This is a genomic window from Kosakonia pseudosacchari (assembly GCF_015167415.1).
Taxonomy (GTDB): Bacteria; Pseudomonadota; Gammaproteobacteria; order Enterobacterales; family Enterobacteriaceae; genus Kosakonia; species Kosakonia pseudosacchari.
The window spans coordinates 4433716-4485938 of the sequence record NZ_CP063425.1 but is presented as its reverse complement, the minus strand read 5'-3'; the positions used below and the strand labels follow the sequence as shown (position 1 = coordinate 4485938).

Below are 52223 nucleotides of genomic sequence, written 5' to 3'. Positions count from 1 at the left end.
GGCGAAGCGGTGCTTTTTGGCCGCTATCGTTCAGGTATGTAGCCCTGGAGATGGCGGGTTGTGAGCGGTCTGGCGTTACATCTGTTACTAAATACGTAAAATTAAGTAAAAGGCTGGCCTGCTGGCTGACTGCTCTTTAGAATCAAGCCACTCGCTTTCTTTACTGCTCTTCGTTAAGGAAACCTTATGGTTAAATCGACTCTGGCGGCTGTTGCGGCTGTGTTTGCCCTTTCTGCTTTCTCTTCTGCTGCCTTCGCGGCAAAAGGCGATCCCCATGTTCTGCTCACCACTTCCGCCGGTAACATTGAACTGGAGCTGAACAACCAGAAAGCCCCTGTGTCGGTGAAAAACTTCCTTGATTACGTAAATAACGGTTTCTATAACAACACCACGTTTCATCGTGTGATCCCGGGATTTATGGTGCAGGGCGGTGGTTTCAACGAGCAGATGCAGCAAAAGCAGCCTAACCCACCGATCAAAAACGAAGCTGACAATGGCTTGCGTAACACGCGTGGCACCATTGCGATGGCGCGCACCGCCGATAAAGACAGCGCAACCAGCCAGTTCTTTATTAACGTTGCTGACAACGCCTTTCTCGATCACGGCCAGCGCGACTTTGGTTATGCGGTGTTTGGTAAAGTGGTGAAAGGCATGGATGTCGCCGACAAAATCTCCCAGGTACCGACGCACGATGTGGGGCCTTACCAGAATGTCCCGTCAAAACCAGTCGTTATCCTCTCCGCGAAAGTGCTGCCGTAAGTTTCTCCCGCACGGGGTGTTCACCCCGTGCTTCCCTGCGTAACCTGTGATTTCTGCTTATAATTTGGGCACCGACATGTGAAACAGGGAGGCGCTATGGCCAAAAAACTCACCGACCGGCAAAAATCCCGTCTCTGGGAACAGCAGCGCAATGCCAATTTTCAGGCCAGCCGACGGCTGGAAAATGTCGACAGCGAACTGGTGACGCTAAGTAGCGCGGAAGCCGATGCGCGCCTTGAAGAACTGCGGAGGCACTATGAGCGATAAATTCGGCGACGGGCGCGATCCGTATCTCTATCCTGGCCTGAATGTGATGCGCAATGAACTGGGGCTTCGCCAGGCGCAGAAGCTGGAGCAGGCGGCTTATCAGTTCACCGCCTTACGCGCCGCCACACTCGATCTTGGACCGATGGTGCGCGGTCTTCCTCATTTATGCGCCATTCACCACCATCTTTATCAGGACGTGTTCGACTGGGCCGGGCAGATCCGTGAAGTGGATATTTACGAAGGCGACACCCGGTTTTGCCACTTCGAGTATATCGAGAAAGAGGGCAATGCCCTGATGCAGCAACTGGAAGATGAAGAGTGGCTGTGCGGGCTGGAAAAATCGGCGTTTATTGAGCGGCTGGCGCACTACTATTGTGAAATCAACGTGCTGCATCCGTTCCGCCTTGGCAACGGTATCGCTCAGCGCATCTTCTTCGAGCAGTTGGCGCTGCACGCGGGTTTTTCGCTCGACTGGCGCGGCATCGATCCTGACGAGTGGCGCAACGCAAACCAGGCGGGCGCAATGGGTGACTTAGCGCCGCTTTGCGCCATCTTCAGCAAAGTGGTGAGCGAAGCGGTCGAAAGCGAGTAAACTAGCGCGGTTTCCGACACCAGAGGCCGCTATGATCCTGCTTATCGACAATTACGACTCCTTTACCTGGAACCTGTATCAATATTTTTGTGAGCTGGGGGCAAGCGTAGAGGTGCGGCGTAACGATGAGATAGGGCTTGCGGATATTGCCACGCTGGCACCGGAAAAAATCGTTATTTCGCCCGGTCCCTGCACGCCGGATGAGTCCGGCGTTTCGCTGGCGGTTATCCGGCATTACGCGGGGACATTGCCCATTCTTGGCGTTTGTCTTGGTCATCAGGCGATAGCGCAGGTTTTTGGCGCGACTATCGTTCGTGCGGCAAAAGTGATGCATGGTAAGACATCGCCCATCACCCATAACGGCACTGGCGTATTTTGCGGGCTTAATAATCCGTTAACTGTCACCCGTTACCATTCCCTGGTTATCGATCCGCCTACGTTACCGGCGTGTTTTGAGGTTACCGCCTGGAGTGAAACGGGCGAGATCATGGGCATTCGCCACCGTCAGTGGGATCTGGAAGGGGTGCAATTTCACCCGGAAAGTATCCTGAGCGAGCAAGGACATCAGTTACTGAAAAACTTCCTCGAACGCTGATTTGTGGTTGCCATTAATTGATTTTTTATGCATATTTCGTGATTATATTTTCATAATCAATGCGACATAAAACGGGATGGGCAAGCCATGGCAACTCAGCAAGACGCGGTAACGCGTGCAAACTTCGATGACGTTATTCTGCCAATTTACGCACCGGCCGAGTTTATCCCGGTAAAGGGTAAAGGCAGCCGGGTGTGGGATCAGCAGGGTAAAGAGTACGTTGATTTTGCAGGTGGAATTGCGGTTACTGCGCTAGGGCACTGCCATCCGGCGCTGGTGGAGACGCTGAAAACGCAGGGCGAAACGCTGTGGCACACCAGCAATGTTTTTACCAACGAGCCTGCTCTGCGCCTGGCGCGTAAACTGATTGACGCCACGTTTGCCGAGCGTGTGGTGTTTATGAACTCCGGTACTGAAGCCAACGAAACGGCATTCAAGCTGGCGCGTTTTTATGCATCTACACGCCATAGCCCCTACAAAACAAAAATCATCGCCTTCCATAATGCCTTCCATGGGCGTTCGCTGTTTACCGTAAGCGTGGGCGGTCAGCCGAAGTATTCCGATGGCTTTGGCCCGAAACCGGCGGATATCATTCATGTGCCGTTTAACGATCTGCACGCGGTGAAAGCGGTGATGGACGATCACACTTGCGCGGTAGTGGTAGAGCCTATTCAGGGCGAAGGCGGTGTTACTGCCGCCACGCCGGATTTCCTGAAAGGTTTGCGCGAGCTGTGCGATCAGCACAACGCCCTGCTGGTGTTCGACGAAGTGCAGTGCGGCATGGGTCGCAGCGGAGAGTTGTTTGCTTATATGCACTATGGCGTGACGCCGGATATTCTGACCAGCGCCAAAGCGCTTGGCGGCGGTTTCCCTATCAGCGCCATGCTGACCACGCATGACATAGCGAGTGTTTTCCACGCCGGTTCACACGGCTCCACCTACGGCGGCAACCCGCTGGCCTGCGCCGTCGCCGGAACCGCATTCGACATTATCAACACGCCGGAAGTGCTCAGCGGCGTGAATGAAAAACGTCAGCTGTTCGTTAAGCATTTGCAGCAAATCGGCGAGAAATTTGACCTGTTTAGCGATATTCGCGGCATGGGGCTGCTGATTGGCGCCGAGCTTAAACCGCACTATAAAGGCCGCGCGCGCGATTTCCTCTACGCCGCTGCCGGTGCGGGCGTCATGGTGCTGAACGCCGGCCCGGACGTCATGCGTTTTGTGCCTTCGCTGATTATTGACGCGCAGGATATCGAAGAAGGGATGAAGCGCTTCGCGGATGCGGTGGCGAAAGTGGTCAACGGTTGAGGCGGCGGTTGAGCCAAATGCCGTGATGCGGGCGCTGACGCCATGCTACCGACGAAATGGTGTGCATGGTGTTCAGATGCCCGATGATTCGCTGTAAATGCTGCTCCAGCGTGCTCATTGGCCCATGCGTTAATGTTTCCGGGGCTTCGAGAATATTCACATCGCCGGATCCTCCCGGCCCGTCATACTCCAGCCGCTGCTGGCAGCGCTGCAGGGCTATTTCGCAGGATTGCAAATAACGTTGCGCCAGTTCCGGCGTCAACATCGTATGTTCGCGCGCCAGTGTCGTCATGGCATTGATATGCTCAACGATAAACTGGCTGTGCGTTACCCACAGTTTCATATCTTCCAGATAACGCGTATTGAATCCCGGTTCCTGCATCGCCTGGTTTAGCGAGTTGAACAGGGCGTTATGTGCCTGGTTTACGCGCATACGCTGCCAGGCAAGCGGCGTTGGCTGTGGATTATCGCTCAGGATCAGGCGAATCGCTTCCTGATCTGTTTCCAGCGCATCGTGCGCATTCTGTCGCAGTAAGCCACTTTGCCACTGCGGCCACAGCCAGACCATGCCGCCGAAAGCGATCAGGCAACCAATCAACGTATCAATAAGCCGGGCGACAATAAACTGCTCACCATTTAGCGTCAGCAACTGCAAGGTGTAGACGGCGGTAATGGTAAAACCCACCATCGCCCAGCCGTAGTTTTTCCGAATAATGAGATAACTGACCAGCGTAATCATCAGCATTGCGGCCAGCGTAAAACCGAGGGGAACATGAAAGTGCAATGTAGCTCCGGCAATCACCAGCCCCGCAATGGTGCCCGCCGCCCGGTGGACAATGCGAACGCGCGTTGCGCCATAACCGTTTTGCGTAACAAACATCACCGTCATCATGATCCAGTAGGGTTTCGGTAAATGCAGGGCGCTGCCCATCAGGCTGGCGATGCTGAGCATGACGCTTATCCGTGCGGCATTACGCAGCGCCGCAGATTTCAGTGATAAATAGCTTTTCAGCGCCGGGAAAAGGGGCAAGCGCCGCTGCTTTTCCGCCATCAGATCGCGAGCATAGAGCGGGCGTTGAGTGCGCAAGACGCGCGCGATACGGCTAAAATGCCAGGCGCAGAACTGACCGACCGGGTTATCCGGATGCTGGCGGGCGATTTTTTCCAGCGCGCCGATCTGCTTATCCATGTTGAAGCGCGTGGGATAGCGGTGATAGAGAATGTCGTCTGCCAGCACACGTAAGCGAGCGGCGACAGTTTGCGCGTTCCAGCGGATCACCTGTTCGGCGTGGGTTTGTTCCACCAGTTTCTGCACCTCTTCCGGCTGGTGTAAACTCACCGAAATGTGCTCTTGCAGATCCAGCCCCACCTGGAAAACCCGCAGTAGCCGTTTGTAATCGTTGTGTTTATTGGCTGCCAGCATATGCAGTTGCTGGTAGCACTGGCTTATCATATCCACCGCTTTTTGCTGGCGGGCAAGCAACGGCGGCAGGGCTTTTTCCGGGTCGGCGTGCTGCGTCAGCAGGCTGTATTTCGCTTCGCAGTAATCTGCCAGTTGCCGGTAGAGCAGGCTGAGGGATTCGCGCAGCGGTTGCTCGCGCCACATCCAGAACCAGAACCAGTTGAACAGCCCATACCACAATGTGCCCAGCGCATAGATAAGCAGCGGTTCCCATACCGGCATGTTGCCGGCAAGGCTGAGGGTAAAAATAGCGGCAATCAGTGAAGCGGGAAGCAGGCGGCCATGCAGCGCACTGATTTCGGCGGTCACGCCTAAAACCAGCGTCAGTCCGGTGAGGATCAGCGGCAGCGGGAGATCTTTCGCCAGCAATAATTGCACCATCAGGCTACTGCCTGCAAACAAGGTTCCGCCAATGATCAGGCGTTTGAAAAAACGTTTATGCGGCGTATCAAGCCCGGCAATGTTGCAGCAGGCGGGAACGAGGGAAAACAGCAGACCTTGTTGCAGGTGACCAACGAGAAGGCCAATCGCCACAGGCAAACATAACACCAGCGTTTGTCGCAGTGCGTAGTTGATTTCGGGGTGATAAATCAGCCTGCGCCACATGAGGGAAGAAAAACGACGCAGCGTGTAAGCTGCGCCGTTTTACAGATTAACGCGTTCCGTATACGACGATGGTTTTACCATGGGCGGAGATCAGGTTCTGATCTTCGAGCATTTTGAGAATGCGGCCCACTGTTTCACGGGAACAACCGACGATCTGACCAATTTCCTGGCGAGTAATTTTAATTTGCATGCCGTCCGGATGGGTCATTGCGTCTGGCTGTTTCGCCAGGTTTAACAGCGTTTGCGCGATACGGCCGGTTACGTCCAGGAAGGCGAGGTTACCCACTTTTTCTGAAGTGACCTGCAGGCGACGCGCCATTTGCGAGGAAAGACGCATCAGGATATCCGGGTTAACCTGGATTAACTGACGGAATTTTTTGTACGAGATTTCAGCCACTTCACAAGCCGTTTTAGCGCGTACCCATGCACTGCGCTCCTGACCCTCTTCGAACAGGCCCAGTTCACCGATAAAATCTCCCTGGTTCAGGTAGGAGAGGATCATCTCTTTACCCTCTTCGTCCTTGATCAGCACTGCCACTGAGCCTTTAACGATGTAGTACAGCGTTTCCGCTTTTTCACCCTGGTGAATCAGCGTGCTCTTCGACGGGTACTTATGAATGTGGCAATGAGACAAGAACCATTCAAGCGTCGGGTCTGTTTGTGGTTTGCCAAGCACCATGCGCGATTATCCTCTGTTATAAGCTGTCTCAGACACAGGATGAGCCCCTACGTCTGGGGTTGCAATCTAAGCTTCCCGCATCCAGGGAAGTGGACCGTCAGCGTCATCTGCGGTCTCTAAAGTATGATGTCATGCATACATGCGTAACATCCATTTATCTCTGTAGCATCCAGAGTGTTTTAGCATAGCTTTTACCGCCTGTCTCCTGGTGTCTCGCTTCAGCATGACGCAGGTCGCCTTCCGTTGCGAGTTTTGTTATGTACGCGTAATCTGTAAAGAAAATTGCTACTCCGGAGTGAAGAAAATGCAGGCACGTGTGAAATGGGTTGAAGGGTTAACGTTCCTCGGTGAGTCCGCCTCGGGCCACCAAATCCTGATGGACGGTAACTCCGGCGACAAAGCACCAAGCCCGATGGAAATGGTGTTGATGGCGGCGGGCGGATGTAGCGCTATCGATGTGGTTTCTATTTTGCAAAAAGGGCGTCATGACGTGACCGACTGCGAAGTGAAGCTGACTTCAGAGCGTCGCGAAGAAGCGCCGCGCCTGTTTACCCACATCAATTTGCACTTTATCGTCACCGGTAAAGCGCTGAAGGACGCGGCGGTTTCCCGTGCGGTGGATTTATCCGCGGAGAAGTATTGCTCGGTGGCGTTGATGCTCGAAAAAGCGGTGAACATCACCCACTCTTACGAAGTTATCGAAGCCTGATGCGAAAAGCCCGGCAGCGTGTTGCTTACCGGGCTTTCTGCATTATTTGATCTTTTTGCCTTCCATCAGCCGTTGCACCAGCGGCGTCATAATCAACTCCATCGCCAGCCCCATTTTTCCGCCAGGCACCACCAGCGTATCCATATGCGAAATAAACGAGCCTTGCAGCATCGCCAGCAACCACGGGTAATCAATCCCTTCCAGGTTACGGAAGTGGATCACCACAAAACTTTCGTCCAGTGAGGGAATACCTTTCGCGGCGAACGGATTAGACGTATCCACCGTAGGGACACGCTGGAAGTTAATGTGCGTACGGGAAAATTGCGGCGTAATAAAATTGATGTAATCCTCCATCGAACGCACGACAGAATCCATTACTGCTTCACGCGAATGCCCGCGCTCGCTGGTATCGCGGACAAGTTTTTGGATCCACTCCAGGTTAACAATTGGCACCACGCCCACCAGCAAATCCACATGACGCGCGACATCGTTTTGCGGCGTCACCACGCCGCCGTGCAACCCTTCATAAAACAGCACATCGGTCGGTTCCGGCAACGGTTGCCACGGCGTAAACGTGCCCGGCACCTGGTTCCAGGGCACGGCTTCATCGTAGGTATGCAGGTATTTGCGCGCCTGGCCTTTGCCGGTTTGGCCATATTCGCTAAACGTCTGTTCCAGCAGACCAAAATCATTGGCTTCCGGGCCAAAATAGCTGATGTGTCGGCCAAGATCGCGCGCCTTACGGATAGCCATATCCATTTCCGGGCGGGTATAGCGATGGAAGCTGTCACCTTCCACTTCTGCCGCGTGCATATTGAGCTGGGCGAAGATCTTACGAAAGGCGAGGCTGGTGGTGGTGGTTCCCGCGCCGCTGGAGCCTGTAACGGCGATAACCGGATGTTTGGCGGACATAGCAACTCCCTGAATTAACGATTATTTCAGTATAGCCAGCCGCCATGTAATTGTTCAGTCGTGGAACTGCCCGCGCGGCATGATGTTGACCGTCTCGTGCAGTTCCGACCACACCAGTACGGCTTCGCCGCGTTGCAGTTGCCGTTTAACGTCGGCGACCTTTTGCTCAAGTGAACGTTCATGTTCACCATAATCAGTGCCTTCGCGCAAGACAAAGCTCTCAATCAGATTGTCCAGCGTCTGTGCATCAATCTCTTGCCAGGGAATAATCATCGTCTTTCCAGATAAGCGGATAACCAGTCAGGAATGCGTTTTTCCAGCCACATCTCCGGGCGGCGCAGCGTACCGCCGACAAACCCGACGTGGCCGCCGTGTTCCGTCAACTGATACTGAATATTGACGGGCAACTGCCCGACATCCGGGATCACATTGTTGTCCATAAACGGATCGTCTTTCGCGTGGATAATCAGCGTTGGTTTACGAATATCCGGCAACACCGGCATTGCGCTGCAGCGGCGATAGTAATCCAGCGCGTCGGCGAAACCGTGGATTTTCGCGGTGATCAGATCGTCGAACTCGCGAATACGGCGCAGCTTACGCAGCGCAGGCAACGTGGTTGGCAGCGAACCTGGATAAGCGCGTAATTTGCGCGCGGCGTTCGCTTTCAGCAAATTCAACAAGTAGCGCTGATAAACGCGGGAAAATCCCTTATCCATATGATAACTACAGGCTTCCAGCACCAGCGGCGCGGAAACAATCACCGCCGCGTCGACGGGCAAACTATCATCGGCTTTTGCCAATAAACAGCCGAGCATATTTCCGCCGAGCGAGTAACCCACCGCTGCGGTTGGTGCTGAACCAAACTCTTTACGCAGCCAGTGCAAAAACCAGGTGCCATCTTCGGTTTCGCCGGAGTGATAAATACGGTTCAAACGGTTAGGAATGCCGCTACAGCCGCGAAAATGCATCACCACGCCAAGCCAGCCGCGCTGCTTCGCCGCATGCACCAGACCGTGCGCGTACGGGCTGTGCAGGCTGCCCTCCAGGCCATGAAACACCACCAGCCGTGGTTTATGTTTCGCCTGATTCGGCTCTTCGCTCCAGGCCAAATCGACAAAGTCTCCATCCGGCAGCTCAAGGCGCTGCCACCAGGGTTCAAACTGTAGGCGTCGACGTAAAATGCGTGGCAGCATCGTTTGTAGATGCGGATTGCGCGCACCTGGCATTGGATGAAAGTTAAGCGAGTCTCCCTGATTTTCAAGGAAATTTGCAGGTGTAATATCTGCCATCTTGTCAATAAACGTAAGTAAATAGACGATTATTATACTTGTTAATAAATGGGCTGTTTAATACTTTGCTGCTGTTGTACCGTATATGCTTTTGCAGTCGGCCCGATAACTTTCTAAGAAATCTATTACTTTCATTGGATTACTGCCGTCTGCTTTTAAATCATTGAGGATGTATTAGATGACAGACAATACCTCGCGTGACCTTGCCGCGTCACCATCCCTGGGCCAAACCATTAACGACTTACCCGGCAGTGAAAATTTAACGCCTGCCGAGCAGACGCAAATCCAAAATATTGTCGACGAGATTAATATTAACGACCCGGTGTTCTCGCTCTCTTTTGGCGCGAAAACCATGAACAGCATCTCTCAGTTCTCTGATTCGCTGATGCAAGAAGTCCGCGCTAAAGACGCGGGGGTTATCGGTGCGCAATTGACCGACTTGCTGATGAAAATCAAACAGGTCGATATCAGTCACTTTGAGCAAAAACCGGGTTTTCTTGCCTCGCTTCCGCTGCTGGGTTCGCTATTTAACCGTATTGAACGCACCATGCTGGAGTACCAAACGCTGGCGAAGCAAGTCGATACCATCACCGAAAAACTCAACCAGGCGATGGTAGATCTGCTGCGTAATATCTCGGTACTGGAGATCCTCTTTGAGCGTAACCGCGATGTTTTCCAGCAAATCACGCTGCATATCATTGCCGGTAAACAAAAACTTGATGAGATAAAACGGAATGAAGTGCCTGCATTACAAGCTCAGGCGTCTGATCCGATGAACGCACAGCGTCTGCGCGACCTGATGGAGGGGATCCAGCGCTTCGAACGTCGTCTGCATGATTTAATGTTGTCGCGCACCATCGCTATGCAAAGCGCCCCACAAATTCGTCTGATGCAAAGTAACAGCCAATCACTGGCGGAAAAGATCCAGAGCAGCATCCTTTCCACCATTCCTGTCTGGAAGAGCCAAATCGCGCTGTCACTGTCGCTTCAGACTCAGCGTCAGGCAGCGAAACTGCAAAAAGACGTTGCTGATACCACCAATGACCTGCTGCGTCGCAATGCGGAAATGCTGCAAACCGGCACCCTGGAAACGGCGCGAGAAGTTGAGCGTTCTGTTGTCGATATCGAAACCCTGCGCGACGTGCAGTCACGCCTACTCAATACCCTTGAAGAGTCAGTGAAAATTGCCTCTGATGCGCGCGAGCGTCGTGCAGAAGTAGAAAAAGAGCTGGTCACGATGGAAAACGAAATGCGCACTCGCCTGGCTGATATTGCCAGCAGCAAGGCCGCACAGCCGTAAGATAAACGGAATAAGTTATGTTACAGAAATTACTCCTCCCTTTTGATCACATACGTGATAGCCGATGGATGCGCGTTTTTTTCCATCTGTTCATTTTCATTCTGGCAATGATGTTTCCCTCCTTCTTTAGTGCCATACCTACAGACGTCCAGCCTACTTTGCTGGAGAACGCACAGTGGAAAGGCGCATTAAGTACGCTGTACTGGTTTGCGTTCATCATCTTATGCAGGGGGCTTCTTTACGATCGCTCCTCACTGGTTATGGGCATCATCGCCGGAACAATTTGGTTATTCTTTGGCGATCCGGCAGCCATGCCTTTCTGGGCGGCAATAACAACGCTGGTTTTTCATTTTTGCCGAAGCCGACACAGCCTCATGAATGTTCATGGGTGGTATCTTTTCGTCGGTGTACTCATGTTTTTGGCCTACCAAAAACTTTTTGTTTTCAACGTTCCTCCCCTTTTCCTGATCCTGTATGGCTTGATGTTCGTCTCCCTCTTTTTAATAAAAAAATATGCGCAGTACATTGAAGTGCGTAACCAGCAGCGGCTCAAAATCAAACAAGCCCAGGTTAAGTTTGAAGAACAGCGCGAGCAGGAAGTAAAAAGTGCGTTGAGTAGGCAGATTTCTCGTCTGGAAGGCATCGGTCATCTACCTGCCGCATTAAAAAAAGAGCTGAACGTCATCACAAACACCGCGCGGTTAATTGAACTTTGTATGCAGAGAGATGAACGGGATGAACAGCCAGGACGGTTATTTCTCGAGCGTTATTTACCGATGGTTGAAACGATTGTTACTAAAGGGCTCTCACTCTCCAACCAGTTGAAAGAAGATCAGCAGCAACAGTCGCTTAACGAGCAACTGGAGGCGTTAAGAACGTTAGGTCTTGCCTTTCAGGAGAAGCACCAGGAGCTGTTAATAAACGATCAAACTGATTTAAAAACAGAGCTCTCAACACTGGATAAAATGCTAAAAACCGACGGTTACCGCAAGTGACCATCGTGTGGCGCCCGCATTTTTGCGGGTGCCGATAGCGTTACCCATCCGCCAATAAATTCCGCGAAAACAGATGGATGTCGACGCCCGGTTTGCGCCGCCATAAACGCGCTTTACGCGCGCCGGTCGCCACGCTTTCGCCGGTCTCTTCAAACATGCCAGAGGCTTCAAAGCGGCGAATCAAACTTTTACGCTGAATAGGCTGACCAAGGATTATCTCCGTCGCTTCCTGCAATTGTGCCTGGGTAAACGTATCGGGCAAACAGTAAACCGGCAGGAGCGAGTACATGGTTTTCTGCCGCAGCCGATGCAGTGCCGCCTGAATTATCGCCCGGTGATCAAAAGCCAGCTCCATGGTATCCAGCTCGCTGACCGGCACCCATTTCGCATCGCTAACGCTTGTAATATGCGGCGCGCAGGAGACCCATGAAATCAGCGCAAACCAGGCGATAGTCAGGCTCCAGCCGCGCGGATCGCGCTGCGGGCCGGAAAAGGTATCCAATTGTTCCAGCCATGATGGGGAAACGCCGGTTTTTTCCGTCAGTTTGCGCAGCGCCGTGGCGCGCGTGGATTCATCCTGCGCCATATCGATAAACCCGCCGGGCAATCCCCAGCGTCCTTGTTGCGGCTGGCTGGCTCGCTGAACCAATAACACGCAAAGCACCTGCTGATGCACCGTAAACAGCACGCTGTCCACCGTCACCAGCGGTGAGGGGAAACGGCTGGCATCATAAGATTTCAGATACTCTGCTTCACTGATCATCGCTTACTTGCTCCTTTTTACACGTCACAAGTTTATCAGCCTGCCCTGGTGCGGCAAGTTAACTTTTATCTGCTTAATTTTCATATAGTTAATCATTTATTTCCGGAATGATTAAAAAAATGCTTGCCTGATAAGTGTCTTATAGACAATATTAATTATGTCCAAGGGACACTAATCATTGAGTCGAGGTGAAAGATGGCGAGCAGAATCGAATTATTTATTGATAACGAGCAGGTTGCACTGAGCCATGGCGTCTTTCCGGACGGCGCCGTCTGGCTCAAAGTGACCGGCAAACTTCCTTCCTTCGCCCGGCAGATGCGGGTGCGTGTTGCCGCGATGCGCGATATGAACGACTTTATGCTGCTGGCACAACTGGTGGACGCCGTTCGTCATGCCGCCGATATCACGGTGAGTCACCTGGAACTGGCATGGTTACCGTGGGCGCGTCAGGACAGGCATATGGTGCCCGGCGACAGCTTCGCGCTGAAAGTTTTCGCAAACCTTCTCAATACACTCAATTTCAACAAAGTTTTTGTGCTCGACCCGCACAGCGACGCCGCTGCCGCAGCCATCAATAACTGCGTGGTCATCGCGCAGGAAAGCTGCTTGATGCAGAGCGAAACCCTGCGTCGCGCCATTGGCAATCGCGAGCTGATGCTGGTTGCGCCGGATGCCGGTGCGCTGAAGAAAATTCATAACGTGGCAAAAGCCAGTGGCGCGCAGGAGTACGCCATCCTCACAAAAGAGCGTGATGTCGCAACCGGAAACCTGACGAGTTTTGCGCTGGTGGCCGGAGACGTCGCGGGCAAAGACCTGCTGATCGTCGATGACCTTTGCGATGCAGGTGGCACATTTATTGGTTCAGCCCAGGTGCTGCGCGATGCCGGTGCCCGCAGCGTCAGCCTGTATGTCACGCACGGCGTCTTTTCCAAAGGGGTTGAGAACCTGCTGAATAACGGTATCGACGCGATTTACACCACCACATCCTTCACCTCGCCTGCGCTTACTGATCCGCGAGTTGAACTGATCGACATTGACGCTATTTTCCGCGCCTGAGGGAGACAACATCATGAATATCAATCCAATTCTGGCTATCGACGGTTACAAAGTTTCGCATCGCGTGCAGTACCCGCAGGGGACGACGCAGGTTTACTCCAATTTCACACCGCGCAGCGACCGCTTTTTCCAGTCGCCGGTTGCCGACGGCAAGCTGGTGTTCTTTGGTCTGCAGGGTTTCCTGAAGTGGTTTATGGTCGATCTGTTCAACGACGGCTTTTTTGCCCGCCCGGAAGAGGAAGTGGTTAACGAATACAAGCAGGTAATGGATAACTATCTCGGCAGGGATGCCGTGGCGGTCGATCACATTCGTGCGCTGCACCGTTTGGGCTACCTGCCGCTGCACATCAAGTCGCTGGATGAAGGCAGTAAAGTGCCGATGAAAGTGCCCGTTCTGACCATTACCAACACCCGTGAGGAGTTTTTCTGGCTGGTGAACTACCTGGAAACAGTGCTCTCTGCCGAGCTGTGGAAGGCCTCCACCAATGCGACCATCGCGCACCACTACCGCAAAATCTGCGAACAATGGGCAGCCAAAACCTGCACGGATTTGTCGCATCTCGATTTCCAGTGCCACGACTTCTCGTTTCGTGGCATGGCTGGGCTGCACGATACAGCGCAGGCTGGCGCGGGGCACTTACTGAGCTTTAAAGGCACCGACAGCATTCCCTCTCTGCTGTATGCCCGCGACCACTACACCGGCGGCGAAGCGTACTTCATTGGTGCCAGCATTCCGGCGACCGAGCACAGCGTAATGTGCATGGGCGAACACGACCATGAAATTGAAACGTTCCGCCGCCTGATCGCCGATATCTATCCGCAGGGATTTGTCTCTATCGTCTCCGATACCTGGGATTACTGGCGCGTACTGACGGAATATACCCGTGAACTGAAACAGGTAATCCAGGGGCGTGACGGGCGCGTGGTGTTCCGCCCGGACAGCGGTGATCCGGTGGACATTCTGTGCGGTACAGGCGCGGATGATGATACGAGTGCGGAGCGCAGCCCGGAGGAGAAAGGTTCGGTCGAAGTACTGTGGGAAATCTTTGGCGGCACGGTCAATGAGAAGGGCTACAAAGTGCTGGATCCGCATGTCGGCCTGATTTACGGCGACTCCATTACCCTGGCGCGTGCCAATGAGATCCTGCGCCGTCTGGAAGCCAAAGGTTTTGCCAGCTCTAACGTGGTGTTTGGTGTCGGCTCGTTTACCTATCAGTACAACACCCGGGACACCTTCGGTTTTGCGATGAAAGCCACCTGGGGCGCGGTCAACGGTGAAGGACGGATGATCTTCAAAGAGCCAAAAACCGATAACGGCCTGAAACGTTCGGCGCGTGGGTTATTACGTGTGGAGCGCGATGCGCAGGGCGAACTACAACTGCACGACGAACAGAGCTGGGAGCAGGAAAAAGGTGGCGAGCTGAAAACCCGCTTCCTCGACGGCAAACTTTATCAGACCGAGCATTTTGAACAGATCCGCCAGCGCCTGGCGAACCAGCACTAATCCTCAACTGGCGGTACGCCCGTACCGCCAGCGCTATAAGCCTTTCTGTCGATGTGGAAATTGACGCACATCACAAATACTTTCATTTGATTATTACTCTCAGGCTAATGATTTGGCCGCCTCCTTAATTGATGCCTTTCTCACCACGTCGCACACTAAGCTCAGTGTTAAGCAAGTCAAAATGATGAGCTGAATCAGGAGGTTAATAATGTTATCTGGGCAAACGCCAGCACAGGTATGGAACACGCGGCGCAGCGAGAAACAGCGCCGCCTGGCGTCCATTCCCGTGCAGGGCAAGGTACTGCCGACCGGCGACCTTGTCGCCATGCTGGAAAAACTGATTGCGCCGGGCGACCGCGTGGTGCTGGAAGGGAACAACCAAAAACAGGCGGATTTCCTCTCGCGAACACTTGCCGAAGTCAACCCGCAGAAAGTCCATGATCTGCATATGATTATGCCGAGCGTCGGGCGCAGCGAACATCTGGATATTTTTGAAAAGGGCATTGCCCGCAAGCTGGATTTCTCTTTCTCAGGCACGCAGAGTCTACGCATTTCGCAACTGCTGGAAGATGGTCTGCTGGAGATCGGCGCGATCCACACTTACATCGAACTTTACTCCCGCCTGTATGTGGATCTCTGCCCGAATGTGGCGCTGATTGCCGGTTATAAAGCGGACCGCAAAGGCAACCTCTACACCGGCCCAAGTACCGAAGATACCCCGGCGCTGGTGGAAGCCGCCGCCTTCCGCGACGGCATCGTTATCGCCCAGGTCAATGAACTGGTGGATGATGAATGTGACCTGCCGCGCGTTGATATTCCCGGCTCCTGGATCGATTACGTGGTAGTCGCTGACAAACCGTTCTTTATCGAGCCGCTGTTTACCCGCGACCCGCGCCTCATCAAGCAGGAACACATCCTGATGGCGATGATGGCGATCAAAGGCATCTACGCCGAGCATCAGGTGCAGTCGCTCAACCACGGTATCGGCTTTAACACCGCGGCGATTGAACTGCTGCTGCCGACTTATGGTGAGCAGCTCGGGCTGAAAGGCAAAATTTGTAAACACTGGACGCTGAACCCGCACCCGACGCTGATCCCGGCGATTGAAAGCGGCTGGGTGGAAAGTGTGCACTGCTTCGGCGGCGAACTGGGGATGGAAGAGTACATCCGCGCCCGCCCTGACGTGTTCTTTACCGGTGCCGACGGTTCCATGCGTTCCAACCGCGCGTTCTGCCAGTTAGCGGGTCAGTATGCGGTCGATATGTTTATCGGCTCGACGTTACAAGTCGATGGCCTGGCGAACTCCTCGACTGTAACGCGCGGTCGTCTCTCCGGCTTTGGTGGCGCGCCAAATATGGGTCACGACCCACACGGTCGCCGCCACGCCACACCGGCCTGGCTGAACATGATCACTGAACCTGATCCGATGCAGCGCGGTAAAAAACTGGTGGTGCAGATGGTGGAAACCTTCCAGGCCGGAGCGAAACCGACATTCGTGGAAAAACTCGATGCGGTGGAGGTGGCGAAAAGCGCCGGTATGCCGCTGGCGCCGGTGATGATTTATGGCGATGACGTGACGCACGTGCTGACCGAAGAGGGGATTGCTTACCTCTATCGCGCTGAAAGCCTTGAAGAGCGCCGGGCGATGGTCGCGGCGGTGGCAGGCATCACCGATATCGGTCTGGGCGTTGACGCCAAACGTGTCGCCCAGCTTCGCCAGAGCGGCAAAGTGGTCTATCCGGAAGATATGGGCATTCGCCGCACTGACGCGACCCGTTCGTTGCTGGCGGCCAGCAGCGTCGCGGATCTGGTTGAGTGGTCCGGCGGTCTTTACAACCCACCTGCGAAATTCCGGAGCTGGTAATGAAACTTCTGCCACGGATTGACGCTGAAGGCGGTGCCGAATGGTTGGCGCGAACCGCCACACTGTGTCTGATTGACGAAGCACGATTAAGCCCGAAGCCCGGTCTGGTGGACAGCCGGGGGAGTGGCGCGCATCACGATTTAACGCTCGAACTGATGGAGCGTTCCGCGCATAGCCTGACCCCCACGTTTCAGGCGCTGGCGCAACAAAGCTGGCTGCGGCCAGCGGATGTGGCGCTCAGACAAACCATCGGGCGATTAGGTCGGGAAGGTGAGCAGCAGATGATGGCGGCCACCGGTGGCGTGAATACCCATCGCGGTGCGATCTGGGCATTAGGGTTGTTGGTAAGCGCGGTGGCCATGTCGGGCGGTAACGCACCGGCACAGGCCATTGTCGCCACGGCCGCAAAGCTGGCGCAACTGCCGGATGACGCTGCACCGAAGCTGTTCAGTAAAGGGCTGCGCGCCACCCACCGTTACCGGGTGCCGGGCGCGCGCGAAGAGGCGCAGCAAGGCTTTCCGCACATTATCAAGCTGGCGCTGCCGCAATTGCAGCACAGCCGCCAGCGCGGCAGCAGCGAAGCACAGGCGCAGCTTGATACGTTGATGGCCATCATGACCTCGCTCAGCGATACCTGCGTGCTTTCCCGCGCGGGTCTGGAGGGTCTGGAGGCGATGCGCCAGGGCGCGAGTGCGGTGCTGCACGCCGGTGGTGTTGCGTCAATTGCGGGCCAGCAAGCGTTAGCCGAACTGGACGCGCGGATGCTGGCGCTTAACGCATCGCCGGGCGGCGCGGCAGATTTACTCGCGGCGACACTGTTTCTCGATCGCATGACCACGCCTTATTTAGCGAATTAAGAGGAAGTTATGGAACACATTACGATAACCGTGCCTGCTGGCCGCGCATTACGCGGTAAAGCGCTGGCGGGCGTTGTGGGCTCCGGGGATATGGAGGTGTTATTCACCGCCGACCAGGGGCAAACACTGACAATTGAAATTACCACCTCCGTGGATAACAGCCGTGGACGTTGGGAAGCGCTGTTCAACCGTCTCGGTCTGGTAAGCACGCTGCCTGCGGGCCAGCTTGTGATCCACGATTTCGGCGCGACGCCCGGTGTGGCGCGCATCCGTATCGAACAGGTATTCGAAGAGGTGAGCTATGCGTGACGATCGCAGTTTTATCGAACTCAAAGCGCGCCAACGCGCGCAGGCGCTGCTCGATGACGGCAGCTATCGCGAATTACTCGACCCGTTTGAAGGCATCATTTCGCCGTGGTTAGGCCCGCAGGGCATTGTGCCGCAGGCGGACGACGGCATGGTGGTCGCCAAAGGCACCATCAACGGCCAACCTGCTGTGGTTGTCGCGATTGAAGGCGCGTTCCAGGGCGGCAGCATGGGCGAAGTCTCCGGCGCGAAAATGGCGGCGGCACTTGAGCTGGCGGCGGAAGATAACCGTAACGGCATCCCAACGCAGGCGGTGCTGTGCCTTGAAACCGGCGGCGTGCGTTTGCAGGAAGCGAACCTTGGGCTGGCGGCGATTGCTGATATTCACGCGGCGATTGTTGACCTGCGCCGCTACACGCCGGTTATCGGCATCGTTGCCGGTACGGTTGGCTGCTTCGGCGGGATGTCTATCGCCGCTGCGCTCTGTAGCTACCTGATTGTGACGCGCGAAGCCCGTCTTGGTCTGAACGGCCCGCAGGTTATCGAACAGGAAGCCGGGATCGAAGAGTACGACTCCCGTGACCGTCCGTTTATCTGGAGCATGACCGGCGGCGAAGTGCGGTATCGCAGCGGGCTGGTGGATGCGCTGGTCGGCGACGGCATCCATGCGGTGAAACAGGCGATGAACGAGGCGATTGCCAAAGGCGTCCCTGCTAAACATCGCACCGATAACTACGACGATTATCTGCAACGTCTGACTCGCTTCGACACCCGCAAACAAGCGGATGCCGAACAGATCAGCGCGTTGTTTGCCGGGGAGGGGAAAGCATGAGTACGACAGTAAGCCGCGGCGCGTTATGGCTGGAAAAACTGGCGCCGAATGCGCAACGTCTGAGCGGGCTGTGTCCGTCTGTACAGGCAGCCGATGGCAAGGTTAACGGTGAAGCGGTGCGTTTTATCGCCGTGGTGCCGGATGTCAACAACCATTATCCGCGTGCGGCGAAAGGTGAAGTTGGCCTGCTGGAGGGCTGGACGCTGGCGAAAGTGGTGAGCGAAACCGTTGCCGCCGATGCCAACAACAGCGTGAAGCGCCCCATCATTGCGGTGATTGATGTGCCAAGCCAGGCCTATGGTCGTCGCGAAGAAGCCTTTGGTATTCACCAGGCGCTAGCCGGTGCGGCGGCGGCCTACGCCAATGCGCGTCTGGCGGGCCATCCGGTGATTGGTTTGATCGTCGGTAAAGCGATGTCCGGGGCGTTTCTGGCCCACGGCTACCAGGCGAACCGTCTGATCGCCTTTAACGATGCTGGTGTGCTGATCCACGCGATGGGTAAAGAATCGGCGGCGCGTATTACCTTGCGTACCGTGGAAGCGCTGGAAAAACTGGCGGCCACCATTCCACCGATGGCTTATGACATCAGCAACTACGCGACGCTGGGGCTGCTTGCCGACTTGCTCTCTATCAGCAATCCGGACGCGCCCTCAGAGGCCGATCTGGCGCAGGTGCAGAGCACGTTGCACCAGGCCATCAACGACGCGCGTCAGGACACCACGTTGAAAAACCGTCTCGGTGCTGACAACCGCCGCAGCTCCGCTCTCGTGCGCGAACGCATGAAAGCGAGCTGGTAAGTAAAAAGAAACCTGCCAGATAGCAACGCATGGGCGCGCGCGCCGCGCTCATGCGCTACTGAAAATAATAACCATCGCGCTAGTGCTATTTCTTTTCCTTTTAAAGGCTTACAGGTGATTTATGACTTACGTAATTGTTCATGCCCTCGCACCGATCTTCGTCATCATGTTGCTGGGTTTCTGGGCGGGAAAGGCCAAAATGGTCGATAACAAAAACGTTTCCCTGCTGAATATCTTTGTAATGGATTTTGCCCTGCCGGCTGCGCTGTTTAGCGCCACGGTTCAGACGCCGTGGAGCGGGATCATCGCCCAGTCTCCGCTGATTGTGGTGCTGGTGCTCTCCATGTGGATTACCTACGCCGCCATCTATTTCCTGGCGACCTCGGTTTTCAAAAAATCGCCGCAGGATGCCGCCGTGCTGACGCTGACTGTCGCCCTGCCGAACTACGCCGCGCTTGGCCTGCCGATTCTGGGCAGCGTGCTGGGGGAAGGCCCGTCGACCTCGTTGTCAGTAGCGGTCTCCATCGCCTGTGGTTCAGTACTGATGACCCCGTTCTGCTTACTGATCCTTGAGCGTGAAAAAGCACGCGCTGCGGGCGGTAATACCGGTTCTACGCTGGCGATGCTGCCGGTGCTGATGTGGCGTTCGGTGAAAAAACCGATTGTCTGGGGGCCGCTGCTGGGTGTGGTGCTGTCCGCTATTGGCATTAAAATGCCGGAACTGGTGCTGGCTTCGATTAAACCGCTGGGCCTTTCCGCTACGGCTGCGGCGCTGTTCCTGACCGGGGTTATCCTCTCTGCGCGTAAACTTGCCATCAATACCATGGTGATTTCTGCCACCATCACCAAACTGCTGATCCAACCGGCGATCGCATGGGGGATTGTGCTGGTGCTGGGTCTGCACGGCTCGGTGGCGATCACCGCGATTCTGATGATTGCGCTGGCTGCCGGTTTCTTCGGGGTGGTATTTGGTAACCGCTTTGGCGTGCAATCGCCGGATGCAGAAGCTGTACTGCTGTTGAGCTCTGTGCTCTGTATCCTGTCGTTGCCGCTGTTTATCTCGCTGACTTCAGGAATGTAATTATGACCACAACATTACGCCCGCACGATCTGCTCTGGCTTCGCGCACAAGATGCGCTGGAAGGGGTAACCGAGCCCTGGGTCGCAGAGCACTGGCACGCTGGTTTGCCGGTGGTAGTGCGGCGTGATGTTGCACAAGACGGTCGCATCCCCGTTGGCGTGCGCGGCCTGCGCCGCGACCAACGTGCTGCGGGGTGGGTAAAGCCTGAACAGGTTATCCGTGTGGTCTCACCCGAACAGCTGGTCGCACCGCAGGAACTGCTGCGTTCGCCGTATATCTCCCAGCCGCCGGTACAACTGGCGCTGCAACTGGCGCAGTTTTCCTGGCCGTGGACGTGGGGTGTTACCGGCAGCACCGGTTATGCGCTGGCGACCGGCATTCCGGTTATCCATGCGACCAGCGATCTCGACATGCTGATCCGCGCGCCGGAACCGCTTTCTACCCGCGATCTGGCCCGCTGGCAACAGCAGCTTAGCGGCGGGCTTTGCCGGGCGGATACCCAGGTAGAAACTCCAAACGGCGGCTTTGCCTTAGCCGAATGGCTACGCGACGGGCGAGTGATGCTGAAAACCAACCACGGGCCGCGTCTGGTGAGCGACCCCTGGCAAAGGGAGGATTCATGAAGATCATCTTTACTTTTCCGGGGCAGGGGACACAACGCCCGGGAATGTTACAAGCGCTTCCCGGCAGTGAAATGGACCAAGCCCGCGACCTGTTGGGCGCGGAAATCGACACCCTCGATACCGCCGAATCGCTAAAGCATACCCGCGCGGTACAACTGGCGCTGCTGATTGCCGGTGTCGCCTGGGCGCGTGAATTACAGCGTCGGGGCGTGCGCGTGGATATCACCAGCGGCCTGTCGATTGGCGCGTATCCGGCGGCGGTGATTGCTGGCGCGCTCGATTTTCAGGATGCGCTGCGGCTGGTGGCGTTGCGGGGTGATTTGATGGAACAGGCGTATCCGCACGGTTACGGGCTGACGGCGATTATGGGGCTGACGTTGCCCACGGTCGAAACGTTAATCGAAGGTAGCGGGGCGTATATCGCTAATCTCAATGCCGAAACGCAGATTGTTATCGCTGGTAGCGATGAAGCGATGGCGCAAGTGGCGCAACGGGCATTAGCAAAAGGGGCGAACAAAGCGCAGCGTCTGGCAGTCAGCGTTCCTTCCCACTGCGCGTTACTGGAGAAACCCGCCGCAAAACTGGCGCAGGCGTTTGCGGATGTCACGCTCCGCCGCCCGCAGTGCGCTTATTTAAGCGGCAGCACCGGGCGCGTGTTATGGCAGCCGGAGAAAATCGCCGACGATCTGGCGTGGAATATGGCGCGTACCGTGCGCTGGCAAGAGGCGGTGGTTGCCGCTAATGAACGTGATGCGCGGCTGGCGATCGAAATGCCGCCGGGCGGTGTGCTGACCTGCCTGACCAGGCAAGCCGCGTGGAATGGCGAAAGCATTTCACTGGAACGCAACGGTGTGGATGTGGCGGTGCATCTGGCGAATCGCCTCAGGATGCAGGCGTAATGTTTTCTTGCAGGCTGCGGGCGTACATGCGGCCTTCCGCCGCCAGCGCCAGCAAGTTGGGATCGCGCTCGCGATTGCGTGAAAAGACAATGGCGATCAACTGCTGCATTTGATACGGCTCGGCGAGGCGCAACATCTGCACGGATCCTTCGTAGACTTTTTTCATTCTTCCCGGCATCAGCGTAAATCCGACGCCCGCCTGCACCAGGCTTAGCATGGAGAAGATGTCATTGACGCGGGTGACAATTTCCGGCTCAAACCCGGCAATGTGAAACGCCTCCTGAAACCCGGCGTAAGTGGCGAAGCCTTCAGCCAGCGAGACAAATTTTTGCGTGCGGTAATCCCGCAGATCGGCGAGCGTATCGGTTTTTAACGTCGCGCTCGCCGGTGCGGCAAGGAAGATGTCGTCATGAAACAGCGGCAGAACTTCGAGGTTGTTGCGGTCGATTTCGCTTTCTGAAATGGAGATCAAAATCGCGTCGAGTCTGCTTTCCTCAAGCATCTGCAACAGCGTTTCGTTTGAGCCCATCGTCAGATCCATCTCCAGATCCGGACGCCGTAATTTCATTCCCATTATCAGGCGTGGTACGGTTTCCAGCGTCAGGGAGTAGAGCGTGCCGACACGCAACCGCCCCTGGCCGACGCCGGCAGTTTTACGCGCTTCATCCAGCCCGCGCTCCATCAACTGCGTCACTTCCTGGCAATACTCCAGCAATGTCCACGCGGCAGGCAGCGGGATGAGATTACGGCCTTTATGGGCAAACAGCGGGCAACGGACATTCTCTTCCAGCGTATGCAGCGCACGGTGTACGCTGACACCGCTGAGATTGAGCGCTTCGGCGGCGCGCGCAATATTGCCCTTTTCCATAAAGGCCATAAAGATAGCCAGCTTGCGAAACGTAATGTCGTTGGTGATATCCAGATTCATAAGCTCTCTCGCCGCCGTTGTTGCCTGTTACTCCCCCTGCAACATGGCTTCCAGTTGCTCGTGCGCTTCCAGCCAGGCCATTTCGCACTCTTCAAGGCCCGATTTTGCCGCCGCCTGCTGTTGCAAACAGGTGGTTAGCTCTGCTTTACGGCTTTGATCGTAAAGCCCGCTGTCACCGAGTTTTTCTTCGGCCTGCGCAAGCTGCGCGTTGAGTTTTTCCATCTCTTTTTCCAGCCGGGCAATCTCTTTGCGCAGCGGCTGAGTTTGTGTGCGCAGCTCCGCTTCCCGGCGCTTCTGATCTTTGCGCGCCTGGGCGCTGTTGGCGCTCTCTTTTACCGACTCCGCAGGCTGGCTTTCCTGTTTTTGCACGTCGCTCAGCCACTGCTGGTAATCTTCCAGATCGCCTTCGAACGGCTCCACTTTGCCATCGTGAACCAGATAGAGATCGTCGGTGGTGGAGCGAATCAGGTGGCGATCGTGCGAGACAACCACTAATGCGCCTTCAAACTCAATCAGCGCTTCGGTCAGCGCCTGGCGCATATCCAGATCGAGGTGGTTGGTCGGTTCATCGAGCAGCAGCAGGTTCGGGCGCTGCCAGACGATCAGCGCCAGCACCAGACGCGCTTTTTCGCCGCCGGAGAAGCGTTCAGTTATTTCTGTGACTTTATCGCCTTGGAAACCAAAGCCGCCGAGATAATCGCGCAGTTTCTGCTCCAGCTCCTGCGGCGCCAGGCGCGCCAGGTGCTGCAACGGCGATTCGTCAGCGCGTAAAAATTCCAGTTGATGCTGGGCGAAGTAACCGAGCTTGATACCTTTCGCCAGCCCGATTTCCCCGCTCTGCGCCGCCAGTTCACCCGCCAGCAATTTAATCAGCGTGGATTTCCCCGCGCCGTTGCGGCCCAGCAGGCCAATGCGCGAACCCGGCACCAGATTCAGCTTGATGGCGTTCAGAATGGTGCGATCGCCGTAACCTGCGCTCACTTTTTCCATCTTTAACAGCGGATTGGGCAGGCTTTCCGGCGGGCGGAAACTGAAGTGGAACGGATTATCGACGTGCGCCGGGGCAATCAGTTCCATGCGTTCAAGCATTTTGATACGGCTTTGCGCCTGTTTCGCTTTACTGGCTTTCGCTTTAAAACGGTCGATAAAGCTTTGCAGGTGGGCAACGCGCTGCTGCTGGCTTTCGTAGGTGGCCTGCTGCTGGGCAAGGCGCGTGGCGCGCTGGCGCTCAAACGAGCTGTAGTTGCCGGTGTATTCGAACAGGCTTTGCTGCTCGATATGCAGAATTTTGTCCACTACCGGATCGAGGAAATCGCGATCGTGAGAAATCAGGATCAGCGTTCCCTGATAACTTTTCAGCCACTTCTCCAGCCAGATCACCGCGTCGAGATCCAGATGGTTGGTCGGTTCATCAAGCAGCAGTAAGTCCGAGCGGCAAATCAGCGCCTGCGCGAGGTTTAAACGCATACGCCAGCCACCGGAGAAGTCGCTTACCGGGCGCTCTAGCTGTTCGTTGCTAAAGCCCAGACCGTGCAGCAGGCTGGAGGCGCGTGAGCGAATGGTCCACGCGTCAATTGCGTCGAGCTTTCCGTGCACGGTGGCAATCGCGTGCCCGTCGTTACGTTCGTTGGCGGCGTTTAGCTCGGCTTCAAGCTTGCGATATTCGCGATCGCCATCGATCACATAGTCTATGGCCGCTTCATTCAGCGCTGGCGTTTCCTGGTTCACCCAGGCCAGTTGCCAGGTGCCGGGATAGGTGAAGCTGCCGCCGTCGGCGCTAATCTCGTTTTTCAACAGCGACAGCAGCGTTGATTTGCCGCAGCCGTTTTTACCTACCAGGCCTACTTTCTGGCCCGGGTTAATGGTGGCTGTGGCGTTATCCAGCAGGACACGCACGCCGCGACGAATTTGTAACGAGGAGAAAACAATCATAAGGCGCCGTATGTTCAGACTATGTTAATTTGTCATTATGATAATGTAAGCGTGCGGCCAAAAGACGCACCAGGGCCGCAATGGTAGCCCAAAATGAAGATGATAGACAAAATCATTCTGGCAGCGTCCACAGGCCGCTCGCCAGAGTTTGACGCCCGGGAGGGAAATGATGTCGCAGACAGCGAAAGTGTTGCTGCTGTATGCCCATCCGGAATCACAGGACTCGGTGGCTAACCGGGTTTTGCTTAAGCCGGCAACGCAGCTGCAAAATGTCACGGTGCACGATCTTTATGCCCGTTACCCTGACTTTTTTATCGATATTCCTTATGAACAGGCGTTGCTGCGTGAGCATGACGTCATTGTGTTTCAACATCCGCTCTATACCTACAGCTGCCCGGCGCTGCTCAAAGAGTGGCTTGACCGAGTGTTAAGCCGCGGTTTTGCCAGCGGCATTGGCGGGAACCAACTCGCGGGAAAGTATTGGCGCAGCGTGGTCACGACCGGGGAACCGGAGGCCGCGTATCGCCACGATGGGCTTAACCGCTACTCCATGAATGATATTTTGCGTCCGTTTGAGCTGACTGCCGCCATGTGCCGTATGCACTGGTTAAGCCCGATTATTGTCTACTGGGCGCGCCGGCAACAGCCGCAGGAGTTGGCGAGTCACGCGAAAGCTTATGGTGACTGGCTGGCGTCGCCGTTGCCTCCAGGAGGCCGTTAATGGAAGGTTCCGCGCTCTTACTGGCCGGTGTGTTGTTTCTTTTTGCGGCGGTTGTCGCCGTTCCGCTCGCCGCGCGTTTAGGGATTGGCGCGGTGCTCGGCTATTTGCTGGCGGGTATCGCGATTGGCCCGTGGGGGCTGGGGTTTATCAGCGATGTTGATGAAATCCTCCATTTCTCCGAGCTGGGCGTGGTGTTCCTGATGTTTATCATCGGGCTGGAGCTGAATCCGCGAAAACTTTGGGAGCTTCGGCGCTCAATTTTTGGCGTGGGCGCGGCGCAGGTGCTGCTCAGTGCGGCGATCCTCGCCGGGCTGCTGATGTTGACGCAATTCTCCTGGCAGGCGGCGGTGATTGGCGGTATCGGTCTGGCGATGTCCTCCACCGCGATGGCGCTGCAACTAATGCGTGATAAAGGCATGAACCGCAGCGAATCCGGCCAACTGGGATTTTCGGTGCTGCTGTTTCAGGATTTAGCGGTGATCCCGGCGCTGGCACTGGTGCCGCTGCTGGCAGGCAATGGCGATGAACATCTCGACTGGATGAAGGTTGGCATGAAAGTGCTGGCATTCGCGGGCATGTTGATCGGCGGGCGTTACTTGTTGCGGCCGGTGTTCCGCTTTATTGCCGGTTCCGGCGTGCGTGAAGTGTTTACCGCCGCGACGTTACTGTTGGTGCTTGGTTCGGCGCTGTTTATGGATGCGCTAGGGTTATCGATGGCGCTGGGAACCTTTATCGCCGGCGTGCTGTTAGCGGAGAGCGAATATCGCCACGAGCTGGAAATCGCTATCGAGCCTTTTAAGGGGCTGTTGCTGGGACTGTTTTTTATTTCCGTTGGCATGGCGCTGAACCTCGGGGTGCTCTATACCCATCTGTTATGGGTGGTGCTGAGCGTTGCGGTGCTGGTGGCGGTGAAATCACTGGTGCTGTACGTGCTGGCGCGAATATACGGTTTGCGCAGTTCGGAGCGGATGCAGTTTGCCGGTGTGTTAAGCCAGGGCGGTGAATTCGCGTTTGTCTTGTTTTCTTCGGCGTCTTCTCAGCGCTTGTTCCAGAACGATCAAATGGCGCTGCTGCTGGTGACCGTCACGTTGTCGATGATGACCACGCCGCTGCTGATGCGCGGCGTGGATAAACTGCTCTCGCGACGCTTTAACACCCCGGAAGATGAAGATGAAACCCCATGGGTGGAAGACGACAAACCACAGGTTATTGTGGTGGGATTTGGGCGTTTTGGTCAGGTGATTGGCCGCCTGTTAATGGCAAATAAGATGCGCATTACCGTGCTGGAGCGCGATATCAGCGCCGTCAACCTGATGCGTAAATATGGTTATAAGGTCTATTACGGGGATGCAACCCAGGTGGAGTTGCTACGTTCGGCGGGCGCGGAAGCGGCGCAATCGATCGTCATCACCTGTAATGACCCGCTGGATACGATGAAGCTGGTGGAGATTTGCCAGCAGCATTTTCCGAACCTGGCAATCCTGGCGCGTGCTCGCGGGCGTGTGGAAGCGCATGAACTGCTGCAGGCCGGTGTGACGCAATTTTCCCGCGAGACGTTCTCCAGTGCGCTGGAGTTAGGGCGCAAGACGCTTATTTCGCTGGGGATGCATCCGCATCAGGCTCAGCGTGCGCAACTGCACTTTAAACGTTTAGATATGCGTATGCTGCGCGAACTGATGCCGGTGCATACCGATACGATGCAAATTTCCCGTGTCCGCGAAGCGCGGCGCGAGCTGGAGGAGATTTTCCAGCGTGAAATGCAGCAAGAGCGTCGCCAGCTGGATGGTTGGGACGAGTTTGAATAAGGGGAATCGAATGGCTGTACGAAAACGTTTTATCGCCGGGGCGGTTTGCCCGGCCTGCCAGGCGAAGGACTCAATGGCAATGTGGCGTGAGAATAATGTCGATATTGTTGAGTGCGTTAAGTGTGGGCACCAGATGCGTGAAGCGGATAAAGAAGCTCGCGAGCATGTTCGCAAAGATGAGCAAGTGATTGGGATTTTTCATCCGGACTAGCGAGATCGGGCAGCTTTTTTTAAGCTAAAGGGTACACGGGTGCAGAATTCCGCTACAATCTGCGCCAGTAATTTTCCCACGCTCAGGAGATATCATGAAAGTAGCAAAAGACCTGGTGGTCAGCCTGGCCTATCAGGTACGTACAGAAGACGGTGTATTGGTTGATGAGTCTCCGGTGAGTGCGCCGCTGGACTACCTGCACGGTCACGGTTCCCTGATCTCTGGTCTGGAGAACGCGCTGGACGGTCACGAAGTCGGCGACAAATTCGATGTGGCTGTTGGCGCGAACGACGCTTACGGTCAGTACGACGAAAACCTGGTACAGCGCGTACCGAAAGACGTCTTTATGGGCGTTGACGAGCTGCAGGTTGGCATGCGTTTCCTGGCGGAAACCGACCAGGGCCCGGTACCGGTAGAAATCACCGAAGTGGAAGACGACCACGTTGTTGTTGACGGCAACCACATGCTGGCTGGCCAGAACCTGAAATTCAACGTTGAAGTTGTCGCTATTCGCGAAGCAACCGAAGAAGAACTGGCTCATGGCCACGTTCACGGTCCGCACGGTCACGATCATGACCACGATCATGACGGTTGCTGCGGCGGCCACGGTCACGATCACGGCCATGACCACGGGAAAGGTGGTTGCGGCGGTAATGGCGGTTGCGGCTGCCACTAATACGCGTCGTCTTTCGCGTTGCAGGGGTGTTGGCTTCACTTTCAAACCCCGGTCGCATAGTTTTCTGTGCTCCCGGGGATTTTCAAGTTTGCCGCCTGCCTGCAACTCGACATTCATAGCGTCATTGATAAGCGGGGAAACCCGCTTTTTTTACGCCTCAATAATGGGGCGGCGGCGTCTCTTCTGAAGGGGATGCCATGTGCGAAGGCTGGCTGGCTTTGAGTTTTTCAGCCATTAACCGCAGATGTTCACGCAGCTTCGCCATTTCCAGTTCATGGGCGACAACCGTCTGGTTTAATTCCTCGATGGTCATCTCCTGAAAAGCCAACCGGCTTTCCAGTTCTGCCAGTCGCGCTTCTGTTGTTAACTCTTGCATACATCACCTCTGGATTGCGTCCGGCCCGATTTTCGTTAAACGGGCGAATTTTACTGAACTTTGCCGCCAGGTACAGCTCTGGCAAAGAAAAGCAGAAACTTATTTAAACAAAAATAGTCAGAAAACAGGTGAATTCAGGTGGTGTCCTTATGTTGATTTCCACCGCAACGCTTTATAGTACGTCTCTTACTTTTTGTTTAACCCTGGGGCGAGATGCCCCGGCCCCTGGAGAAATGGATGAAATCACTGTTTAAAGTCACGCTGCTGGCGACCACGATGGCCGTCGCCCTTCACGCACCGATCTCTTTCGCTGCCGATGCTGCTGCAAAGAAAGAACCGGCTGCAGCAGCTGACAGCAAAGCGGCATTTAAAAATGACGACCAGAAATCCGCCTATGCACTGGGCGCTTCGCTGGGCCGCTACATGGAAAACTCGCTGAAAGAGCAGGAAAAACTGGGCATCAAACTGGATAAAGCTCAGCTGATCGCCGGTGTTCAGGACGCGTTTGCCGATAAGAGCAAACTGAGCGACCAGGAGATTGAGCAAACTCTGCAAGCGTTTGAAACGCGTGTGAAAACTGCCGCGCAGGATCGCATGGAAAAAGACGCTGCTGATAACGAAGCGAAAGGCAAAGCCTTCCGTGACACCTTCGCTAAAGAGAAAGGTGTGAAAACCTCCGATACCGGTCTGCTGTACAAAGTAGAGAAAGAAGGTACTGGCGATGCACCGAAAGACAGCGACACGGTTGTTGTGAACTACAAAGGTACGCTGATCGACGGTAAAGAGTTCGATAACTCTTATACCCGTGGTGAGCCGCTCTCTTTCCGTCTTGACGGTGTTATCCCTGGCTGGACCGAAGGCCTGAAAAACATCAAGAAAGGCGGCAAGATCAAACTGGTTATCCCGCCGGCACTGGCTTACGGGAAAACTGGCGTTCCGGGTATTCCGGCTAACTCCACGCTGGTATTCGATGTAGAGCTGTTGGATATCAAGGCCGCGCCGAAAGCCGATGCTGCAGCACCGAAAGCTGACGCCCCGGCGGCAGATGCTGCTCCGGCAGCCGGTGATAAAGCTGCTGATGCGAAAGCCGCAGACACCAGTAAGAAATAAAATTTGCAATAGCGCCGCCTTCGGGCGGCGTTTTTTTTTGCAGCAGGGATATAATTCTGGAAAGCTTAACCTACGATGTATTAATTTATATCCCCATATAAATACTGAGCCTGCCCTGAAAACATAACGACAGGCTCCTGAAAAGGAGTGTTTTTTTTCATGTCCAGGTCGCTATTAACCAACGAAACCAGTGAACTTGATTTGCTGGATCAACGTCCTTTCGATCAGACCGACTTCGATATCCTCAAATCCTATGAAGCGGTGGTGGACGGGTTAGCGATGCTCATTGGCAGCCACTGTGAAATCGTTTTGCACTCCCTGCAAGATTTGAAATGTTCCGCAATCCGTATTGCCAATGGCGAACACACAGGGCGTAAAATTGGCTCGCCCATCACCGATCTCGCTCTGCGCATGCTGCACGATATGACCGGTGCCGACAGTAGCGTATCGAAGTGCTACTTCACGCGCGCGAAAAGCGGTGTGCTGATGAAGTCCGTCACTATCGCTATTCGTAACCGCGATCACCGCGTGATTGGTCTGCTGTGCATCAACATGAATCTTGATGTGCCGTTCTCGCAAATCATGAGCACCTTTGTGCCGCCGGAAACGCCAGATGTTGGCTCTTCGGTGAACTTTGCTTCCTCGGTGGAAGATCTGGTCATGCAAACGCTGGAGTTCACCATTGAAGAGGTTAACGCCGATCGTAACGTTTCTAACAACGCCAAGAATCGCCAGATCGTACTGAACCTCTACGAGAAAGGCATTTTCGATATCAAAGACGCTATCAACCAGGTCGCCGATCGCCTCAATATTTCAAAACACACCGTGTATCTCTATATCCGCCAGTTCAAAAGCGGCGATTTTTCCGTACAGGATCGTTAATGCGTTTTGCCCTGATGGTCACCGGCCCGGCCTACGGTACGCAACAGGCCAGCAGCGCGTACCAGTTTGCGCAGGCGCTACTGGATGCCGGACATACGTTGGCAAGCGTCTTTTTTTATCGCGAAGGGGTGAGCAATGCGAACGCGCTCACGGCACCCGCCAGTGATGAATTTGACTTGGTTCGCGCCTGGCAACGCCTGCATGAGGAACACCAGGTCGAGTTACATATCTGCGTTGCTGCCGCGCTGCGCCGCGGTGTTGTTGATGCTGCCGAAGCACAGCGGCTGGCGCTGCCTGGTGCAAATCTGCAAGCCGGATTTTCACTGACCGGTCTTGGCGCGCTGGCGGAAGCTGCACTTTCTTGCGATCGGGTGGTGCAATTCTGATGAAACGTATCGCCTTTGTATTTACTTCTGCGCCGCATGGCTCCTCTTCGGGTCGCGAAGGGCTGGATGCGTTGCTGGCGACTTCTGCGTTCACCGACGATATCGGCGTGTTTTTTATTGGTGATGGTGTATTCCAGTTGCTGGCCAATCAGCAGCCGGATGCGGTATTAGCGCGCGATTACATCTCGACGTTTAAAGTTCTGCCGCTTTATGACATCGATCAGTGTTGGCTGTGTGCGGCTTCGCTGCGTGAGCGTGGGTTAGGCGAGGAGACAACATTCGTGTTGCCGGCTCAGCGTCTGGAGCCGGACGCGCTACGCGAAAAGCTGGATAATTACACCGTCGTTCTGACCTTTTGAGGCATTTATGCTGCATACCTTGTCCCGCTCTCCCTGGCAGTGTGATATGGCGTCGATGCTCCGTTTGCTGCGCCCCGGCGACGATCTGCTGCTGCTTTCAGATGGCGTAACGGCGGCCCTGCAAAACGGGCGTTATGTTGAGTTATTGCTAAACGCCCCCATAACAGTGCACGCGCTGAATGACGACATCGATGCCCGTGGTTTGGGTGGTCAAATTTCAAGCAGCGTCGTCAGGGTTGGCTATACTGATTTCGTTAGCCTGACGGTGAAAAACGCTGTTCAGATGCATTGGTAATGTGTGATCGCTGTATATTTCTTGACACCTTTTAAGCACAGCCATAAAATTCTGCGTCCTCATATTATATGAGGTCGTTTTATTACGTGTTTACGAAGCAAAAGCTAAAACCAGGAGCTATTTAATGGCAACAGTTAACCAGCTGGTACGCAAACCACGCGCTCGCAAAGTTGCAAAAAGCAACGTGCCTGCGTTGGAAGCATGCCCGCAAAAACGTGGTGTATGTACTCGCGTATATACTACCACCCCGAAAAAACCGAACTCCGCACTGCGTAAAGTATGTCGTGTTCGTTTGACCAACGGTTTTGAAGTGACTTCCTACATCGGTGGTGAAGGTCACAACCTGCAGGAGCACTCCGTGATCCTGATCCGTGGCGGTCGTGTAAAAGACCTCCCGGGTGTTCGTTACCATACTGTACGTGGCGCGCTCGACTGCTCCGGTGTTAAAGACCGTAAGCAATCTCGCTCCAAATACGGCGTGAAACGTCCTAAGGCTTAATGGTTCTCCGTTAAGTAAGGCCAAACTGTTTTAACTTTAATGTCAAACTAAACTCTTAGAGTTTTGGACAATCCTGAATTAACAACGGAGTATTTCCATGCCACGTCGTCGTGTTATTGGTCAGCGTAAAATTCTGCCGGATCCGAAGTTCGGATCAGAACTGCTGGCTAAATTTGTCAATATCCTGATGGTAGATGGTAAAAAATCTACTGCAGAAGCAATTGTATACAGCGCGCTTGAGACCCTGGCTCAGCGTTCTGGTAAAAATGAACTGGAAGCTTTCGAAGTAGCTCTCGAAAACGTGCGCCCGACTGTCGAAGTTAAGTCTCGCCGCGTTGGTGGTTCTACTTATCAGGTTCCGGTTGAAGTTCGTCCGGTTCGTCGCAATGCTCTGGCAATGCGTTGGATCGTTGAAGCTGCTCGTAAACGCGGTGATAAATCCATGGCTCTGCGCCTGGCGAACGAACTTTCCGATGCTGCAGACAACAAAGGTACTGCAGTTAAGAAACGTGAAGACGTTCACCGTATGGCCGAAGCCAACAAGGCGTTCGCTCACTACCGTTGGTAATCCCTTCGGAGTTTTAGTCACATGGCGGGCGCTTCAAGTAAGTAGCCCGCCGTTTGGCAACTTAAATCTGAACGCCTAAAGAGACAAACGAGGAATCAAATGGCTCGTACAACACCCATCGCACGCTACCGTAACATTGGTATCAGTGCGCACATCGACGCCGGTAAAACCACGACTACCGAACGTATTCTGTTCTACACCGGTGTAAACCACAAAATCGGTGAAGTTCATGACGGCGCCGCAACCATGGACTGGATGGAGCAGGAGCAGGAGCGTGGTATCACCATTACCTCCGCAGCGACTACTGCATTTTGGTCTGGTATGGCGAAGCAGTATGAACCGCATCGCGTAAACATCATCGACACCCCGGGGCACGTTGACTTCACCATCGAAGTAGAACGTTCCATGCGTGTTCTTGACGGTGCGGTAATGGTTTACTGCGCCGTTGGTGGTGTTCAGCCGCAGTCTGAAACCGTATGGCGTCAGGCAAACAAATATAAAGTTCCGCGCATCGCGTTCGTTAACAAAATGGACCGTATGGGCGCTAACTTCCTGAAAGTTGTTGGTCAGATCAAAACCCGTCTGGGCGCGAACCCGGTTCCGCTGCAGCTGGCAATTGGTGCTGAAGAAGGTTTCACCGGTGTTGTTGACCTGGTGAAAATGAAAGCCATCAACTGGAACGATGCAGACCAGGGCGTTACCTTCGAATACGAAGATATCCCGGCTGAGATGCAGGACCTGGCTGACGAATGGCACCAGAACCTGATCGAATCCGCTGCTGAAGCTTCTGAAGAGCTGATGGAGAAATACCTGGGTGGTGAAGAACTGACTGAAGAAGAGATCAAAAAAGCTCTGCGTCAGCGTGTTCTGAACAACGAAATCATCCTGGTAACTTGTGGTTCTGCGTTTAAGAACAAAGGTGTTCAGGCGATGCTGGATGCGGTAGTTGACTACCTGCCGTCCCCGACTGACGTACCTGCGATCAACGGTATCCTGGACGATGGTAAAGATACTCCGGCTGAGCGTCACGCAAGTGATGAAGAGCCGTTCTCTGCGCTGGCGTTCAAAATCGCTACCGACCCGTTTGTTGGTAACCTGACCTTCTTCCGTGTGTACTCCGGTGTGGTTAACTCTGGCGATACCATCCTGAACTCCGTGAAAGCTGCGCGTGAGCGTTTCGGTCGTATCGTTCAGATGCACGCTAACAAACGTGAAGAGATCAAAGAAGTTCGCGCTGGCGACATCGCTGCTGCTATCGGTCTGAAAGACGTGACTACTGGTGACACCCTGTGTGACCCGGATCACCCGATCATTCTGGAACGTATGGAATTCCCGGAACCGGTAATCTCCATCGCGGTAGAACCGAAAACCAAAGCTGACCAGGAAAAAATGGGTCTGGCTCTGGGCCGTCTGGCGAAAGAAGACCCGTCATTCCGCGTATGGACTGATGAAGAATCTAACCAGACTATTATCGCCGGTATGGGTGAGCTGCACCTCGACATCATCGTTGACCGTATGAAACGTGAATTCAACGTTGAAGCGAACGTTGGTAAACCTCAGGTTGCTTACCGTGAAGCGATTCGTGCGAAAGTTACCGATATCGAAGGTAAACACGCTAAGCAGTCTGGTGGTCGCGGCCAATACGGTCATGTTGTTATCGACATGTACCCGCTGGAGCCGGGCTCTAACCCGAAAGGTTACGAGTTCATCAACGACATCAAAGGTGGTGTAATTCCTGGCGAATACATCCCGGCCGTTGATAAAGGTATCCAGGAACAGCTGAAATCTGGTCCGCTGGCGGGTTACCCGGTAGTTGATCTCGGTGTGCGTCTGCACTTCGGTTCTTACCACGACGTTGACTCCTCTGAACTGGCGTTTAAACTGGCTGCGTCTATTGCCTTTAAAGATGGCTTTAAGAAAGCGAAACCAGTTCTGCTTGAGCCGATCATGAAGGTTGAAGTAGAGACTCCGGAAGAGAACACCGGTGACGTAATCGGTGACCTTAGCCGTCGTCGCGGTATGCTGCGCGGTCAGGAATCTGAAGTTACTGGCGTTAAGATCCACGCTGAAGTTCCGCTGTCTGAAATGTTCGGATATGCAACTCAGCTGCGTTCTCTGACCAAAGGTCGTGCATCTTATACTATGGAATTCCTGAAGTATGATGATGCGCCGAACAACGTTGCTCAGGCCGTAATTGAAGCCCGTGGTAAATAAGCCGCAGGGTTAAAACCAAAGTCCCGTGCTCTCTCCAAAGAGGGAGAGCACTATAGTAAGGAATAAAGCCGTGTCTAAAGAAAAATTTGAACGTACAAAACCGCACGTTAACGTCGGTACTATCGGCCACGTTGACCATGGTAAAACTACTCTGACCGCTGCAATCACTACCGTTCTGGCAAAAACCTACGGTGGTTCTGCTCGCGCATTCGACCAGATCGATAACGCGCCGGAAGAAAAAGCTCGTGGTATCACCATCAACACATCTCACGTTGAATATGACACCCCGACTCGCCACTACGCACACGTAGACTGCCCGGGCCACGCCGACTATGTTAAAAACATGATCACCGGTGCTGCGCAGATGGACGGCGCGATCCTGGTTGTTGCTGCGACTGACGGCCCGATGCCGCAGACCCGTGAGCACATCCTGCTGGGTCGTCAGGTAGGCGTTCCGTACATCATCGTGTTCCTGAACAAATGTGACATGGTTGATGACGAAGAGCTGCTGGAACTGGTTGAGATGGAAGTTCGTGAACTGCTGTCTCAGTATGATTTCCCGGGCGACGACACGCCGATCGTTCGTGGTTCTGCTCTGAAAGCGCTGGAAGGCGAAGCAGAGTGGGAAGCGAAAATCATCGAACTGGCTGGCTTCCTGGATTCCTACATTCCGGAACCAGAGCGTGCGATTGACAAGCCGTTCCTGCTGCCGATCGAAGACGTATTCTCCATCTCCGGTCGTGGTACCGTTGTTACCGGTCGTGTAGAGCGCGGTATCATCAAAGTGGGTGAAGAAGTTGAAATCGTTGGTATCAAAGACACCGCGAAATCCACCTGTACCGGCGTTGAAATGTTCCGCAAACTGCTGGACGAAGGTCGTGCTGGTGAGAACGTAGGTGTTCTGCTGCGTGGTATCAAACGTGAAGAAATCGAACGTGGTCAGGTACTGGCTAAGCCGGGTTCCATCAAGCCGCACACCAAATTCGAATCTGAAGTTTATATCCTGTCCAAAGATGAAGGCGGCCGTCACACTCCGTTCTTCAAAGGCTACCGTCCGCAGTTCTACTTCCGTACAACTGACGTGACTGGCACCATCGAACTGCCGGAAGGCGTTGAAATGGTAATGCCGGGCGACAACATCAAAATGGTTGTTACCCTGATTCACCCGATTGCGATGGACGATGGTCTGCGTTTCGCAATCCGTGAAGGCGGCCGTACCGTTGGCGCGGGCGTTGTAGCAAAAGTTCTGGGCTAATTAATTAGCTTTGAATTGAAAAAGGGCGCCTCGGCGCCCTTTTTGCTGCCCGTGATTTAGTGTCGAAAGATTTATTCGAAATGAAGCTCTGCATCGTGCGAGCAGCTTTACAGTTACGCTATTGTAATCGCAACCATTCTCATTTACACTTTGCGCAGAAATTGAACGGGAGTGATCATGTACGTTTGTTTGTGTAATGGTGTGAGTGATAAAAAAATTCGCCAGGCAGTGCGCCAGTTTCATCCTCAATCATTTCAGCAGCTCCGCAAATTTGTTCCGGTTGGAAATCAGTGTGGTAAATGTGTTCGCGCAGCCAGAGAGATCATGCAAGACGAACTTACCCAGATGCCGGAATATAAAGAGATTGCCTGAGTCCTTATCTTTTTTTTGACATCCTTGTAGCCCCATCTACGCTTCAATGAGTGGAAGCGGAGGGACTACATAATGAAAGGTGATGTTAAAATCATAAATTATCTCAATAAATTATTGGGAAATGAGCTTGTCGCAATAAACCAATACTTTCTCCATGCGAGAATGTTTAAAAACTGGGGGCTGACACGCCTCAACGATGTTGAATACCATGAATCTATTGATGAAATGAAACACGCCGATCTCTACATCGAGCGTATTTTATTTCTTGAGGGTATCCCTAATTTGCAGGATTTGGGGAAACTCGGCATTGGCGAAGACGTTGAAGAGATGTTGCAATCCGATCTCAGACTGGAACTGGAAGGCGCGAAGGATCTGCGCGAAGCCATCGCTTATGCGGACAGCGTTCATGACTACGTTAGCCGCGATATGATGATCAATATTCTCGCCGAAGAAGAGCATCATATTGACTGGCTGGAAACAGAACTGGATCTGATAAGCAAAATTGGCATTCAGAACTATCTCCAGTCGCAAATCAAAGTGGAAGAGTAGTTGGTATCACAAAATGGTATCCCGTCAGTAAACCCGCTGCCGCCAGAAATGGCCCGAAAGGCAGTGGGTTTTTTAATGCCTGCAAACTTTGCGATCTGAGCGCGTTGATACTCACCACACAGCAGGCCAGTAAGGCGGCGATAAAAACCAGACCGGGTAAATTCTGCCAACCATGCCAGGCCCCGAGAGCCGAAAGATATTTTACATCACCATAGCCAAGCCCTTCTTTGCCGCGCAACTCTTTGTAGCCCCAATAAATAACAGCGAACCCTATGTAACCTGCCGCCGCGCCGATAACGGCTTGCTTCAATGATTCAGCATTTGCGAAGCAGTGCCAAATTAGTCCCGCCCAAAGAAGAGGGCAGGTGAAACGATCTGGCAGTAACCCGTTACGGATGTCGTGCCAGACAAGTATCATATTGAGTAACAGATAAACAGCGAGAAAAAACATGGCGTCCTGCCATATATGTCAGTAACGGGTGACATGCAGAGTGCGAAATTGCTGTGTGAAAGCCAATTCACTATTACTGAGGTTGCGTAGATGCTCGTGAGAAATGACGTTGGCTTTTTTGCTGTTACGTAAATCCTGCGCGCAGGCGCGCAGCACTGCTTAATTTCTAAACTGCGCTTGCGTCTGGCTCAAATTTACGTATAATGCGCGGGCTTGTCGTAAATGACGGCGGGTTCAATCTGAACCACAACGGTGTTGTTTAGCCGTTACAATGCTCCCAATCGGGGGGCTACGTAAGAACGATTACACTCCCCCATCAATCGTAATGGGTGTGAGGAGTAATTATTTTCGTCTATAAATAATTGGAGCTCTGGTCTCATGCAGAACCAAAGAATCCGTATCCGTCTTAAAGCGTTTGATCATCGTCTGATCGATCAATCAACCGCGGAAATCGTCGAGACTGCTAAGCGCACTGGTGCGCAAGTCCGTGGTCCGATCCCGCTGCCGACCCGCAAAGAGCGCTTCACCGTTCTGATCTCCCCGCACGTTAACAAAGACGCGCGCGATCAGTACGAAATTCGCACTCACAAGCGTCTGGTTGACATCGTTGAGCCAACCGAGAAAACCGTTGATGCTCTGATGCGTCTGGACCTGGCTGCCGGTGTAGACGTGCAGATCAGCCTGGGTTAATCAGGTCATCGAGCGATTGAGAGGTTGAAACAATGATTGGTTTAGTCGGTAAAAAAGTGGGCATGACCCGCATCTTCACTGAAGATGGCGTATCTATCCCAGTAACCGTAATCGAAGTTGAAGCAAACCGCGTTACTCAGGTTAAAGACCTGGCTAACGATGGCTACCGCGCAATCCAGGTTACCACCGGTGCTAAAAAAGCTAACCGTGTAACCAAACCGGAAGCGGGTCACTTCGCTAAAGCTGGCGTTGAAGCTGGCCGTGGTCTGTGGGAATTCCGTCTTGCTGACGGCGAAGAATTCACCGTAGGTCAGGACATTAGCGTTGAGCTGTTTGCTGAAGTTAAAAAAGTTGACGTAACTGGCACCTCTAAAGGTAAAGGTTTCGCAGGTACCGTTAAGCGCTGGAACTTCCGTACCCAGGACGCTACCCACGGTAACTCCCTGTCTCACCGCGTTCCGGGTTCTATCGGTCAGAACCAGACTCCGGGCAAAGTGTTCAAGGGCAAGAAAATGGCAGGTCAGCTGGGTAATGAGCGCGTAACCGTTCAGAGCCTGGACGTAGTACGTGTTGACGCTGAGCGCAACCTGCTGCTGGTTAAAGGTGCTGTCCCGGGTGCAACCGGTAGCGACCTGATCGTTAAACCAGCTGTGAAGGCGTGAGGAGATAGCAATGGAATTAGTATTGAAAGACGCGCAGAGCGCGCTGACTGTTTCCGAAACTACCTTCGGTCGTGACTTCAACGAAGCGCTGGTACACCAGGTTGTTGTTGCTTACGCAGCTGGTGCTCGTCAGGGTACTCGTGCTCAGAAGACCCGTGCTGAAGTAACTGGTTCCGGTAAAAAACCGTGGCGCCAGAAAGGCACCGGCCGTGCTCGTTCTGGTTCTATCAAGAGCCCGATCTGGCGTTCTGGTGGCGTGACCTTCGCTGCGCGTCCGCAGGACCACAGTCAAAAAGTTAACAAAAAGATGTACCGCGGCGCGCTGAAAAGCATCCTGTCCGAACTGGTACGTCAGGATCGTCTGATCGTTGTCGAGCAGTTCTCTGTTGAAGCGCCGAAAACCAAGCTGCTGGCTCAGAAACTGAAAGACATGGCTCTGGAAGATGTGCTGATCATCACCGGTGAGCTGGACGAGAACCTGTTCCTGGCCGCGCGCAACCTGCACAAGGTTGATGTTCGCGACGCGACTGGTATCGACCCGGTTAGCCTGATCGCCTTCGACAAAGTCGTAATGACTGCTGATGCTGTTAAGCAAGTTGAGGAGATGCTGGCATGATTCGTGAAGAACGTCTGCTGAAGGTGCTGCGCGCACCGCACGTTTCTGAAAAAGCGTCTACTGCGATGGAAAAAACAAACACCATCGTTCTCAAAGTTGCTAAAGACGCGACCAAAGCAGAAATCAAAGCTGCTGTGCAGAAACTGTTTGAAGTCGAAGTCGAAGTCGTTAACACCCTGGTAGTTAAAGGGAAAGTTAAACGTCACGGACAGCGTATCGGTCGTCGTAGCGACTGGAAAAAAGCTTACGTCACCCTGAAAGAAGGCCAGAATCTGGACTTCGTTGGCGGCGCTGAGTAAGTCGGAGGAGTAATACAATGGCAGTTGTTAAATGTAAACCGACATCTCCGGGTCGTCGCCACGTTGTTAAAGTGGTTAACCCTGAGCTGCACAAGGGCAAACCTTTTGCTCCGTTGCTGGAAAAAAACAGCAAATCCGGTGGTCGTAACAACAATGGCCGTATCACCACTCGTCATATCGGTGGTGGCCACAAGCAGGCTTACCGTATTGTTGACTTCAAACGCAACAAAGATGGTATCCCGGCAGTTGTTGAACGTCTTGAGTACGATCCGAACCGTTCCGCGAACATCGCGCTGGTTCTGTACAAAGATGGCGAACGCCGTTACATCCTGGCCCCTAAAGGCCTGAAAGCTGGCGACCAGATTCAGTCTGGCGTTGATGCTGCAATCAAAGCAGGCAACACCCTGCCGATGCGCAATATCCCGGTTGGTTCTACCGTTCATAACGTAGAAATGAAACCAGGTAAAGGCGGTCAGCTGGCGCGTTCCGCTGGTACTTACGTTCAGATCGTTGCTCGCGATGGTGCTTATGTCACCCTGCGTCTGCGTTCTGGTGAAATGCGTAAAGTCGAAGCAGAATGCCGCGCGACTCTGGGCGAAGTTGGCAATGCTGAGCATATGCTGCGCGTTCTGGGTAAAGCAGGTGCTGCACGCTGGCGTGGTGTTCGTCCTACCGTTCGCGGTACTGCGATGAACCCAGTCGACCACCCACATGGTGGTGGTGAAGGTCGTAACTTTGGTAAGCACCCGGTAACTCCGTGGGGCGTTCAGACCAAAGGTAAGAAGACCCGCAGCAACAAGCGTACTGATAAATTCATCGTACGTCGCCGTAGCAAATAATTTTAGAGGATAAGCCATGCCACGTTCTCTCAAGAAAGGTCCTTTTATTGACCTGCACTTGCTGAAGAAGGTAGAGAAAGCGGTGGAAAGCGGAGACAAGAAGCCCCTGCGCACTTGGTCCCGTCGTTCAACGATCTTTCCTAACATGATCGGTTTGACCATCGCTGTCCATAATGGTCGTCAGCACGTTCCGGTATTTGTTTCCGACGAAATGGTCGGTCACAAACTGGGTGAATTCGCACCGACTCGTACTTATCGCGGCCACGCTGCTGATAAAAAAGCGAAGAAGAAATAAGGTAGGAGGAAGAGATGGAAACTTTAGCTCAACATCGCCATGCTCGTTCTTCTGCTCAGAAGGTTCGCCTTGTTGCTGACCTGATTCGCGGTAAGAAAGTGTCGCAGGCCCTGGATATTCTGACCTACACCAATAAGAAAGCGGCTGTACTGGTCAAGAAAGTTCTGGAATCTGCCATTGCTAACGCTGAACACAACGATGGCGCTGACATTGACGATCTGAAAGTTGCGAAAATTTTCGTAGACGAAGGCCCGAGCATGAAGCGCATTATGCCGCGTGCAAAAGGTCGTGCAGATCGCATCCTGAAGCGCACCAGCCACATCACTGTGGTTGTGTCCGATCGCTGAGACTCTGGAGACTAGCAATGGGTCAGAAAGTACATCCTAATGGTATTCGCCTGGGTATTGTAAAACCATGGAACTCAACCTGGTTTGCGAACACCAAAGAATTCGCTGACAACCTGGACAGCGATTTTAAAGTACGTCAGTACCTGACTAAGGAACTGGCTAAAGCGTCTGTATCTCGTATCGTTATCGAGCGTCCGGCTAAGAGCATCCGTGTGACCATTCACACTGCTCGCCCGGGTATCGTTATCGGTAAAAAAGGTGAAGACGTTGAAAAACTGCGCAAGGTCGTAGCGGATATCGCTGGCGTTCCTGCTCAGATCAATATCGCCGAAGTTCGTAAACCTGAACTGGACGCAAAACTGGTTGCTGACAGCATCACTTCTCAGCTGGAACGTCGTGTAATGTTCCGTCGTGCTATGAAGCGTGCTGTACAGAACGCAATGCGTCTGGGCGCTAAAGGTATCAAAGTTGAAGTTAGCGGCCGTCTGGGCGGCGCGGAAATCGCACGTACCGAATGGTACCGTGAAGGTCGCGTTCCGCTGCACACTCTGCGTGCTGACATCGACTACAACACCTCCGAAGCGCACACCACTTACGGTGTAATCGGCGTAAAAGTGTGGATCTTCAAAGGCGAGATCCTTGGTGGTATGGCTGCAGTTGAACAACCGGAAAAACCGGCTGCTCAACCTAAAAAGCAGCAGCGTAAAGGCCGTAAATAAGGAGCGTCGCTGATGTTACAACCAAAGCGTACAAAATTCCGTAAAGTGCACAAAGGCCGCAACCGTGGTCTCGCGCAGGGCACGGATGTGAGCTTCGGCACTTACGGTCTGAAAGCTGTTGGCCGTGGTCGTCTGACCGCTCGTCAGATCGAAGCAGCACGTCGTGCTATGACTCGTGCTGTTAAGCGTCAGGGTAAGATCTGGATCCGTGTATTCCCGGACAAACCAATCACCGAGAAGCCGCTGGAAGTTCGTATGGGTAAAGGTAAAGGTAACGTAGAGTATTGGGTTGCCTTGATTCAGCCGGGTAAAGTCCTGTACGAAATGGACGGTGTTCCGGAAGAGCTGGCCCGTGAAGCCTTCGAGCTGGCAGCAGCAAAACTGCCGATTAAAACCACCTTTGTAACTAAGACGGTGATGTAATGAAAGCAAAAGAGCTGCGTGAAAAGAGCGTTGAAGAGCTGAACACCGAGCTGCTTAACCTGCTGCGCGAGCAGTTCAACCTGCGTATGCAGGCTGCAAGTGGCCAGCTGCAACAGACTCACCTGTTGAAGCAAGTGCGTCGTGATGTCGCACGCGTTAAGACTTTACTGACTGAGAAGGCGGGTGCGTAATGACCGATAAAATCCGTACTCTGCAAGGTCGTGTTGTTAGCGACAAAATGGAGAAATCCATTGTTGTAGCTATCGAGCGTTTCGTGAAACACCCGATCTACGGTAAATTCATCAAACGTACGACTAAACTGCACGTACATGACGAGAACAACGAATGCGGTACCGGCGACGTGGTTGAAATCCGCGAATGCCGTCCGCTGTCCAAGACTAAGTCCTGGACGCTGGTTCGCGTTGTAGAGAAAGCGATTCTGTAATAGAGTACGCGTTCTCAAACGAATAAACGGCTCAGCGATGGGCCGTTTATTTTTTCTACCCATATCAAGGAAGCGGTGTTATAATGCTGCGCCCCCGATATGGGGCTTTTTATCGACCCTGATTTTAGGGTCTTCAGTAGTAGTTGACATTAGCGGAGCACTGAAATGATCCAAGAACAGACTATGCTGAACGTCGCCGACAACTCCGGTGCACGTCGCGTAATGTGTATCAAGGTTCTGGGTGGCTCGCACCGTCGCTACGCAGGCGTAGGCGACATCATCAAGATCACCATCAAAGAAGCAATTCCGCGTGGTAAGGTCAAAAAAGGTGATGTGCTGAAGGCGGTAGTGGTGCGCACCAAGAAGGGTGTTCGTCGCCCTGACGGTTCTGTCGTTCGCTTCGATGGTAATGCTTGTGTTCTTCTGAACAACAACAGCGAGCAGCCTATCGGTACGCGTATTTTTGGGCCGGTTACTCGTGAACTTCGTTCTGAGAAGTTTATGAAAATCATCTCTCTGGCACCAGAAGTACTCTAAGGAGCGAATCATGGCAGCTAAAATCCGTCGTGATGACGAAGTTATCGTGTTAACCGGTAAAGATAAAGGTAAGCGCGGTAAAGTAAAAAATGTTCTGTCTTCCGGCAAGATCATTGTTGAAGGTATCAACCTGGTTAAGAAACATCAGAAGCCGGTTCCGGCCCTGAACCAACCGGGTGGCATCGTTGAAAAAGAAGCTGCAATTCAGGTTTCTAACGTTGCAATCTTCAATGCGGCAACCGGCAAGGCCGACCGTGTAGGCTTTAGATTCGAAGACGGCAAAAAAGTCCGTTTCTTTAAATCTAACAGCGAAACTATCAAGTAATTTGGAGTAGTACGATGGCGAAACTGCATGATTACTACAAAGACGAAGTAGTTAAGAAACTCATGACTGAGTTTAACTACAATTCTGTCATGCAAGTCCCTCGGGTCGAGAAGATCACCCTGAATATGGGTGTTGGTGAAGCGATCGCTGACAAGAAACTGCTGGATAACGCAGCAGCTGACCTGGCAGCAATCTCCGGTCAAAAACCGTTGATCACCAAAGCGCGCAAATCTGTTGCGGGCTTCAAAATCCGTCAGGGCTATCCGATCGGCTGTAAAGTGACTCTGCGTGGCGAACGCATGTGGGAGTTCTTTGAGCGCCTGATCACTATTGCTGTACCGCGTATCCGTGACTTCCGTGGCTTGTCCGCTAAGTCTTTCGACGGTCGTGGTAACTACAGCATGGGTGTCCGTGAGCAGATCATCTTCCCAGAAATCGACTACGATAAAGTCGACCGCGTGCGTGGTTTGGATATTACCATTACCACTACTGCGAAATCTGACGAAGAAGGCCGTGCTCTGCTGGCTGCCTTTGACTTCCCGTTCCGCAAGTAAGGTAGGGTTACTTCATGGCTAAGCAATCTATGAAAGCACGCGAAGTTAAACGCGTAGCTTTAGCTGAAAAATACTTCGCGAAACGCGCTGAACTGAAAGCGATCATTTCTGATGTGAACGCTTCCGACGAAGATCGTTGGAACGCTGTTCTCAAGCTGCAGAGTCTGCCGCGTGATTCCAGCCCGTCTCGTCAGCGTAACCGCTGCCGCCAAACTGGTCGTCCGCACGGTTTCCTGCGGAAGTTCGGGTTGAGCCGTATTAAGGTCCGTGAATCCGCTATGCGCGGTGAAATCCCGGGTCTGAAAAAGGCTAGCTGGTAATTGTCACCAATTGAATCACGGGAGTAAAGACAGATGAGCATGCAAGATCCGATCGCGGATATGCTGACCCGTATCCGTAACGGTCAGGCCGCGAACAAAGCTGCGGTCACCATGCCTTCCTCCAGGCTGAAAGTGGCAATTGCCAACGTGCTGAAGGAAGAAGGTTTTATTGAAGATTTCAAAATTGAAGGCGACACCAAGCCGGAACTGGAAGTGACTCTTAAATACTTCCAGGGTAAAGCTGTGGTAGAAAGCATTCAGCGTATCAGCCGCCCAGGTCTGCGCATCTATAAGAAAAAAGATGAGCTGCCGAAAGTTATGGGTGGTATGGGTATCGCAGTTGTTTCTACCTCTAAAGGTGTTATGACTGATCGTGCAGCGCGCCAGGCTGGTCTTGGTGGCGAAATTATCTGCTACGTAGCCTAATCGGAGGAAAAAATGTCTCGTGTTGCTAAAGCACCGGTCGTTATTCCTGCCGGCGTTGACGTAAAAATCAACGGTCAGGTTATCACGATCAAAGGTAAAAACGGCGAGCTGACTCGTACTCTCAACGATGCTGTTGTAGTTAACCAGGCAGACAATGCTCTGACTTTCGGTCCGCGTGATGGTTACGTGGACGGTTGGGCTCAGGCTGGTACCGCGCGTGCCCTGCTGAACTCAATGGTTATCGGTGTTACCGAAGGCTTCACTAAGAAGCTGCAGCTGGTTGGTGTAGGTTACCGCGCAGCGGTCAAAGGGAATGTAGTAAACCTGGCTCTGGGTTTCTCTCATCCTGTTGATCATCAACTGCCGGCCGGTATCACTGCAGAATGTCCGTCACAGACTGAAATCGTGCTGAAAGGCGCGGATAAGCAGGTGATTGGCCAGGTTGCAGCAGATCTGCGCGCCTACCGTCGTCCTGAGCCTTATAAAGGCAAGGGTGTTCGTTACGCCGACGAAGTCGTGCGTACCAAAGAGGCTAAGAAGAAGTAAGGTAACACTATGGATAAGAAATCTGCTCGTATCCGTCGTGCGACCCGCGCACGCCGCAAGCTCAAAGAGCTTGGTGCGACTCGCCTGGTGGTACATCGTACCCCGCGTCATATCTACGCCCAGGTAATCGCATCGAATGGTTCTGAAGTTCTGGTAGCTGCTTCTACTGTAGAAAAAGCTATCTCTGAACAACTGAAGTACACCGGTAACAAAGACGCGGCTGCAGCTGTGGGTAAAGCTGTAGCTGAACGCGCTCTGGAAAAAGGCATCAAAGATGTTTCCTTTGACCGTTCCGGGTTCCAATATCATGGTCGCGTCCAGGCACTGGCAGATGCTGCCCGTGAAGCTGGCCTTCAGTTCTAAGGTAGAGGTGTAAGATGGCTCACATCGAAAAACAAGCTGGCGAACTGCAGGAAAAGCTGATCGCGGTAAACCGCGTATCTAAAACCGTTAAAGGTGGTCGTATTTTCTCCTTCACAGCTCTGACTGTTGTTGGCGATGGTAATGGTCGCGTTGGTTTTGGTTACGGTAAAGCCCGCGAAGTTCCGGCAGCGATCCAGAAAGCGATGGAAAAAGCCCGTCGCAATATGATTAACGTCGCGCTGAACCACGGCACCCTGCAGCACCCGGTTAAGGGTACTCACACGGGTTCTCGTGTATTCATGCAGCCGGCTTCCGAAGGTACCGGTATTATTGCCGGTGGTGCAATGCGCGCCGTTCTGGAAGTCGCTGGGGTTCATAACGTTCTGGCTAAAGCATATGGTTCCACCAACCCGATTAACGTGGTTCGTGCAACGATTGATGGCCTGGAAAATATGAAATCCCCGGAAATGGTCGCTGCCAAGCGTGGTAAATCCGTTGAAGAAATTCTGGGGTAATTGACCATGGCAAAGACTATTAAAATCACTCAAACCCGCAGTGCAATCGGTCGTCTGCCGAAACACAAGGCAACGCTGCTTGGCCTGGGTCTGCGTCGTATTGGTCATACTGTTGAACGTGAGGATACTCCTGCGGTTCGCGGTATGGTCAACGCGGTTTCCTTCATGGTTAAAGTTGAGGAGTAAGAGATGCGTTTAAATACTCTGTCTCCGGCCGAAGGCTCCAAAAAGGCGGGTAAACGCCTGGGTCGTGGTATCGGTTCTGGCCTCGGTAAAACCGGTGGTCGTGGTCACAAAGGTCAGAAATCTCGTTCTGGCGGTGGCGTACGTCGCGGTTTCGAGGGTGGTCAGATGCCACTGTATCGTCGTCTGCCGAAATTCGGTTTCACTTCTCGCAAAGCAATGATCACGGCAGAGATTCGTCTGTCCGATCTGGCTAAAGTAGAAGGCGACGTAGTTGACCTGAACACGCTTAAAGCGGCTAACATTATCGGCATCCAGATCGAGTTCGCGAAAGTGATCCTGGCTGGTGAAGTAGCTCGTCCGGTAACTGTTCGTGGCCTGCGTGTGACGAAAGGCGCTCGTGCTGCTATCGAAGCTGCTGGCGGTAAAATTGAGGAATAAGTAGCAGATGGCTAAACAACCGGGATTAGATTTTCAAAGTGCCAAGGGTGGAATTGGCGAACTGAAACGCAGACTGCTGTTTGTTATCGGTGCGTTGATTGTTTTCCGTATTGGCTCTTTTATTCCGATCCCTGGTATTGATGCCGCTGTACTTGCCAAACTGCTTGAGCAACAGCGTGGCACCATCATTGAGATGTTTAACATGTTCTCTGGTGGTGCTCTTAGTCGTGCTTCTATCTTTGCGTTGGGTATCATGCCGTATATTTCGGCATCAATTATCATCCAGCTGTTAACGGTCGTTCATCCGGCCTTGGCAGAGTTGAAGAAAGAAGGGGAGTCTGGCCGTCGTAAGATCAGTCAGTACACCCGTTACGGCACTCTGGTGTTGGCGATATTTCAGTCGATCGGTATTGCTACCGGTTTACCGAATATGCCTGGTATGCAAGGTCTGGTTATGAACCCAGGCTTTGCATTCTACTTCACCGCTGTTGTGAGTCTGGTTACAGGAACGATGTTCCTGATGTGGCTCGGTGAACAGATTACTGAACGTGGTATCGGCAACGGTATCTCAATCATTATCTTTGCCGGCATTGTGGCGGGTCTTCCGCCAGCCATTGCCCATACTATCGAGCAAGCGCGTCAAGGCGACCTGCACTTCCTCCTGTTGCTGTTGGTTGCAGTATTAGTATTCGCAGTGACGTTCTTTGTTGTTTTCGTTGAACGTGGTCAACGCCGCATCGTGGTGAACTACGCAAAACGCCAGCAAGGTCGTCGTGTCTATGCTGCTCAGAGCACACATTTACCGCTGAAAGTGAATATGGCGGGGGTAATCCCGGCAATCTTCGCTTCCAGTATTATTCTGTTCCCTGCAACCATCGCGTCATGGTTCGGGGGCGGTACTGGTTGGAACTGGCTGACAACAATTTCGCTGTATTTGCAGCCAGGGCAACCGCTTTATGTGTTACTCTATGCGTCTGCAATCATCTTCTTCTGTTTCTTCTATACGGCGTTGGTTTTCAACCCGCGAGAAACAGCAGATAACCTGAAGAAGTCCGGTGCATTTGTACCAGGAATTCGTCCGGGAGAGCAAACGGCGAAGTATATCGATAAAGTAATGACCCGCCTGACTTTGGTTGGTGCGCTTTATATTACTTTTATCTGCCTGATCCCGGAGTTCATGCGTGATGCGATGAAAGTACCGTTCTACTTCGGTGGTACGTCACTGCTTATCGTTGTTGTCGTGATTATGGACTTTATGGCTCAAGTGCAAACTCTGATGATGTCCAGTCAGTATGAGTCTGCATTGAAGAAGGCGAACCTGAAAGGCTATGGCCGTTAATGGTCGCCCGAGAAGTTACGGAGAGTAAAAATGAAAGTTCGTGCTTCCGTCAAGAAATTATGCCGTAACTGCAAAATCGTTAAGCGTGATGGTGTCATCCGCGTGATTTGCAGTGCCGAGCCGAAGCATAAACAGCGCCAAGGCTGATTATTTCGCATATTTTTCTTGCAAAGTTGGGTTGAGCTGGCTAGATTAGCCAGCCAATCTTTTGTATGTCTGTACGTTTCCATTTGAGTATCCTGAAAACGGGCTTTTCAGCATGGTGCGTGCAAGTAAAATTATAGGAGTGCATAGTGGCCCGTATAGCAGGCATTAACATTCCTGATCAGAAACATGCTGTGATCGCATTAACTTCGATCTATGGCGTCGGTAAAACCCGCTCTCAAGCCATTCTGGCTGCTGCGGGCATCGCTGAAAATGTTAAGATCAGTGAGCTGTCTGAAGAACAAATCGACACGCTGCGTGACGAAGTTGCCAAATTTGTCGTTGAAGGTGATCTGCGCCGTGAAATTAGCATGAGCATCAAGCGCCTGATGGATCTTGGTTGCTATCGCGGTTTGCGTCATCGTCGTGGTCTCCCGGTTCGCGGTCAGCGTACCAAGACCAACGCACGTACCCGTAAGGGTCCGCGCAAACCGATCAAGAAATAATCGGGGTGATTGAATAATGGCAAAGGCACCAATTCGTGCACGTAAACGTGTAAGAAAACAAGTCTCTGACGGCGTGGCTCATATCCATGCTTCTTTCAACAACACCATCGTTACTATTACTGATCGTCAGGGTAACGCGCTGGGTTGGGCAACAGCCGGTGGTTCCGGTTTCCGTGGTTCTCGCAAATCCACTCCGTTTGCAGCTCAGGTTGCAGCAGAGCGTTGCGCTGAAGCCGTAAAAGAATACGGTATCAAGAATCTGGAAGTTATGGTTAAGGGACCGGGTCCGGGCCGCGAATCTACTATTCGTGCTCTGAACGCCGCTGGTTTCCGCATCACTAATATTACTGATGTGACTCCGATCCCTCACAACGGTTGTCGTCCGCCGAAAAAACGTCGCGTATAACGCGGTCGTTTTCTAGGATTGTTGGAGAAAGAAAATGGCAAGATATTTGGGTCCTAAGCTCAAGCTGAGCCGTCGTGAGGGCACAGACCTGTTCCTTAAGTCTGGCGTTCGCGCGATCGATACCAAGTGTAAAATTGAACAAGCTCCTGGCCAGCACGGTGCGCGTAAACCGCGTCTGTCTGACTATGGTGTGCAGTTGCGTGAAAAGCAAAAAGTTCGCCGTATTTACGGTGTGCTGGAGCGTCAGTTCCGTAACTACTACAAAGAAGCAGCACGTCTGAAAGGCAACACCGGTGAAAACCTGTTGGGTCTGCTGGAAGGTCGTCTGGACAACGTTGTATACCGTATGGGCTTTGGCGCCACTCGTGCTGAAGCACGCCAGCTGGTTAGCCACAAAGCAATCATGGTAAACGGTCGTGTTGTTAACATCGCTTCTTATCAGGTTAGTCCGAATGACGTTGTTAGCATTCGTGAGAAAGCGAAAAAGCAGTCTCGCGTGAAAGCCGCTCTGGAGCTGGCTGAGCAGCGTGAAAAGCCAACCTGGCTGGAAGTTGATGCTGGCAAGATGGAAGGCACGTTCAAGCGTAAGCCGGAGCGTTCTGATCTGTCTGCGGACATTAACGAACACCTGATCGTCGAGCTTTACTCCAAGTAAAGCTTAGTACCAAAGAGAGGACACAATGCAGGGTTCTGTGACAGAGTTTCTAAAACCGCGCCTGGTAGATATCGAGCAAGTGAGTTCGACGCACGCCAAGGTGACCCTTGAGCCTTTAGAGCGTGGCTTTGGCCATACTCTGGGTAACGCACTGCGCCGTATTCTGCTCTCATCGATGCCGGGTTGCGCGGTGACTGAGGTTGAGATTGATGGTGTACTTCATGAGTACAGCACCAAAGAAGGCGTTCAGGAAGATATCCTTGAAATCCTGCTCAACCTGAAAGGGCTGGCGGTGAGAGTTCAGGGTAAAGATGATGTTATTCTTACTCTGAATAAATCTGGCATTGGCCCTGTGACCGCAGCCGACATTACCCACGACGGTGATGTCGAAATCGTCAAGCCGCAGCATGTGATCTGCCACCTGACCGATGAGAACGCATCTATCAATATGCGTATCAAAGTTCAGCGCGGTCGTGGTTATGTTCCGGCATCTGCCCGAATTCATTCGGAAGAAGATGAGCGCCCAATCGGCCGTCTGCTCGTTGACGCCTGCTACAGCCCTGTAGAGCGTATTGCCTACAATGTTGAAGCAGCACGTGTTGAACAGCGTACCGACCTGGACAAGCTGGTCATCGAAATGGAAACCAACGGCACAATCGATCCTGAAGAGGCGATTCGTCGTGCGGCAACCATTCTGGCTGAACAACTTGAAGCTTTCGTTGATTTGCGTGATGTACGTCAGCCGGAAGTTAAAGAAGAGAAACCAGAATTCGATCCGATTCTGCTGCGCCCTGTTGACGATCTGGAATTGACTGTCCGCTCTGCTAACTGCCTCAAGGCAGAAGCTATCCACTATATCGGTGATCTGGTACAGCGTACCGAGGTTGAGTTGCTGAAAACGCCGAACCTGGGTAAAAAATCTCTTACTGAGATTAAAGACGTGCTGGCCTCCCGCGGTCTGTCTCTGGGCATGCGCCTTGAAAACTGGCCGCCGGCAAGCATTGCTGACGAGTAACCGGATCACAGGTTAAGGTTTTACTGAGAAGGATAAGGTCATGCGCCATCGTAAGAGTGGTCGTCAACTGAACCGCAACAGCAGCCATCGCCAGGCCATGTTCCGTAACATGGCAGGCTCTCTGGTTCGTCATGAGATCATCAAGACGACCCTGCCGAAAGCGAAAGAGCTGCGTCGCGTAGTTGAGCCGCTGATTACTCTTGCCAAGACGGATAGCGTTGCTAATCGTCGTCTGGCATTCGCCCGCACTCGTGATAACGAGATCGTGGCAAAACTGTTTAACGAACTGGGCCCGCGTTTCGCGAGCCGTGCCGGTGGTTACACTCGTATTCTGAAGTGTGGCTTCCGTGCTGGTGACAACGCGCCGATGGCATACATCGAGCTGGTTGATCGCTCTGAATCGAAAGCAGAAGCTACTGCAGAGTAATCTGTAGTAACGTAAAGAAACCCGCTTCGGCGGGTTTTTTTATATCAGTCGTGTTACCTCTTCCCTACAATATATGTATCTTTTTTGTTCATTCCCTCGTGAGCCGTTATGTGGTTACTAGATCAGTGGGCAGAACGCCATATCCTTGATGCTCAGCAAAAAGGCGAATTTGATAATCTACCCGGTAGCGGTGAGCCGTTGTTGTTGGATGATGATTCTCATGTCCCCGAGGAGCTCCGCGCTGGGTATCGCTTGCTGAAAAATGCGGGCTGCCTGCCACCAGAACTGGAATACCGTAAAGAAGCCGTGATGCTTGTTGATCTGCTCAATAGCGTGCAGCGTGATCATCCAGATTTCCAGCAATTGCATCGCCGTTTGTCGTTACTGGAAATGAAGTTGCGGCAGGCTGGATTAAGCACCGATTTCCTGCGAGGCGATTATGCTGGCAAACTGCAGCAAAAAATGAATGAGGAGTAATCATGTACCGCATTGGTGAAATAGCGAAACTTGCAGAAGTCACGCCAGATACGATCCGTTATTAC

General features: G+C 53.3%; 74 protein-coding genes (2 of these 74 only partly in view). 64 read left to right on the top strand and 10 right to left on the bottom strand.

Annotated elements, in window-relative coordinates:
- The 6 genes from IP581_RS21410 to argD all read left to right on the top strand — a co-directional run.
- Positions 1-42 carry the final stretch of a cytosine deaminase gene (locus tag IP581_RS21410; protein ID WP_097399940.1) on the top strand. It extends 1260 nt beyond the left edge of the window, so only the last 42 of its 1302 coding nucleotides appear in the window; its start codon lies beyond the left edge, outside the window; the stop codon is at positions 40-42.
- Positions 43-186: 144 nt separating this feature from the next.
- A complete protein-coding gene (gene ppiA, locus IP581_RS21405; protein ID WP_193821305.1) occupies positions 187-759 on the top strand; it encodes a peptidylprolyl isomerase A in 573 nt (190 codons plus the stop codon).
- Positions 760-855: 96 nt separating this feature from the next.
- Positions 856-1026, top strand: a complete 171-nt coding sequence (locus IP581_RS21400; RefSeq protein WP_017459865.1) for a YhfG family protein — start codon at positions 856-858, stop codon at positions 1024-1026.
- Entirely contained in the window at positions 1016-1618 is a 603-nt protein-coding gene (locus IP581_RS21395; protein ID WP_193821304.1) for a putative adenosine monophosphate-protein transferase Fic, read from the top strand. Before IP581_RS21400 ends, IP581_RS21395 begins: the two co-directional genes overlap by 11 nt.
- Before the next feature lie 31 nt (positions 1619-1649).
- A complete protein-coding gene (gene pabA / locus IP581_RS21390) occupies positions 1650-2213 on the top strand; it encodes an aminodeoxychorismate synthase component 2 (protein WP_193821303.1) in 564 nt (187 codons plus the stop codon).
- A gap of 87 nt (positions 2214-2300) precedes the next feature.
- A complete protein-coding gene (gene argD / locus IP581_RS21385) occupies positions 2301-3521 on the top strand; it encodes a bifunctional acetylornithine/succinyldiaminopimelate transaminase (RefSeq protein WP_193821302.1) in 1221 nt (406 codons plus the stop codon).
- On the opposite strand, the gene IP581_RS21380 is transcribed toward argD, so the two are convergent.
- Complete coding sequence (locus tag IP581_RS21380; protein WP_193821301.1) at positions 3511-5589, bottom strand: YccS/YhfK family putative transporter; 2079 nt, start codon at positions 5587-5589, stop codon at positions 3511-3513. The genes argD and IP581_RS21380 overlap by 11 nt on opposite strands.
- A gap of 46 nt (positions 5590-5635) precedes the next feature.
- Complete coding sequence (gene crp / locus IP581_RS21375) at positions 5636-6268, bottom strand: cAMP-activated global transcriptional regulator CRP (protein ID WP_000242758.1); 633 nt, start codon at positions 6266-6268, stop codon at positions 5636-5638.
- A gap of 304 nt (positions 6269-6572) precedes the next feature.
- Here crp and IP581_RS21370 point away from each other — a divergent pair, with 304 nt between their 5' ends.
- On the top strand, positions 6573-6977 hold the full coding sequence (locus tag IP581_RS21370; protein WP_086872663.1) for an OsmC family protein: 405 nt from the start codon (positions 6573-6575) through the stop codon (positions 6975-6977).
- A gap of 42 nt (positions 6978-7019) precedes the next feature.
- Here the strand turns inward: IP581_RS21370 and IP581_RS21365 are convergent, their stop codons facing one another.
- Genes IP581_RS21365 through IP581_RS21355 form a run of 3 tightly spaced genes read right to left on the bottom strand, consistent with a single transcriptional unit; the run spans position 7020 to position 9178 of the window.
- Positions 7020-7889: a phosphoribulokinase gene (locus tag IP581_RS21365; RefSeq protein WP_017459871.1), complete on the bottom strand. Its 870-nt coding sequence runs from the start codon at positions 7887-7889 to the stop codon at positions 7020-7022.
- A gap of 54 nt (positions 7890-7943) precedes the next feature.
- A complete protein-coding gene (locus IP581_RS21360; RefSeq protein WP_017459872.1) occupies positions 7944-8162 on the bottom strand; it encodes a YheU family protein in 219 nt (72 codons plus the stop codon).
- Positions 8159-9178, bottom strand: coding sequence for a hydrolase (locus IP581_RS21355; protein WP_193821300.1), 1020 nt, complete (start codon positions 9176-9178; stop codon positions 8159-8161). Before IP581_RS21355 ends, IP581_RS21360 begins: the two co-directional genes overlap by 4 nt.
- 178 nt (positions 9179-9356) lie before the next feature.
- On the opposite strand from IP581_RS21355, the gene IP581_RS21350 reads away from it, so the two are divergent.
- Positions 9357-10478 (top strand): toxic anion resistance protein, encoded by a 1122-nt coding sequence (locus IP581_RS21350; RefSeq protein ID WP_097399946.1) that lies wholly within the window; start codon positions 9357-9359, stop codon positions 10476-10478.
- A 17-nt stretch (positions 10479-10495) separates the two neighbouring features.
- Positions 10496-11473 carry a 5-bromo-4-chloroindolyl phosphate hydrolysis family protein gene (locus tag IP581_RS21345; RefSeq protein ID WP_097399947.1) on the top strand — a complete coding sequence of 326 codons (978 nt, stop codon included), beginning with the start codon at positions 10496-10498 and terminating at the stop codon, positions 11471-11473.
- A gap of 40 nt (positions 11474-11513) precedes the next feature.
- On the opposite strand, the gene IP581_RS21340 is transcribed toward IP581_RS21345, so the two are convergent.
- Positions 11514-12236 carry an NUDIX hydrolase gene (locus IP581_RS21340; RefSeq protein WP_097399948.1) on the bottom strand — a complete coding sequence of 241 codons (723 nt, stop codon included), beginning with the start codon at positions 12234-12236 and terminating at the stop codon, positions 11514-11516.
- A 195-nt stretch (positions 12237-12431) separates the two neighbouring features.
- On the opposite strand from IP581_RS21340, the gene prs reads away from it, so the two are divergent.
- The 10 genes from prs to mdcH all read left to right on the top strand — a co-directional run bounded on the left by prs (position 12432) and on the right by mdcH (position 22055).
- Positions 12432-13292, top strand: a complete 861-nt coding sequence (gene prs, locus IP581_RS21335) for a ribose-phosphate diphosphokinase (protein ID WP_086872659.1) — start codon at positions 12432-12434, stop codon at positions 13290-13292.
- A 13-nt stretch (positions 13293-13305) separates the two neighbouring features.
- Positions 13306-14796 carry a nicotinate phosphoribosyltransferase gene (locus IP581_RS21330; RefSeq protein ID WP_097399949.1) on the top strand — a complete coding sequence of 497 codons (1491 nt, stop codon included), beginning with the start codon at positions 13306-13308 and terminating at the stop codon, positions 14794-14796.
- Positions 14797-15004: 208 nt separating this feature from the next.
- A complete protein-coding gene (mdcA, locus tag IP581_RS21325) occupies positions 15005-16660 on the top strand; it encodes a malonate decarboxylase subunit alpha (RefSeq protein WP_086872656.1) in 1656 nt (551 codons plus the stop codon).
- Positions 16660-17517 (top strand): triphosphoribosyl-dephospho-CoA synthase, encoded by an 858-nt coding sequence (locus IP581_RS21320; RefSeq protein WP_193821299.1) that lies wholly within the window; start codon positions 16660-16662, stop codon positions 17515-17517. The genes mdcA and IP581_RS21320 overlap by 1 nt, the downstream gene beginning before the upstream one ends.
- A 9-nt stretch (positions 17518-17526) precedes the next feature.
- A complete protein-coding gene (gene mdcC, locus IP581_RS21315; RefSeq protein ID WP_020455512.1) occupies positions 17527-17826 on the top strand; it encodes a malonate decarboxylase acyl carrier protein in 300 nt (99 codons plus the stop codon).
- Entirely contained in the window at positions 17819-18655 is an 837-nt protein-coding gene (locus IP581_RS21310; RefSeq protein ID WP_193821298.1) for a biotin-independent malonate decarboxylase subunit beta, read from the top strand. Before mdcC ends, IP581_RS21310 begins: the two co-directional genes overlap by 8 nt.
- The gene (gene mdcE / locus IP581_RS21305; protein ID WP_193821297.1) at positions 18652-19452 is read left to right on the top strand and encodes a biotin-independent malonate decarboxylase subunit gamma; all 801 of its coding nucleotides are present in this window, start codon (positions 18652-18654) and stop codon (positions 19450-19452) included. The genes IP581_RS21310 and mdcE overlap by 4 nt, the downstream gene beginning before the upstream one ends.
- Positions 19453-19573: 121 nt before the next feature.
- Complete coding sequence (locus tag IP581_RS21300) at positions 19574-20533, top strand: AEC family transporter (protein WP_017459884.1); 960 nt, start codon at positions 19574-19576, stop codon at positions 20531-20533.
- 2 nt (positions 20534-20535) lie between these two features.
- The gene (locus IP581_RS21295) at positions 20536-21156 is read left to right on the top strand and encodes a malonate decarboxylase holo-ACP synthase (RefSeq protein ID WP_193821296.1); all 621 of its coding nucleotides are present in this window, start codon (positions 20536-20538) and stop codon (positions 21154-21156) included.
- A complete protein-coding gene (gene mdcH / locus IP581_RS21290; protein ID WP_193821295.1) occupies positions 21153-22055 on the top strand; it encodes a malonate decarboxylase subunit epsilon in 903 nt (300 codons plus the stop codon). The genes IP581_RS21295 and mdcH overlap by 4 nt, the downstream gene beginning before the upstream one ends.
- On the opposite strand, the gene IP581_RS21285 is transcribed toward mdcH, so the two are convergent.
- Together IP581_RS21285 and IP581_RS21280 are read right to left on the bottom strand one after the other, a co-directional pair.
- A complete protein-coding gene (locus IP581_RS21285) occupies positions 22039-22983 on the bottom strand; it encodes a LysR family transcriptional regulator (protein ID WP_086872647.1) in 945 nt (314 codons plus the stop codon). The two genes, mdcH and IP581_RS21285, sit on opposite strands and share 17 nt — an antisense overlap.
- A gap of 27 nt (positions 22984-23010) precedes the next feature.
- On the bottom strand, positions 23011-24915 hold the full coding sequence (locus tag IP581_RS21280; protein WP_097399956.1) for an ABC transporter ATP-binding protein: 1905 nt from the start codon (positions 24913-24915) through the stop codon (positions 23011-23013).
- 169 nt (positions 24916-25084) lie between these two features.
- Between IP581_RS21280 and kefG the strand changes: the two genes are divergently transcribed.
- From kefG to slyD, 4 genes are all read left to right on the top strand, one after another.
- A complete protein-coding gene (kefG, locus tag IP581_RS21275; RefSeq protein WP_208616145.1) occupies positions 25085-25636 on the top strand; it encodes a glutathione-regulated potassium-efflux system ancillary protein KefG in 552 nt (183 codons plus the stop codon).
- Positions 25636-27441 carry a glutathione-regulated potassium-efflux system protein KefB gene (gene kefB / locus IP581_RS21270; RefSeq protein ID WP_017459890.1) on the top strand — a complete coding sequence of 602 codons (1806 nt, stop codon included), beginning with the start codon at positions 25636-25638 and terminating at the stop codon, positions 27439-27441. The genes kefG and kefB overlap by 1 nt, the downstream gene beginning before the upstream one ends.
- A gap of 10 nt (positions 27442-27451) precedes the next feature.
- Entirely contained in the window at positions 27452-27652 is a 201-nt protein-coding gene (locus IP581_RS21265) for a YheV family putative zinc ribbon protein (protein WP_017459891.1), read from the top strand.
- Positions 27653-27746: 94 nt separating this feature from the next.
- Positions 27747-28328 (top strand): peptidylprolyl isomerase, encoded by a 582-nt coding sequence (gene slyD / locus IP581_RS21260; protein WP_065369504.1) that lies wholly within the window; start codon positions 27747-27749, stop codon positions 28326-28328.
- A 157-nt stretch (positions 28329-28485) separates the two neighbouring features.
- On the opposite strand, the gene IP581_RS21255 is transcribed toward slyD, so the two are convergent.
- Entirely contained in the window at positions 28486-28704 is a 219-nt protein-coding gene (locus tag IP581_RS21255; RefSeq protein WP_086872642.1) for a protein SlyX, read from the bottom strand.
- A 237-nt stretch (positions 28705-28941) separates the two neighbouring features.
- On the opposite strand from IP581_RS21255, the gene fkpA reads away from it, so the two are divergent.
- The 11 genes from fkpA to bfr all read left to right on the top strand — a co-directional run bounded on the left by fkpA (position 28942) and on the right by bfr (position 37193).
- Positions 28942-29814: an FKBP-type peptidyl-prolyl cis-trans isomerase gene (gene fkpA, locus IP581_RS21250; protein ID WP_020455502.1), complete on the top strand. Its 873-nt coding sequence runs from the start codon at positions 28942-28944 to the stop codon at positions 29812-29814.
- A gap of 159 nt (positions 29815-29973) precedes the next feature.
- Complete coding sequence (locus tag IP581_RS21245; RefSeq protein ID WP_017459895.1) at positions 29974-30696, top strand: helix-turn-helix transcriptional regulator; 723 nt, start codon at positions 29974-29976, stop codon at positions 30694-30696.
- Positions 30696-31082 carry a sulfurtransferase complex subunit TusD gene (gene tusD, locus IP581_RS21240; RefSeq protein WP_193821294.1) on the top strand — a complete coding sequence of 129 codons (387 nt, stop codon included), beginning with the start codon at positions 30696-30698 and terminating at the stop codon, positions 31080-31082. Before IP581_RS21245 ends, tusD begins: the two co-directional genes overlap by 1 nt.
- Complete coding sequence (tusC, locus tag IP581_RS21235; protein ID WP_193821293.1) at positions 31082-31441, top strand: sulfurtransferase complex subunit TusC; 360 nt, start codon at positions 31082-31084, stop codon at positions 31439-31441. Before tusD ends, tusC begins: the two co-directional genes overlap by 1 nt.
- Positions 31442-31448: 7 nt before the next feature.
- On the top strand, positions 31449-31736 hold the full coding sequence (gene tusB, locus IP581_RS21230; protein WP_086872640.1) for a sulfurtransferase complex subunit TusB: 288 nt from the start codon (positions 31449-31451) through the stop codon (positions 31734-31736).
- Positions 31737-31860: 124 nt separating this feature from the next.
- Entirely contained in the window at positions 31861-32235 is a 375-nt protein-coding gene (gene rpsL, locus IP581_RS21225) for a 30S ribosomal protein S12 (protein WP_003023654.1), read from the top strand.
- 97 nt (positions 32236-32332) lie between these two features.
- Positions 32333-32803, top strand: a complete 471-nt coding sequence (gene rpsG / locus IP581_RS21220; RefSeq protein WP_007369802.1) for a 30S ribosomal protein S7 — start codon at positions 32333-32335, stop codon at positions 32801-32803.
- Positions 32804-32902: 99 nt separating this feature from the next.
- Positions 32903-35017 (top strand): elongation factor G, encoded by a 2115-nt coding sequence (fusA, locus tag IP581_RS21215; protein WP_020455498.1) that lies wholly within the window; start codon positions 32903-32905, stop codon positions 35015-35017.
- A gap of 70 nt (positions 35018-35087) precedes the next feature.
- Positions 35088-36272: an elongation factor Tu gene (tuf, locus tag IP581_RS21210; protein ID WP_015742710.1), complete on the top strand. Its 1185-nt coding sequence runs from the start codon at positions 35088-35090 to the stop codon at positions 36270-36272.
- A gap of 177 nt (positions 36273-36449) precedes the next feature.
- Positions 36450-36644 (top strand): bacterioferritin-associated ferredoxin, encoded by a 195-nt coding sequence (gene bfd, locus IP581_RS21205; protein ID WP_017460066.1) that lies wholly within the window; start codon positions 36450-36452, stop codon positions 36642-36644.
- Between the two features lie 72 nt (positions 36645-36716).
- The gene (gene bfr / locus IP581_RS21200; protein WP_086868532.1) at positions 36717-37193 is read left to right on the top strand and encodes a bacterioferritin; all 477 of its coding nucleotides are present in this window, start codon (positions 36717-36719) and stop codon (positions 37191-37193) included.
- Here bfr and IP581_RS21195 read toward each other — a convergent pair.
- Positions 37177-37644, bottom strand: a complete 468-nt coding sequence (locus IP581_RS21195; RefSeq protein ID WP_193821292.1) for a prepilin peptidase — start codon at positions 37642-37644, stop codon at positions 37177-37179. The genes bfr and IP581_RS21195 overlap by 17 nt on opposite strands.
- Positions 37645-38022: 378 nt before the next feature.
- Here IP581_RS21195 and rpsJ point away from each other — a divergent pair, with 378 nt between their 5' ends.
- The 30 genes from rpsJ to zntR all read left to right on the top strand — a co-directional run.
- The gene (gene rpsJ / locus IP581_RS21190; protein ID WP_001181005.1) at positions 38023-38334 is read left to right on the top strand and encodes a 30S ribosomal protein S10; all 312 of its coding nucleotides are present in this window, start codon (positions 38023-38025) and stop codon (positions 38332-38334) included.
- A gap of 32 nt (positions 38335-38366) precedes the next feature.
- The gene (rplC, locus tag IP581_RS21185; protein ID WP_017460069.1) at positions 38367-38996 is read left to right on the top strand and encodes a 50S ribosomal protein L3; all 630 of its coding nucleotides are present in this window, start codon (positions 38367-38369) and stop codon (positions 38994-38996) included.
- Positions 38997-39006: 10 nt separating this feature from the next.
- Entirely contained in the window at positions 39007-39612 is a 606-nt protein-coding gene (rplD, locus tag IP581_RS21180; protein WP_007369811.1) for a 50S ribosomal protein L4, read from the top strand.
- Positions 39609-39911, top strand: a complete 303-nt coding sequence (rplW, locus tag IP581_RS21175; RefSeq protein WP_000617546.1) for a 50S ribosomal protein L23 — start codon at positions 39609-39611, stop codon at positions 39909-39911. Before rplD ends, rplW begins: the two co-directional genes overlap by 4 nt.
- Positions 39912-39928: 17 nt before the next feature.
- On the top strand, positions 39929-40750 hold the full coding sequence (rplB, locus tag IP581_RS21170; protein ID WP_007369812.1) for a 50S ribosomal protein L2: 822 nt from the start codon (positions 39929-39931) through the stop codon (positions 40748-40750).
- A gap of 16 nt (positions 40751-40766) precedes the next feature.
- Positions 40767-41045, top strand: coding sequence for a 30S ribosomal protein S19 (rpsS, locus tag IP581_RS21165; RefSeq protein WP_001138115.1), 279 nt, complete (start codon positions 40767-40769; stop codon positions 41043-41045).
- Positions 41046-41059: 14 nt separating this feature from the next.
- Positions 41060-41392 carry a 50S ribosomal protein L22 gene (gene rplV / locus IP581_RS21160; protein ID WP_002919773.1) on the top strand — a complete coding sequence of 111 codons (333 nt, stop codon included), beginning with the start codon at positions 41060-41062 and terminating at the stop codon, positions 41390-41392.
- 17 nt (positions 41393-41409) lie between these two features.
- Positions 41410-42111 (top strand): 30S ribosomal protein S3, encoded by a 702-nt coding sequence (rpsC, locus tag IP581_RS21155; RefSeq protein ID WP_000529945.1) that lies wholly within the window; start codon positions 41410-41412, stop codon positions 42109-42111.
- A gap of 12 nt (positions 42112-42123) precedes the next feature.
- Positions 42124-42534: a 50S ribosomal protein L16 gene (gene rplP / locus IP581_RS21150; RefSeq protein WP_007369814.1), complete on the top strand. Its 411-nt coding sequence runs from the start codon at positions 42124-42126 to the stop codon at positions 42532-42534.
- The gene (rpmC, locus tag IP581_RS21145; RefSeq protein ID WP_004388609.1) at positions 42534-42725 is read left to right on the top strand and encodes a 50S ribosomal protein L29; all 192 of its coding nucleotides are present in this window, start codon (positions 42534-42536) and stop codon (positions 42723-42725) included. The genes rplP and rpmC overlap by 1 nt, the downstream gene beginning before the upstream one ends.
- Entirely contained in the window at positions 42725-42979 is a 255-nt protein-coding gene (gene rpsQ / locus IP581_RS21140; protein ID WP_017460070.1) for a 30S ribosomal protein S17, read from the top strand. Before rpmC ends, rpsQ begins: the two co-directional genes overlap by 1 nt.
- 165 nt (positions 42980-43144) lie before the next feature.
- Positions 43145-43516, top strand: a complete 372-nt coding sequence (gene rplN, locus IP581_RS21135) for a 50S ribosomal protein L14 (RefSeq protein WP_004388611.1) — start codon at positions 43145-43147, stop codon at positions 43514-43516.
- A 10-nt stretch (positions 43517-43526) separates the two neighbouring features.
- Positions 43527-43841 carry a 50S ribosomal protein L24 gene (gene rplX / locus IP581_RS21130; RefSeq protein WP_007369816.1) on the top strand — a complete coding sequence of 105 codons (315 nt, stop codon included), beginning with the start codon at positions 43527-43529 and terminating at the stop codon, positions 43839-43841.
- Positions 43842-43855: 14 nt separating this feature from the next.
- On the top strand, positions 43856-44395 hold the full coding sequence (gene rplE / locus IP581_RS21125) for a 50S ribosomal protein L5 (RefSeq protein ID WP_001096200.1): 540 nt from the start codon (positions 43856-43858) through the stop codon (positions 44393-44395).
- Between the two features lie 14 nt (positions 44396-44409).
- Positions 44410-44715, top strand: coding sequence for a 30S ribosomal protein S14 (gene rpsN / locus IP581_RS21120; RefSeq protein WP_007369817.1), 306 nt, complete (start codon positions 44410-44412; stop codon positions 44713-44715).
- 33 nt (positions 44716-44748) lie between these two features.
- On the top strand, positions 44749-45141 hold the full coding sequence (gene rpsH, locus IP581_RS21115) for a 30S ribosomal protein S8 (RefSeq protein ID WP_017460071.1): 393 nt from the start codon (positions 44749-44751) through the stop codon (positions 45139-45141).
- A gap of 12 nt (positions 45142-45153) precedes the next feature.
- The gene (gene rplF / locus IP581_RS21110; RefSeq protein ID WP_086868537.1) at positions 45154-45687 is read left to right on the top strand and encodes a 50S ribosomal protein L6; all 534 of its coding nucleotides are present in this window, start codon (positions 45154-45156) and stop codon (positions 45685-45687) included.
- Between the two features lie 9 nt (positions 45688-45696).
- A complete protein-coding gene (gene rplR / locus IP581_RS21105) occupies positions 45697-46050 on the top strand; it encodes a 50S ribosomal protein L18 (protein WP_017460073.1) in 354 nt (117 codons plus the stop codon).
- A gap of 14 nt (positions 46051-46064) precedes the next feature.
- Positions 46065-46565 (top strand): 30S ribosomal protein S5, encoded by a 501-nt coding sequence (gene rpsE / locus IP581_RS21100; RefSeq protein WP_007369821.1) that lies wholly within the window; start codon positions 46065-46067, stop codon positions 46563-46565.
- A 6-nt stretch (positions 46566-46571) separates the two neighbouring features.
- Positions 46572-46751: a 50S ribosomal protein L30 gene (gene rpmD / locus IP581_RS21095; protein WP_001140434.1), complete on the top strand. Its 180-nt coding sequence runs from the start codon at positions 46572-46574 to the stop codon at positions 46749-46751.
- A gap of 3 nt (positions 46752-46754) precedes the next feature.
- Positions 46755-47189 (top strand): 50S ribosomal protein L15, encoded by a 435-nt coding sequence (gene rplO, locus IP581_RS21090; protein ID WP_007369822.1) that lies wholly within the window; start codon positions 46755-46757, stop codon positions 47187-47189.
- A 7-nt stretch (positions 47190-47196) separates the two neighbouring features.
- Positions 47197-48528, top strand: a complete 1332-nt coding sequence (gene secY, locus IP581_RS21085; RefSeq protein ID WP_007369823.1) for a preprotein translocase subunit SecY — start codon at positions 47197-47199, stop codon at positions 48526-48528.
- A 30-nt stretch (positions 48529-48558) separates the two neighbouring features.
- On the top strand, positions 48559-48675 hold the full coding sequence (rpmJ, locus tag IP581_RS21080) for a 50S ribosomal protein L36 (RefSeq protein WP_000868187.1): 117 nt from the start codon (positions 48559-48561) through the stop codon (positions 48673-48675).
- A 146-nt stretch (positions 48676-48821) separates the two neighbouring features.
- Positions 48822-49178 carry a 30S ribosomal protein S13 gene (gene rpsM, locus IP581_RS21075; protein WP_007369824.1) on the top strand — a complete coding sequence of 119 codons (357 nt, stop codon included), beginning with the start codon at positions 48822-48824 and terminating at the stop codon, positions 49176-49178.
- Positions 49179-49194: 16 nt separating this feature from the next.
- Complete coding sequence (gene rpsK, locus IP581_RS21070; protein ID WP_002919257.1) at positions 49195-49584, top strand: 30S ribosomal protein S11; 390 nt, start codon at positions 49195-49197, stop codon at positions 49582-49584.
- A 34-nt stretch (positions 49585-49618) separates the two neighbouring features.
- Positions 49619-50239: a 30S ribosomal protein S4 gene (gene rpsD, locus IP581_RS21065; protein ID WP_003031138.1), complete on the top strand. Its 621-nt coding sequence runs from the start codon at positions 49619-49621 to the stop codon at positions 50237-50239.
- A 25-nt stretch (positions 50240-50264) separates the two neighbouring features.
- On the top strand, positions 50265-51254 hold the full coding sequence (locus IP581_RS21060; RefSeq protein ID WP_007369825.1) for a DNA-directed RNA polymerase subunit alpha: 990 nt from the start codon (positions 50265-50267) through the stop codon (positions 51252-51254).
- Positions 51255-51294: 40 nt separating this feature from the next.
- Positions 51295-51681, top strand: coding sequence for a 50S ribosomal protein L17 (gene rplQ, locus IP581_RS21055; RefSeq protein ID WP_015960703.1), 387 nt, complete (start codon positions 51295-51297; stop codon positions 51679-51681).
- Between the two features lie 108 nt (positions 51682-51789).
- Positions 51790-52158 carry a DnaJ family domain-containing protein gene (locus IP581_RS21050; protein ID WP_193821291.1) on the top strand — a complete coding sequence of 123 codons (369 nt, stop codon included), beginning with the start codon at positions 51790-51792 and terminating at the stop codon, positions 52156-52158.
- A 2-nt stretch (positions 52159-52160) separates the two neighbouring features.
- A protein-coding gene (gene zntR / locus IP581_RS21045; RefSeq protein WP_193821290.1) for a Zn(2+)-responsive transcriptional regulator crosses the window boundary here: on the top strand, positions 52161-52223 show its start. 369 nt of this gene lie beyond the right edge of the window; only the first 63 of its 432 coding nucleotides appear in the window; its start codon is at positions 52161-52163; its stop codon lies off the right edge, out of view.

What these genes read in the sequence shown, in the direction of transcription:
- IP581_RS21360 (WP_017459872.1), bottom strand. Translation starts at nt 8,162, where the DNA reads ATGATTATTCCCTGGCAAGAGATTGATGCACAGACGCTGGACAATCTG.
- prs (WP_086872659.1), top strand. Translation starts at nt 12,432, where the DNA reads ATGGCGAGCAGAATCGAATTATTTATTGATAACGAGCAGGTTGCACTG.
- rpsC (WP_000529945.1), top strand. Translation starts at nt 41,410, where the DNA reads ATGGGTCAGAAAGTACATCCTAATGGTATTCGCCTGGGTATTGTAAAA.
- rplQ (WP_015960703.1), top strand. Translation starts at nt 51,295, where the DNA reads ATGCGCCATCGTAAGAGTGGTCGTCAACTGAACCGCAACAGCAGCCAT.
- IP581_RS21195 (WP_193821292.1), bottom strand. Translation starts at nt 37,644, where the DNA reads ATGTTTTTTCTCGCTGTTTATCTGTTACTCAATATGATACTTGTCTGG.
- mdcA (WP_086872656.1), top strand. Translation starts at nt 15,005, where the DNA reads ATGTTATCTGGGCAAACGCCAGCACAGGTATGGAACACGCGGCGCAGC.
- IP581_RS21355 (WP_193821300.1), bottom strand. Translation starts at nt 9,178, where the DNA reads ATGGCAGATATTACACCTGCAAATTTCCTTGAAAATCAGGGAGACTCG.
- IP581_RS21300 (WP_017459884.1), top strand. Translation starts at nt 19,574, where the DNA reads ATGACTTACGTAATTGTTCATGCCCTCGCACCGATCTTCGTCATCATG.
- rpsG (WP_007369802.1), top strand. Translation starts at nt 32,333, where the DNA reads ATGCCACGTCGTCGTGTTATTGGTCAGCGTAAAATTCTGCCGGATCCG.
- rplN (WP_004388611.1), top strand. Translation starts at nt 43,145, where the DNA reads ATGATCCAAGAACAGACTATGCTGAACGTCGCCGACAACTCCGGTGCA.
- IP581_RS21330 (WP_097399949.1), top strand. Translation starts at nt 13,306, where the DNA reads ATGAATATCAATCCAATTCTGGCTATCGACGGTTACAAAGTTTCGCAT.
- IP581_RS21310 (WP_193821298.1), top strand. Translation starts at nt 17,819, where the DNA reads ATGCGTGACGATCGCAGTTTTATCGAACTCAAAGCGCGCCAACGCGCG.
- rpsD (WP_003031138.1), top strand. Translation starts at nt 49,619, where the DNA reads ATGGCAAGATATTTGGGTCCTAAGCTCAAGCTGAGCCGTCGTGAGGGC.
- mdcH (WP_193821295.1), top strand. Translation starts at nt 21,153, where the DNA reads ATGAAGATCATCTTTACTTTTCCGGGGCAGGGGACACAACGCCCGGGA.
- IP581_RS21245 (WP_017459895.1), top strand. Translation starts at nt 29,974, where the DNA reads ATGTCCAGGTCGCTATTAACCAACGAAACCAGTGAACTTGATTTGCTG.
- rplX (WP_007369816.1), top strand. Translation starts at nt 43,527, where the DNA reads ATGGCAGCTAAAATCCGTCGTGATGACGAAGTTATCGTGTTAACCGGT.
- IP581_RS21060 (WP_007369825.1), top strand. Translation starts at nt 50,265, where the DNA reads ATGCAGGGTTCTGTGACAGAGTTTCTAAAACCGCGCCTGGTAGATATC.
- tusC (WP_193821293.1), top strand. Translation starts at nt 31,082, where the DNA reads ATGAAACGTATCGCCTTTGTATTTACTTCTGCGCCGCATGGCTCCTCT.
- rplC (WP_017460069.1), top strand. Translation starts at nt 38,367, where the DNA reads ATGATTGGTTTAGTCGGTAAAAAAGTGGGCATGACCCGCATCTTCACT.
- rpsJ (WP_001181005.1), top strand. Translation starts at nt 38,023, where the DNA reads ATGCAGAACCAAAGAATCCGTATCCGTCTTAAAGCGTTTGATCATCGT.
- fusA (WP_020455498.1), top strand. Translation starts at nt 32,903, where the DNA reads ATGGCTCGTACAACACCCATCGCACGCTACCGTAACATTGGTATCAGT.
- IP581_RS21400 (WP_017459865.1), top strand. Translation starts at nt 856, where the DNA reads ATGGCCAAAAAACTCACCGACCGGCAAAAATCCCGTCTCTGGGAACAG.
- bfr (WP_086868532.1), top strand. Translation starts at nt 36,717, where the DNA reads ATGAAAGGTGATGTTAAAATCATAAATTATCTCAATAAATTATTGGGA.
- kefB (WP_017459890.1), top strand. Translation starts at nt 25,636, where the DNA reads ATGGAAGGTTCCGCGCTCTTACTGGCCGGTGTGTTGTTTCTTTTTGCG.
- rplF (WP_086868537.1), top strand. Translation starts at nt 45,154, where the DNA reads ATGTCTCGTGTTGCTAAAGCACCGGTCGTTATTCCTGCCGGCGTTGAC.
- fkpA (WP_020455502.1), top strand. Translation starts at nt 28,942, where the DNA reads ATGAAATCACTGTTTAAAGTCACGCTGCTGGCGACCACGATGGCCGTC.
- rpsL (WP_003023654.1), top strand. Translation starts at nt 31,861, where the DNA reads ATGGCAACAGTTAACCAGCTGGTACGCAAACCACGCGCTCGCAAAGTT.
- IP581_RS21265 (WP_017459891.1), top strand. Translation starts at nt 27,452, where the DNA reads ATGGCTGTACGAAAACGTTTTATCGCCGGGGCGGTTTGCCCGGCCTGC.
- rpsH (WP_017460071.1), top strand. Translation starts at nt 44,749, where the DNA reads ATGAGCATGCAAGATCCGATCGCGGATATGCTGACCCGTATCCGTAAC.
- rplE (WP_001096200.1), top strand. Translation starts at nt 43,856, where the DNA reads ATGGCGAAACTGCATGATTACTACAAAGACGAAGTAGTTAAGAAACTC.
- rplB (WP_007369812.1), top strand. Translation starts at nt 39,929, where the DNA reads ATGGCAGTTGTTAAATGTAAACCGACATCTCCGGGTCGTCGCCACGTT.
- tusB (WP_086872640.1), top strand. Translation starts at nt 31,449, where the DNA reads ATGCTGCATACCTTGTCCCGCTCTCCCTGGCAGTGTGATATGGCGTCG.
- ppiA (WP_193821305.1), top strand. Translation starts at nt 187, where the DNA reads ATGGTTAAATCGACTCTGGCGGCTGTTGCGGCTGTGTTTGCCCTTTCT.
- tusD (WP_193821294.1), top strand. Translation starts at nt 30,696, where the DNA reads ATGCGTTTTGCCCTGATGGTCACCGGCCCGGCCTACGGTACGCAACAG.
- rpmD (WP_001140434.1), top strand. Translation starts at nt 46,572, where the DNA reads ATGGCAAAGACTATTAAAATCACTCAAACCCGCAGTGCAATCGGTCGT.
- rpmC (WP_004388609.1), top strand. Translation starts at nt 42,534, where the DNA reads ATGAAAGCAAAAGAGCTGCGTGAAAAGAGCGTTGAAGAGCTGAACACC.
- rplP (WP_007369814.1), top strand. Translation starts at nt 42,124, where the DNA reads ATGTTACAACCAAAGCGTACAAAATTCCGTAAAGTGCACAAAGGCCGC.
- rpmJ (WP_000868187.1), top strand. Translation starts at nt 48,559, where the DNA reads ATGAAAGTTCGTGCTTCCGTCAAGAAATTATGCCGTAACTGCAAAATC.
- IP581_RS21285 (WP_086872647.1), bottom strand. Translation starts at nt 22,983, where the DNA reads ATGAATCTGGATATCACCAACGACATTACGTTTCGCAAGCTGGCTATC.
- IP581_RS21350 (WP_097399946.1), top strand. Translation starts at nt 9,357, where the DNA reads ATGACAGACAATACCTCGCGTGACCTTGCCGCGTCACCATCCCTGGGC.
- kefG (WP_208616145.1), top strand. Translation starts at nt 25,085, where the DNA reads ATGTCGCAGACAGCGAAAGTGTTGCTGCTGTATGCCCATCCGGAATCA.
- rpsS (WP_001138115.1), top strand. Translation starts at nt 40,767, where the DNA reads ATGCCACGTTCTCTCAAGAAAGGTCCTTTTATTGACCTGCACTTGCTG.
- mdcE (WP_193821297.1), top strand. Translation starts at nt 18,652, where the DNA reads ATGAGTACGACAGTAAGCCGCGGCGCGTTATGGCTGGAAAAACTGGCG.
- IP581_RS21255 (WP_086872642.1), bottom strand. Translation starts at nt 28,704, where the DNA reads ATGCAAGAGTTAACAACAGAAGCGCGACTGGCAGAACTGGAAAGCCGG.
- rplD (WP_007369811.1), top strand. Translation starts at nt 39,007, where the DNA reads ATGGAATTAGTATTGAAAGACGCGCAGAGCGCGCTGACTGTTTCCGAA.
- IP581_RS21340 (WP_097399948.1), bottom strand. Translation starts at nt 12,236, where the DNA reads ATGATCAGTGAAGCAGAGTATCTGAAATCTTATGATGCCAGCCGTTTC.
- IP581_RS21320 (WP_193821299.1), top strand. Translation starts at nt 16,660, where the DNA reads ATGAAACTTCTGCCACGGATTGACGCTGAAGGCGGTGCCGAATGGTTG.
- rplO (WP_007369822.1), top strand. Translation starts at nt 46,755, where the DNA reads ATGCGTTTAAATACTCTGTCTCCGGCCGAAGGCTCCAAAAAGGCGGGT.
- IP581_RS21295 (WP_193821296.1), top strand. Translation starts at nt 20,536, where the DNA reads ATGACCACAACATTACGCCCGCACGATCTGCTCTGGCTTCGCGCACAA.
- mdcC (WP_020455512.1), top strand. Translation starts at nt 17,527, where the DNA reads ATGGAACACATTACGATAACCGTGCCTGCTGGCCGCGCATTACGCGGT.
- IP581_RS21365 (WP_017459871.1), bottom strand. Translation starts at nt 7,889, where the DNA reads ATGTCCGCCAAACATCCGGTTATCGCCGTTACAGGCTCCAGCGGCGCG.
- rplR (WP_017460073.1), top strand. Translation starts at nt 45,697, where the DNA reads ATGGATAAGAAATCTGCTCGTATCCGTCGTGCGACCCGCGCACGCCGC.
- IP581_RS21370 (WP_086872663.1), top strand. Translation starts at nt 6,573, where the DNA reads ATGCAGGCACGTGTGAAATGGGTTGAAGGGTTAACGTTCCTCGGTGAG.
- argD (WP_193821302.1), top strand. Translation starts at nt 2,301, where the DNA reads ATGGCAACTCAGCAAGACGCGGTAACGCGTGCAAACTTCGATGACGTT.
- rpsQ (WP_017460070.1), top strand. Translation starts at nt 42,725, where the DNA reads ATGACCGATAAAATCCGTACTCTGCAAGGTCGTGTTGTTAGCGACAAA.
- IP581_RS21345 (WP_097399947.1), top strand. Translation starts at nt 10,496, where the DNA reads ATGTTACAGAAATTACTCCTCCCTTTTGATCACATACGTGATAGCCGA.
- rpsK (WP_002919257.1), top strand. Translation starts at nt 49,195, where the DNA reads ATGGCAAAGGCACCAATTCGTGCACGTAAACGTGTAAGAAAACAAGTC.
- rplV (WP_002919773.1), top strand. Translation starts at nt 41,060, where the DNA reads ATGGAAACTTTAGCTCAACATCGCCATGCTCGTTCTTCTGCTCAGAAG.
- IP581_RS21050 (WP_193821291.1), top strand. Translation starts at nt 51,790, where the DNA reads ATGTGGTTACTAGATCAGTGGGCAGAACGCCATATCCTTGATGCTCAG.
- bfd (WP_017460066.1), top strand. Translation starts at nt 36,450, where the DNA reads ATGTACGTTTGTTTGTGTAATGGTGTGAGTGATAAAAAAATTCGCCAG.
- IP581_RS21395 (WP_193821304.1), top strand. Translation starts at nt 1,016, where the DNA reads ATGAGCGATAAATTCGGCGACGGGCGCGATCCGTATCTCTATCCTGGC.
- slyD (WP_065369504.1), top strand. Translation starts at nt 27,747, where the DNA reads ATGAAAGTAGCAAAAGACCTGGTGGTCAGCCTGGCCTATCAGGTACGT.
- IP581_RS21380 (WP_193821301.1), bottom strand. Translation starts at nt 5,589, where the DNA reads ATGTGGCGCAGGCTGATTTATCACCCCGAAATCAACTACGCACTGCGA.
- pabA (WP_193821303.1), top strand. Translation starts at nt 1,650, where the DNA reads ATGATCCTGCTTATCGACAATTACGACTCCTTTACCTGGAACCTGTAT.
- crp (WP_000242758.1), bottom strand. Translation starts at nt 6,268, where the DNA reads ATGGTGCTTGGCAAACCACAAACAGACCCGACGCTTGAATGGTTCTTG.
- rplW (WP_000617546.1), top strand. Translation starts at nt 39,609, where the DNA reads ATGATTCGTGAAGAACGTCTGCTGAAGGTGCTGCGCGCACCGCACGTT.
- IP581_RS21280 (WP_097399956.1), bottom strand. Translation starts at nt 24,915, where the DNA reads ATGATTGTTTTCTCCTCGTTACAAATTCGTCGCGGCGTGCGTGTCCTG.
- secY (WP_007369823.1), top strand. Translation starts at nt 47,197, where the DNA reads ATGGCTAAACAACCGGGATTAGATTTTCAAAGTGCCAAGGGTGGAATT.
- rpsE (WP_007369821.1), top strand. Translation starts at nt 46,065, where the DNA reads ATGGCTCACATCGAAAAACAAGCTGGCGAACTGCAGGAAAAGCTGATC.
- rpsN (WP_007369817.1), top strand. Translation starts at nt 44,410, where the DNA reads ATGGCTAAGCAATCTATGAAAGCACGCGAAGTTAAACGCGTAGCTTTA.